General features: G+C 64.4%; 53 protein-coding genes and 1 riboswitch. Of the genes, 19 read left to right on the forward strand and 34 right to left on the reverse strand.

Features of this window, described 5'->3' with window-relative positions; genetic code table 11:
• From ABM562_RS17775 to ABM562_RS17790, 4 genes are all read right to left on the reverse strand, one after another.
• Window positions 1–236: hypothetical protein (locus ABM562_RS17775; RefSeq protein ID WP_460422820.1), on the reverse strand; the 236-nt coding region annotated here is incomplete at its 3' end.
• A complete protein-coding gene (locus ABM562_RS17780) occupies window positions 236–661 on the reverse strand; it encodes a hypothetical protein (RefSeq protein WP_134062856.1) in 426 nt (141 codons plus the stop codon). The genes ABM562_RS17780 and ABM562_RS17775, both read right to left, overlap by 1 nt.
• Complete coding sequence (locus ABM562_RS17785) at window positions 658–1,989, reverse strand: sensor histidine kinase (RefSeq protein ID WP_115087598.1); 1,332 nt, start codon at window positions 1,987–1,989, stop codon at window positions 658–660. The genes ABM562_RS17780 and ABM562_RS17785 overlap by 4 nt, the downstream gene beginning before the upstream one ends.
• Complete coding sequence (locus ABM562_RS17790) at window positions 1,986–2,738, reverse strand: response regulator (protein ID WP_115087599.1); 753 nt, start codon at window positions 2,736–2,738, stop codon at window positions 1,986–1,988. The genes ABM562_RS17785 and ABM562_RS17790 overlap by 4 nt, the downstream gene beginning before the upstream one ends.
• A 122-nt stretch (window positions 2,739–2,860) precedes the next feature.
• On the opposite strand from ABM562_RS17790, the gene ABM562_RS17795 reads away from it, so the two are divergent.
• Window positions 2,861–3,172: a hypothetical protein gene (locus ABM562_RS17795; RefSeq protein WP_134062854.1), complete on the forward strand. Its 312-nt coding sequence runs from the start codon at window positions 2,861–2,863 to the stop codon at window positions 3,170–3,172.
• A gap of 2 nt (window positions 3,173–3,174) precedes the next feature.
• The gene (locus ABM562_RS17800) at window positions 3,175–3,882 is read left to right on the forward strand and encodes a DUF3313 domain-containing protein (RefSeq protein ID WP_115087601.1); all 708 of its coding nucleotides are present in this window, start codon (window positions 3,175–3,177) and stop codon (window positions 3,880–3,882) included.
• Here ABM562_RS17800 and ABM562_RS17805 read toward each other — a convergent pair.
• Window positions 3,854–5,683: an SLC13 family permease gene (locus ABM562_RS17805; RefSeq protein WP_134062852.1), complete on the reverse strand. Its 1,830-nt coding sequence runs from the start codon at window positions 5,681–5,683 to the stop codon at window positions 3,854–3,856. The two genes, ABM562_RS17800 and ABM562_RS17805, sit on opposite strands and share 29 nt — an antisense overlap.
• A gap of 138 nt (window positions 5,684–5,821) precedes the next feature.
• On the opposite strand from ABM562_RS17805, the gene ABM562_RS17810 reads away from it, so the two are divergent.
• Window positions 5,822–6,217, forward strand: coding sequence for a hypothetical protein (locus ABM562_RS17810; RefSeq protein ID WP_115087603.1), 396 nt, complete (start codon window positions 5,822–5,824; stop codon window positions 6,215–6,217).
• A gap of 1 nt (window position 6,218) precedes the next feature.
• Here ABM562_RS17810 and ABM562_RS17815 read toward each other — a convergent pair whose 3' ends face one another.
• Window positions 6,219–6,638, reverse strand: coding sequence for an RDD family protein (locus tag ABM562_RS17815; RefSeq protein ID WP_460422824.1), 420 nt, complete (start codon window positions 6,636–6,638; stop codon window positions 6,219–6,221).
• Between the two features lie 270 nt (window positions 6,639–6,908).
• Here ABM562_RS17815 and ABM562_RS17820 point away from each other — a divergent pair, with 270 nt between their 5' ends.
• The 4 genes from ABM562_RS17820 (at window position 6,909) to ABM562_RS17835 (ending at window position 9,847) form a co-directional block, all read left to right on the forward strand.
• The gene (locus ABM562_RS17820) at window positions 6,909–8,099 is read left to right on the forward strand and encodes an NAD(P)/FAD-dependent oxidoreductase (RefSeq protein ID WP_115087605.1); all 1,191 of its coding nucleotides are present in this window, start codon (window positions 6,909–6,911) and stop codon (window positions 8,097–8,099) included.
• A 26-nt stretch (window positions 8,100–8,125) separates the two neighbouring features.
• Complete coding sequence (locus ABM562_RS17825; protein WP_115087606.1) at window positions 8,126–8,488, forward strand: DUF1641 domain-containing protein; 363 nt, start codon at window positions 8,126–8,128, stop codon at window positions 8,486–8,488.
• A 26-nt stretch (window positions 8,489–8,514) separates the two neighbouring features.
• Complete coding sequence (locus tag ABM562_RS17830) at window positions 8,515–9,339, forward strand: methyltransferase domain-containing protein (RefSeq protein WP_460422826.1); 825 nt, start codon at window positions 8,515–8,517, stop codon at window positions 9,337–9,339.
• 157 nt (window positions 9,340–9,496) lie between these two features.
• A complete protein-coding gene (locus ABM562_RS17835; protein ID WP_134061464.1) occupies window positions 9,497–9,847 on the forward strand; it encodes a hypothetical protein in 351 nt (116 codons plus the stop codon).
• A gap of 6 nt (window positions 9,848–9,853) precedes the next feature.
• Here ABM562_RS17835 and ABM562_RS17840 read toward each other — a convergent pair whose 3' ends face one another.
• The 7 genes from ABM562_RS17840 to ABM562_RS17870 form a co-directional block, all read right to left on the reverse strand.
• The gene (locus ABM562_RS17840) at window positions 9,854–10,543 is read right to left on the reverse strand and encodes a YoaK family protein (RefSeq protein ID WP_115087609.1); all 690 of its coding nucleotides are present in this window, start codon (window positions 10,541–10,543) and stop codon (window positions 9,854–9,856) included.
• A 31-nt stretch (window positions 10,544–10,574) separates the two neighbouring features.
• Window positions 10,575–11,657, reverse strand: coding sequence for a helix-turn-helix domain-containing protein (locus ABM562_RS17845; protein ID WP_115087610.1), 1,083 nt, complete (start codon window positions 11,655–11,657; stop codon window positions 10,575–10,577).
• A gap of 138 nt (window positions 11,658–11,795) precedes the next feature.
• Window positions 11,796–12,767 (reverse strand): PDR/VanB family oxidoreductase, encoded by a 972-nt coding sequence (locus ABM562_RS17850; RefSeq protein WP_460422829.1) that lies wholly within the window; start codon window positions 12,765–12,767, stop codon window positions 11,796–11,798.
• 57 nt (window positions 12,768–12,824) lie between these two features.
• Window positions 12,825–14,273 carry an NAD-dependent succinate-semialdehyde dehydrogenase gene (locus ABM562_RS17855; RefSeq protein ID WP_460422831.1) on the reverse strand — a complete coding sequence of 483 codons (1,449 nt, stop codon included), beginning with the start codon at window positions 14,271–14,273 and terminating at the stop codon, window positions 12,825–12,827.
• 51 nt (window positions 14,274–14,324) lie between these two features.
• Window positions 14,325–15,446, reverse strand: a complete 1,122-nt coding sequence (locus tag ABM562_RS17860; RefSeq protein ID WP_115087613.1) for an aromatic ring-hydroxylating oxygenase subunit alpha — start codon at window positions 15,444–15,446, stop codon at window positions 14,325–14,327.
• A 171-nt stretch (window positions 15,447–15,617) separates the two neighbouring features.
• Entirely contained in the window at window positions 15,618–17,216 is a 1,599-nt protein-coding gene (locus ABM562_RS17865; RefSeq protein WP_276543034.1) for a BCCT family transporter, read from the reverse strand.
• Window positions 17,217–17,412: 196 nt separating this feature from the next.
• Window positions 17,413–18,504: a tartrate dehydrogenase gene (locus ABM562_RS17870; RefSeq protein ID WP_115087615.1), complete on the reverse strand. Its 1,092-nt coding sequence runs from the start codon at window positions 18,502–18,504 to the stop codon at window positions 17,413–17,415.
• Between the two features lie 99 nt (window positions 18,505–18,603).
• Here ABM562_RS17870 and ABM562_RS17875 point away from each other — a divergent pair, with 99 nt between their 5' ends.
• Window positions 18,604–19,521, forward strand: coding sequence for a LysR substrate-binding domain-containing protein (locus tag ABM562_RS17875; RefSeq protein ID WP_134061467.1), 918 nt, complete (start codon window positions 18,604–18,606; stop codon window positions 19,519–19,521).
• Window positions 19,522–19,632: 111 nt separating this feature from the next.
• On the opposite strand, the gene ABM562_RS17880 is transcribed toward ABM562_RS17875, so the two are convergent.
• The 11 genes from ABM562_RS17880 to ABM562_RS17930 all read right to left on the reverse strand — a co-directional run bounded on the left by ABM562_RS17880 (window position 19,633) and on the right by ABM562_RS17930 (window position 30,143).
• Complete coding sequence (locus ABM562_RS17880) at window positions 19,633–21,774, reverse strand: TonB-dependent receptor (protein WP_460422834.1); 2,142 nt, start codon at window positions 21,772–21,774, stop codon at window positions 19,633–19,635.
• Window positions 21,775–21,883: 109 nt separating this feature from the next.
• A riboswitch (cobalamin riboswitch) is annotated at window positions 21,884–22,089 on the reverse strand.
• Window positions 22,090–22,261: 172 nt separating this feature from the next.
• Complete coding sequence (locus ABM562_RS17885) at window positions 22,262–22,819, reverse strand: GNAT family N-acetyltransferase (protein WP_115087618.1); 558 nt, start codon at window positions 22,817–22,819, stop codon at window positions 22,262–22,264.
• A 95-nt stretch (window positions 22,820–22,914) separates the two neighbouring features.
• On the reverse strand, window positions 22,915–23,259 hold the full coding sequence (locus ABM562_RS17890; RefSeq protein WP_115087619.1) for a carboxymuconolactone decarboxylase family protein: 345 nt from the start codon (window positions 23,257–23,259) through the stop codon (window positions 22,915–22,917).
• Window positions 23,260–23,452: 193 nt separating this feature from the next.
• Complete coding sequence (lpxO, locus tag ABM562_RS17895) at window positions 23,453–24,352, reverse strand: lipid A hydroxylase LpxO (RefSeq protein ID WP_460422836.1); 900 nt, start codon at window positions 24,350–24,352, stop codon at window positions 23,453–23,455.
• Window positions 24,353–24,509: 157 nt separating this feature from the next.
• The gene (ribD, locus tag ABM562_RS17900) at window positions 24,510–24,974 is read right to left on the reverse strand and encodes a bifunctional diaminohydroxyphosphoribosylaminopyrimidine deaminase/5-amino-6-(5-phosphoribosylamino)uracil reductase RibD (RefSeq protein WP_115087620.1); all 465 of its coding nucleotides are present in this window, start codon (window positions 24,972–24,974) and stop codon (window positions 24,510–24,512) included.
• 76 nt (window positions 24,975–25,050) lie between these two features.
• Complete coding sequence (locus tag ABM562_RS17905) at window positions 25,051–25,956, reverse strand: MurR/RpiR family transcriptional regulator (RefSeq protein ID WP_115087621.1); 906 nt, start codon at window positions 25,954–25,956, stop codon at window positions 25,051–25,053.
• A gap of 82 nt (window positions 25,957–26,038) precedes the next feature.
• Window positions 26,039–26,803: an ABC transporter ATP-binding protein gene (locus ABM562_RS17910; protein WP_115087622.1), complete on the reverse strand. Its 765-nt coding sequence runs from the start codon at window positions 26,801–26,803 to the stop codon at window positions 26,039–26,041.
• 18 nt (window positions 26,804–26,821) lie between these two features.
• Window positions 26,822–27,934, reverse strand: a complete 1,113-nt coding sequence (locus ABM562_RS17915) for a succinylglutamate desuccinylase/aspartoacylase family protein (protein ID WP_115087623.1) — start codon at window positions 27,932–27,934, stop codon at window positions 26,822–26,824.
• A gap of 9 nt (window positions 27,935–27,943) precedes the next feature.
• On the reverse strand, window positions 27,944–28,639 hold the full coding sequence (locus ABM562_RS17920) for an ABC transporter permease (protein ID WP_415842522.1): 696 nt from the start codon (window positions 28,637–28,639) through the stop codon (window positions 27,944–27,946).
• 13 nt (window positions 28,640–28,652) lie between these two features.
• A complete protein-coding gene (locus ABM562_RS17925; RefSeq protein WP_134061469.1) occupies window positions 28,653–29,342 on the reverse strand; it encodes an ABC transporter permease in 690 nt (229 codons plus the stop codon).
• 24 nt (window positions 29,343–29,366) lie between these two features.
• Window positions 29,367–30,143 (reverse strand): ABC transporter substrate-binding protein, encoded by a 777-nt coding sequence (locus tag ABM562_RS17930; RefSeq protein ID WP_115087626.1) that lies wholly within the window; start codon window positions 30,141–30,143, stop codon window positions 29,367–29,369.
• Window positions 30,144–30,292: 149 nt separating this feature from the next.
• Here ABM562_RS17930 and thpR point away from each other — a divergent pair, with 149 nt between their 5' ends.
• A complete protein-coding gene (gene thpR, locus ABM562_RS17935) occupies window positions 30,293–30,832 on the forward strand; it encodes an RNA 2',3'-cyclic phosphodiesterase (protein ID WP_115087627.1) in 540 nt (179 codons plus the stop codon).
• Window positions 30,833–31,004: 172 nt separating this feature from the next.
• Here the strand turns inward: thpR and ABM562_RS17940 are convergent, their stop codons facing one another.
• The 3 genes from ABM562_RS17940 to ABM562_RS17950 all read right to left on the reverse strand — a co-directional run bounded on the left by ABM562_RS17940 (window position 31,005) and on the right by ABM562_RS17950 (window position 35,028).
• Window positions 31,005–33,455 carry a TonB-dependent siderophore receptor gene (locus tag ABM562_RS17940; RefSeq protein WP_460422840.1) on the reverse strand — a complete coding sequence of 817 codons (2,451 nt, stop codon included), beginning with the start codon at window positions 33,453–33,455 and terminating at the stop codon, window positions 31,005–31,007.
• An 86-nt stretch (window positions 33,456–33,541) separates the two neighbouring features.
• Entirely contained in the window at window positions 33,542–34,525 is a 984-nt protein-coding gene (locus tag ABM562_RS17945) for a FecR domain-containing protein (RefSeq protein ID WP_460422842.1), read from the reverse strand.
• A complete protein-coding gene (locus ABM562_RS17950; RefSeq protein ID WP_115087630.1) occupies window positions 34,522–35,028 on the reverse strand; it encodes a sigma-70 family RNA polymerase sigma factor in 507 nt (168 codons plus the stop codon). Before ABM562_RS17950 ends, ABM562_RS17945 begins: the two co-directional genes overlap by 4 nt.
• A gap of 162 nt (window positions 35,029–35,190) precedes the next feature.
• Between ABM562_RS17950 and ABM562_RS17955 the strand changes: the two genes are divergently transcribed.
• The gene (locus ABM562_RS17955; RefSeq protein WP_460422844.1) at window positions 35,191–36,084 is read left to right on the forward strand and encodes a GNAT family N-acetyltransferase; all 894 of its coding nucleotides are present in this window, start codon (window positions 35,191–35,193) and stop codon (window positions 36,082–36,084) included.
• A gap of 5 nt (window positions 36,085–36,089) precedes the next feature.
• On the opposite strand, the gene ABM562_RS17960 is transcribed toward ABM562_RS17955, so the two are convergent.
• Complete coding sequence (locus ABM562_RS17960; RefSeq protein WP_134061473.1) at window positions 36,090–37,295, reverse strand: NAD(P)/FAD-dependent oxidoreductase; 1,206 nt, start codon at window positions 37,293–37,295, stop codon at window positions 36,090–36,092.
• Window positions 37,296–37,487: 192 nt separating this feature from the next.
• Between ABM562_RS17960 and ABM562_RS17965 the strand changes: the two genes are divergently transcribed.
• Window positions 37,488–37,997: an RrF2 family transcriptional regulator gene (locus tag ABM562_RS17965; protein WP_115087633.1), complete on the forward strand. Its 510-nt coding sequence runs from the start codon at window positions 37,488–37,490 to the stop codon at window positions 37,995–37,997.
• Window positions 37,998–38,006: 9 nt separating this feature from the next.
• On the opposite strand, the gene ABM562_RS17970 is transcribed toward ABM562_RS17965, so the two are convergent.
• Window positions 38,007–38,606 (reverse strand): NAD(P)H-dependent oxidoreductase, encoded by a 600-nt coding sequence (locus ABM562_RS17970; protein ID WP_115087634.1) that lies wholly within the window; start codon window positions 38,604–38,606, stop codon window positions 38,007–38,009.
• A gap of 89 nt (window positions 38,607–38,695) precedes the next feature.
• On the opposite strand from ABM562_RS17970, the gene ABM562_RS17975 reads away from it, so the two are divergent.
• Entirely contained in the window at window positions 38,696–39,286 is a 591-nt protein-coding gene (locus ABM562_RS17975) for a TetR/AcrR family transcriptional regulator (RefSeq protein WP_115087635.1), read from the forward strand.
• A gap of 96 nt (window positions 39,287–39,382) precedes the next feature.
• A complete protein-coding gene (locus ABM562_RS17980) occupies window positions 39,383–40,078 on the forward strand; it encodes a DUF1963 domain-containing protein (protein WP_233673711.1) in 696 nt (231 codons plus the stop codon).
• 1 nt (window position 40,079) lies between these two features.
• Here the strand turns inward: ABM562_RS17980 and ABM562_RS17985 are convergent, their stop codons facing one another.
• Window positions 40,080–40,694 carry a cell wall hydrolase gene (locus tag ABM562_RS17985; protein ID WP_134061475.1) on the reverse strand — a complete coding sequence of 205 codons (615 nt, stop codon included), beginning with the start codon at window positions 40,692–40,694 and terminating at the stop codon, window positions 40,080–40,082.
• Between the two features lie 134 nt (window positions 40,695–40,828).
• Here ABM562_RS17985 and ABM562_RS17990 point away from each other — a divergent pair, with 134 nt between their 5' ends.
• Window positions 40,829–41,680 (forward strand): CAP domain-containing protein, encoded by an 852-nt coding sequence (locus ABM562_RS17990; RefSeq protein ID WP_115087638.1) that lies wholly within the window; start codon window positions 40,829–40,831, stop codon window positions 41,678–41,680.
• Between the two features lie 6 nt (window positions 41,681–41,686).
• Here the strand turns inward: ABM562_RS17990 and ABM562_RS17995 are convergent, their stop codons facing one another.
• Both ABM562_RS17995 and ABM562_RS18000 read right to left on the reverse strand, forming a co-directional pair.
• On the reverse strand, window positions 41,687–43,129 hold the full coding sequence (locus ABM562_RS17995) for a SulP family inorganic anion transporter (protein ID WP_115087639.1): 1,443 nt from the start codon (window positions 43,127–43,129) through the stop codon (window positions 41,687–41,689).
• A gap of 57 nt (window positions 43,130–43,186) precedes the next feature.
• Complete coding sequence (locus ABM562_RS18000; RefSeq protein WP_115087640.1) at window positions 43,187–45,838, reverse strand: excinuclease ABC subunit UvrA; 2,652 nt, start codon at window positions 45,836–45,838, stop codon at window positions 43,187–43,189.
• Between the two features lie 102 nt (window positions 45,839–45,940).
• Between ABM562_RS18000 and ABM562_RS18005 the strand changes: the two genes are divergently transcribed.
• Window positions 45,941–46,276: an SH3 domain-containing protein gene (locus ABM562_RS18005; RefSeq protein ID WP_134061486.1), complete on the forward strand. Its 336-nt coding sequence runs from the start codon at window positions 45,941–45,943 to the stop codon at window positions 46,274–46,276.
• 113 nt (window positions 46,277–46,389) lie between these two features.
• On the opposite strand, the gene argC is transcribed toward ABM562_RS18005, so the two are convergent.
• Window positions 46,390–47,322 (reverse strand): N-acetyl-gamma-glutamyl-phosphate reductase, encoded by a 933-nt coding sequence (gene argC / locus ABM562_RS18010; protein WP_460422847.1) that lies wholly within the window; start codon window positions 47,320–47,322, stop codon window positions 46,390–46,392.
• Between the two features lie 111 nt (window positions 47,323–47,433).
• Between argC and ABM562_RS18015 the strand changes: the two genes are divergently transcribed.
• Window positions 47,434–48,321, forward strand: coding sequence for a LysR family transcriptional regulator (locus ABM562_RS18015; RefSeq protein WP_115087643.1), 888 nt, complete (start codon window positions 47,434–47,436; stop codon window positions 48,319–48,321).
• On the opposite strand, the gene ABM562_RS18020 is transcribed toward ABM562_RS18015, so the two are convergent.
• The gene (locus ABM562_RS18020) at window positions 48,318–49,040 is read right to left on the reverse strand and encodes a GNAT family N-acetyltransferase (RefSeq protein ID WP_115087644.1); all 723 of its coding nucleotides are present in this window, start codon (window positions 49,038–49,040) and stop codon (window positions 48,318–48,320) included. The two genes, ABM562_RS18015 and ABM562_RS18020, sit on opposite strands and share 4 nt — an antisense overlap.
• Window positions 49,041–49,198: 158 nt before the next feature.
• On the opposite strand from ABM562_RS18020, the gene ABM562_RS18025 reads away from it, so the two are divergent.
• Genes ABM562_RS18025 through ABM562_RS18035 form a run of 3 tightly spaced genes read left to right on the forward strand, consistent with a single transcriptional unit; the run spans window position 49,199 to window position 52,596 of the window.
• Window positions 49,199–50,542 carry an iron-containing redox enzyme family protein gene (locus ABM562_RS18025; protein ID WP_428985040.1) on the forward strand — a complete coding sequence of 448 codons (1,344 nt, stop codon included), beginning with the start codon at window positions 49,199–49,201 and terminating at the stop codon, window positions 50,540–50,542.
• A gap of 12 nt (window positions 50,543–50,554) precedes the next feature.
• Window positions 50,555–51,505: a methyltransferase gene (locus ABM562_RS18030; RefSeq protein WP_115087646.1), complete on the forward strand. Its 951-nt coding sequence runs from the start codon at window positions 50,555–50,557 to the stop codon at window positions 51,503–51,505.
• On the forward strand, window positions 51,502–52,596 hold the full coding sequence (locus tag ABM562_RS18035; RefSeq protein WP_460422850.1) for a carboxylate-amine ligase: 1,095 nt from the start codon (window positions 51,502–51,504) through the stop codon (window positions 52,594–52,596). Before ABM562_RS18030 ends, ABM562_RS18035 begins: the two co-directional genes overlap by 4 nt.
• The last annotated feature ends 95 nt before the right edge of the window (window positions 52,597–52,691 follow it).

The raw sequence follows: 52,691 nt of genomic DNA on the forward strand, positions 1-52,691 counted from the left end.
GGTGTCTGGGTTGCGACCGCTTCGCGCTCGATCGCTGGCAAGTCCAGCTCCCACAAGTTCGGTGCATGCAGATCTATTGTGGGAGCTGGCTTTGCCAGCGATGAGGCCGATACAGCCAGCACATCAGGTGGCGTCTGGATTACGATCGCTGGCAAGGCCAGCTCCCACAAGTCCGGCGTACACAGATCACTGTGGGAGCTGGCTTGCCAGCGATGAGGCCCGCCCAGTCGACTCATCAGCTGGCGCCTGCTCGCCTGGCGCCGCAAACACCCAACCATACAAAGGACAGCAACCAGACGTAATACCCATAGGTGTATCCGGTAACGGTGAACTGACCGTCCTCGTCATACAAACTCACCAATTGCCACTGCACCGACAACCCGGCCAGCAAGGCCAGCAGGGCATAGATCAGCCTGCGTCTGGCGCTGCGGGTCCGGTACGCCGCCAGGAACAATGGGTTCGCCAGCCAGGCGAAGTAGCCGAACAGCATGACCGGCAAGCCCAGGATGGAGGCCAGAAAACCGGAGTTGGTGGTTTGGCTGTAGACCTCGTGCAGCCAGTTGTGCTCCTCGCTGTGCACTGCGGGTAGCACCAGGCTGAGCAGGTAGAGGGCCAGCCCCAGGTCTCGTGGCTCAAGCCGTCGCGGGCGCCATTTGATCACCGTGGCAACTCGATACGCGCCACCAGGCCGCCGCCCTGGCGGTTGCTCAGCAGCAGCTCACCCCCCTGTTCGCGAACCGCCGAGCGCGCCGACGACAGCCCCAGGCCAACACCACCGGTATCGCGGTTGCGCGAGGACTCCAGGCGAAAGAACGGCATGAACACCTGGTCCAGCGACGCTTCGGGAATTCCCGGGCCGCGGTCACTGATTTCGATAACGATGTTGTGGGCGCTGCTGCTCAACTGTACCTCGGGCTCGCGTGCATACTTCAGGGCATTCTCCAGCAGGTTGGTCACGGCGCGTTTCAATCCCAGGGGCCGACCGTTGAAGACCAGGTTGGCCGGTCCTTCGAAGGCTACATTGATCTGCTGATCGCGATAGTCGTCGACCAGGGTTTGCAGCAGTTCGGCAAGGTCGAACGGGGTGGTTTCCTCCAGCCGGGTTTCGTCACGGAAGAAGCCCAGTGCGGCGGTGATCATGCTCTGCATTTCATCGACGTCACGGAACAGCTTGCGTTGTTGCTCCGGGTCGTCGATGAACTCGCCGCGCAGGCGCATGCGCGTCAAGGGGGCGCGCAAATCGTGGGAAATGGCCGCGAGCATCTGCGTGCGCTCGGCCACAAAATGCTGGATCTGCGCCTGCATGGTGTTGAAGGCAGTGATCGCCTGGCGCCATTCATGCGGGCCTTCAAGGCCAATGGGCGGCGCACGAAAATCACTGCCAAAGCGCCGCGCCGCACGAGCGAAGCGCTGCAGCGGGCCAGCCAGCTGACGGGTGCCGACCCAGGCCACCAGCAGCGCGGCAACCAGGGCCAGCACGCCGATGATGGTAAAGCGCATGGCCGAACTCAGGCCCCAGCTGCGGTACGGCGGGGTGAAAGCCAGCCAACTGCCGTCGTTGATCTGCATGACCAGTTTGTAATGGGCATCGGGGCTGTCCGCCGGCCAGTCGCTGGGCTGGAAGCCCTCCAGCTGTCGCGGGCTGTCGGCCAGCAGGCGCTGCAGCGGCGGGGCTTCCTCCAGGGTAATCCGTGCCCCTGGCCCGGGCAGTTGCAGGTCGGCGCGCTGGCGGCTCCACTGCACCTCCAGCAACGGGTTGCTGGCTGCCCGTGCCAGCGTCGGGCGCAGCTCGGGCGGCGCGGCTTCGAGGGTACGGGTGGTCACGGCGATCTGTTCGAGCAGGCCGGTCTGGGTCAACGGCGGGCGCGCCCAGACCCCGGCCATCTGCACGAACAGCACATTGAGCGCCACCGAGGTCAGCATCGCCGCGATGATGGTCAGGGCAATGCGCCGGCTGATGCTGTCGCGGCGCAGGTCGAGGCGGATCACGAGCGGCTGACCTTGGCGCTGAACAGGTAACCGCCATTGCGCACCGTGCGGATCAGCTCCGGGCGCTTGCTGTCGGGCTCGATCTTGCGCCGCAGGCGGCTGACCTGCACGTCGATGCTGCGGTCGAAGGCTTCGTGGCCCTGGCCGCGGGCCAGGTCGATCAGCTGCTCGCGGGTGAGGATGCGCTGCGGGTGTTCGAGGAACACCAGCAGCAGGTCGAACTCACCGGCCGACAGCGGCACCATCACCCCTTCGGGGGTGCGCAGTTCGCGCCGGGTGACGTCCAGTTGCCAGTGGTCGAAGTGAATCAGCGGGCGGGTTTCTTCCTGGCTCGGCCGCAGTTGTTCACCAGCCCGGCGCTGTACCGCACGCAGGCGGGCGAGCAGTTCGCGGGCATCGAAGGGCTTGCCCAGGTAGTCGTCGGCGCCCAGCTCCAGGCCGACGATGCGGTCGCTGAGCTCGTCCATGGCGGTGAGCATGATGATCGGGATACCGGTGTTGGCCCGCAGCTTCTGGCACAGGCTCAGGCCGCCTTCGCCGGGCAGCATCAGGTCGAGGATGATGATGTCCGGGCGCTGCTGTTCGATGGCCGCCCACATGGCCTCGCCGTTGCCGGCCAGGTCGACTTCATAGCCGTGGCGGACAAAGAACTTCTTCAGCAGGGCACAAATTTCCATGTCGTCATCGACGATCAGCAGTCTGCTCACGTTGTGGTCCACGGGCCGTGAAAAGTGCGTATCTAAAACCATTCTGCGCTGCTGGTCATTTATTTCAATCTCGCAACATTCCTGCAGCGCCGACACAAAGCGGACATCAGCCAGCAAAAGCCCTGGGGCACGCTGTGGCCAGTTCACTCAAGGGAGTTTTCCAGATGCCGGCCACACACCCGACCAACGGCTTCGACAGCAGCCAGTCGCTGACCCTCGACCTGCGTACCCAGGAGCTGTGGCGCAACGCGCTGCTCAGCTACCAGGACTCGCGCCTGGGTTTGTCCAGCGACGGCAGGCACATGGTCCTCAGCCACTATTTCGAGCGTTACAGCCCCACCAGCAACCAGTGGATGGAGTACAGCTACAAGATTCCCCTGGGTGAACTGGTGCACTGGATCATGAGCCAGGGCGAGCTGCACGTGGACCGTTCCACCAGCACGCCAAGCCCGGCCAACGACGGTTTTGGAGGCTGAGCATGCGCAAGCAATTGATCGTGCCGCTTTTGAGTGCCTCGCTGCTGCTGGCCGGTTGCAGCCAGAACAAGGTCAACCCCAAGGAGTACTCGGGCTTTCTGCGCAATTATGACCAGTTGAGCGAACACAAGACCGCCTCCGGCGACACCGTGCTGCGCTGGGTCAGCCCCAAGCTGCGCATGGAACGCTACAGCCAGGTGTACATCGCCCCCAGCCAGTTCTACCCGATGCCCAAGGCCAGCACGCGAATCCCCGAGACCACCCTCAAAGCGGTGACCACCTATTACGATACGGCCCTCAAGCGTGAACTGGGCAAGGTCCTCAACCTGGTCGAGCAGCCCGGCCCGCACACCTTGATCGTGCGCCCGGCGATCACCTCGGTGGGCGCCCATACCCAGGCGCTGCACTTCTATGAATACCTGCCGGTGACCTTGGTGGCCGCCGGGGTCAGCAGTGCCGTCGGTATCCGCGACCTCGACAGCGTGATCGCCACCGAGGCGGCGTTCCTCGATGGCGGCAGCCGCGCGGTGGTCGCCGAGGTGGTGCGCAAGGGTACCGGCCTGCCGCTGGAGAACGACAATCAGGTGATGAGCGCCGACAACCTCAAGGTGGTGCTCGATGCCTGGGCGCGGGACTGGCGCGTGGCCGCCGAGACGCTCCAGGAGCAAAAACGCAGCGCCGTCACAGGGCAAAAAACCACGGCACCATGACCACGCTGACCACCATTACCAGCAGGGTGAACGGCACCCCGACCTTGACGAAATCGCCGAAGCGATACTGGCCGGGGCCGAGTACCAGGGTGTTGACCGGCGACGACACCGGGGTCATGAACGCCGCCGAAGCCGCCAGGGCGACGATCATCGCAAAGGGGTAGGGCGAGGCACCCAGCTGCTCGGCGGTGGTCACTGCCACCGGCGCCATCAGCACCGCGGTGGCCGTGTTGGAAATGAACAGGCCGATGATCGCGGTGATCGCGAACAGGCTGGCGAGAATCACATAGGGCCCGGCACTGCCAAGCATCTGCACCAGGCCGTGCACGGCCAGGGCGATGCCGCCGGTTTTCTGCAGGGCCAGGGCGAAGGGCAGCATGCCGACAATCAGCACCAGGCTTTGCCAGTGGATGGCCCGGTAGGCGCTGTTCATGTCGATGCAGCGCCCGGCGCCCATCAGCAGGCAGCCGATCAGCGCGGCAATCACGTTGGGTACCACGCCGCTGACCATCAAGCCGACCATCACCGCCAGGCTGATCAGCGCGTAGGGCGCGCGATTGCCCGCTGGGGCGACATTGTCGATTTCTGCCGGCAGGCTCAATACCAGAAAGTCCCGTGGCTGGGTCTGCAACTGGCGAATGGCTTTCCAGGTGCCGATCACCAGCAAGGTGTCGCCGAGCTTGAGTTTTTCTTCCACCAATTGCTCTTCGATGGCGTTCTGGTCGCGGCGCAGGCCGACCACGTTGAGGCCCCAGCGGCTGCGGAAGGTCAGCTCCAGCAGGGTCTTGCCGATCAGCTGCGAGCCAGGCGGCACCGCCACTTCGGCCATGCCCACTTCCTGCGACTGGTCGATGAAGTAGGCGGCCTTGAAGTGCAATGGCTCCAGCTGCATGTTCTGGCACAGGCTGCGCAGGTCGTCCTTGGGCGCGAACAGGTCAAGCAGCAGCACATCGCCTTCGTGCACCGTCGTGCTCGAATCGGGGCTGAGTACGCGGGTGGTGAACTTGTGCTGGCGCTCGATGCCGACCACGCTGGCGCCGTGTTCGGTGCGCAGTTTCAGCTCGCTGAGGCTATGGCCGATCAATGGCGAGCCCGGGCGCACGCGCAGGCGCCGTTCGCGGCCGGCGAGCTTGTAGTCGATGATCAGGTCGAGCAGGGTACGCCGGGTTTGCGCGCTGCCGTCCTTGCGCACCTCGCCGCCGAGCCAGTGGCGGGTCAGCAGCATGTAGCCTACGCCAAGCAACAGCACCACCAGGCCGAACGGGGTAAAGCTGAAGAAGCTGAAACCGCTTTCGCCATGACGCACCAGCTCGCTGTGCACCACCACGTTGGGCGGCGTTGCCACCAGGCTGAGCATGCCGCTGATCAGCCCGGCGAAGGCCAGCGGCATCATCAGGCGGCTGGGCGAGACCTTCATCCGTGCGGCAATGCTCAGCACCACCGGAATGAAGATCGCCACCACCCCGGTGGAACTCATCACCGAACCCAGCCCGGCCACGCAGACCATCAGCAACACGATCAGCCGCGCTTCACTGTTGCCGGCGCGGTCGGCCATCCACTCGCCAATCCGGTAGGCGATGCCGGTGCGCACCAGGCCTTCGCCGATCACGAACAGGGCGGCGATCAGCACCACGTTGGGGTCGCTGAAACCGGCCAGGGCTTCCTGCACACTGATGATGCCCAGCAGCGGCAGGGCGACGATCACCAGCAGGGCGACCACGTCCATGCGTGGCCGGTTGGCGATGAACAGGGCCACGGCGGTGAACAGCAGACCGAGTACCCAGAGCAGTTCGTGATTCATGCAGTCATCCTGATCGGTGAAGGCTGCAAGTCTGGCAGAAATTCGTCGCGCGTTTGTTGATGTGCTGCAGCGGGTGCGGCATCAGTGCTGATCGGTGGTAGAGTTGCCGCCGTTTTTGATCAATCAAGGAAGAATGTTTTGGACCCGAACACCAGCAACTGGAAGGGCACCGCCCTGGCCTTCGGTTTGATCGGCTGCATCACGCTGATCGGCTACATCATCGACTACACCTCGAAGATCAATGTCTTTCTGATCTGGGATTTCAAGGCCTACTCCTACATCGCCATCTGCTTCAGCCTGGTGGCCCTGGCGTTGCTGGGCACGTTCCTGCTCAATCACCACAACATCGACACCAATGTATTCGGCGGCCTGCTGGTGTTGGTGATAGCGGGTATCTCGCAGATGATCTTCGGCGTCGAGCCCTCGGTGATCCTGTGCCTGGCCGGGCTGTACCTGGCCGGCGCGATCGGCCTGGCCATCGGCTTTGGCAACAAGCGCGCGATGGACGCTGCAGAGGCCGACGAGGAGCTGTAGCTCAGGCCTCGTTCAATTGCTGGCGCAGCACCTTGAGGTCGCGGCTGTCGATCACGTAGGTGCGCGCCAGCCAGTCGCCGGGCCGCTGGCAATGGCGCGACTCGGCGCACAGCCAGATGACGATCAGGCCAAAGGCGGCCTCGAACGGCCGGGTGATGCCGCGCACCAGCGCCTGCAGCAGGCTCGGCGGCTGGCCGGCGCGGTTGATCACGGTGAACCGGAACACCACCTTGCCCGGTGTTTGCCCGCGCATCAGGTACTCGAACAGCGGGAAGTACAGCAACTGCATCAGCAGCATGCCGTCTTCGCCGCGGCCATAGCCCACCACGGCCAGCGCGAACCAGGCGCCGAGGGCGAGCAGGGTATCGAGCAGCCAGGCACCGATGCGGCGGATGATCAGGGTGGTGCGGGAGACGTGCATGGTGGTTGCGCTGATCCTTGCGAGGTGGGGCGATGGTCGCATTCTTGCCGCTGTAAAGCACGGCCTGGATTGGCAAGGCCAGCTCCCACGGGATCTATGTATGCCAACCCATTGTGGGAGCCGGCGTTGCCGGCGATGGGCTGCAGAGCAGCCCCTGATGCGCTCACACTTCTTGGGCCAACGGATTAATACTTATAGCCAAGGAGTATTTGCTTATTGTCGCCAGTGCTTGAACCATGGGCATTGGCTCCACAGCAAGGATGCGACTCAATGGCCAGGCATATTGTCATTGTGGGCGGCGGCGTCGGCGGTACGATGCTGGCCAATCAACTGGTGAGCAAACTCTACCCGGAAGTGCTCCGCGAGCAGGTGCGCATTACCCTGCTGTCCAATTCCCCCGATCACTACTACAAACCCGCGTTCATGTACGTGGCCTTCAATCAGTTCTTCCAGGAAGAGCTGAAGCGCCCGCAGCGGTCATTGCTGCGCCCGGAAATCGACTTCCAGGTGCAGGAAGTCACCCGCTTCGACTTTACCGGACAGGCCCTGCACACCCGCTCGGGCCGGTGCTACGGCTATGACTTCCTGGTAATCGCCACCGGCTGCGTGCCTGCCCCCGAGCGCATCGAGGGCCTGCAACAGGCGGGCGATCACTTCTACCAGTACGAAGCGGCGCGGCAACTGGCACGGCGCCTGGCGAGCATCGACAAGGGGCGGATCTTCATCACCGTGTCCTTTCCGCAAACCCCCAACGTGCCGCACCAGTGCGGCATCGCCCCGGTGGAAACCACCCTGATGCTCGATGACTACCTGCGCCAGCGCGGGGTGCGCGACAAGGTCGAGATCATCTACACCTACCCGACCACCGCTCAGCTGTTGCGCAACTGCTTGTTCCTGCAGCGGCCCACCGGCGAGATCCTGCCGAGCATTTTCGAGCAGAAGAACATCCGCTTTCAGCGCGGCTTCACCCTGAGCAAGGTCGACCCCGAGCAACGCATCGCCTACTCCGAAGAAGGCGACGCGCAGCCGTTCGACATTCTCATGGCCACACCGCCGATCCGTGCGGTGGACGCCGTGCTGCAAAGCGGGGCCTCCCGCGCGCCGAACAACGAAGGCTGGCTGCCGACCAACCACGAAACCCTGCAGGTTTACGGCCTGGAAGGCGTCTATGTGATCGGCGACACCGTCGACCTGCCGATCAGCAAGGCCGGCGGTGCCTGCCACAACCAGGCACCGGTGATCGCCAACAATATCGCCGGCGAAATCCGCCTGGGCAGCACCTGCGCGGTGTACGACGGCAAGGTCCAGGCTGCGGCGCAGATGGGCCTGGGGGCGGGCATGCCGCTGTGCTACGACTACCGTCACGACGTCTTGCCGACGCCGCCGACCAAGCTGGGCAGCCTGCTGCGCAATGGTTTCAACCGCGGCCTGTACTGGGCCGTGGCCCGTGGAATGCTTTGACCCGACGACGGGAGGAGCCGATTGTCATGGATGCCACCGATTTACCCGCGGTTTTGAACGCCAACCCGGGGCTGGACGCCCTGTTGCGCAAACTGCAACCGCTGCTCGACAGCGGCCGGATGGACAACGTGGTCGATCTGCTGTCGCTGAGCGCCGACCTCGTTGACCTGCTCGATGCGGCCATGGTCGAGAAACTCTCAGGGCTGTTCGAGGAGGCCACGGCCCTGAGCTGGAACCTGGGCAATGCCATGCGCATGGCCTCGGCGCAAACCCGCAATGAACCCACTCCCAGCCTGTATGGCCTGCTGTTGCTGCTACGAGACCCGCAAACCCGTCGAGGGCTTGCCCTGGTACTCAGAATATTGAATGTCATTGGACGACAGGATTGATCGCACGGAGCTAGAGGACCACCGTCATGCTCGAACAGCGTAAACGCTCCACCGCACCCGGCGCCAATAGCGCCTGGGACCCGAAAAGCTACCTGCAATTTGCCCGCTTGCGCGAGCGCCCGGTGCTGGAACTGCTCGACCGCCTGCACCTCGATTCGCCCCAGTGCATCTACGACCTGGGCTGCGGTACCGGCATCGCGACGCGTCTGCTGGCCGAGCGCTGGCCACGGGCCGAGCTGTTCGGCGTCGACAGTTCGGTAGAGATGCTCCAGGAGGCGTTGGCCCTGCCGATCAGCGTCAACTGGCTGCATGTCGATGTCAGCCAGTGGCAGGCGCAAAAACCGGCCAACCTGCTGTTCGCCGCCGCAGTGCTGCACTTTATCGAGGACCACCAAAGCCTGTTGCCGCGCCTGCTCGGGCAGTTGCAGGAGGGCGGCTGCCTGGCCGTGCACATGCCCAACTGGCGCGATGCGCCCTGGTATCAGCTGATGCTCCGGGCCCTCGGCGAGCCCGGGCCCAGCGGCCGGCCATTGGCGCCCCTGGAATTGCGCAAGTTCATGGCCTCGCGCAATGTGCTGTCGCTGGACGGTTACTACCGCCTGCTGGCGCCGCTGACCCGTGAGCTGGATATCTGGGAAACCGAGCACCTGCAGGTGGTCGAGGGCAACTCGCCGATCTTCGACTGGGTCAAGGTCTCGGCCCTGCGCCCGGTGCTCATTGCCCTGGATGATGCCGAGCGTGAAGCCTTTCTCGGCAAGTACCTGAAGCTGCTGCACGCGCACTACCCGCAGGAGGACGACGGGCGCACGCTGTTTCCGTTCAAGCGTACCTTCATCATTGCCACGCGGTGAATGCGTGCCGATTCAGCGACGGGCAATGTCGTAGGACAGCAGCACGACATCCTGGGTCAGGTCCACCGGCAGTGAAACGATGAAGTCTGCCTCCGGGTTGTCTCTTTGATGCCCGGGCAATGCTACAGTCACGTCTTTTTTCTGACGAGGAAGAGTCATGCGGGTAGTAATGGCGATGGTCGCTGCAGCGTTGTTGGCCGGGTGTGCGTCTTCGGCCATGGAGGCGGCGCGCAGCCAGGCGCCGACCAAGGCGTTTACTTCGAGCAAGTCGGCGGATGTGGTTGCCCAGTGCATCCAGTTCGGCTGGCAGGATGAAGCAGTGTTCGGCGTCGATGCCAGCGGCTACCTTGAGCCTGCCAAACAAGGCGGCTTCACCGTCTACACCCGCGAGGCGGAGTCCTTTGCCGACATCAAGTCCCAGGGCGCCAGCACCGCAGTGAGCTACTACGCGAAGCACAACGACAACGTCGCCCTGCGGCGCATGGCGGCCCTGGCCACCTGCCTGTAAATTTGCCTAGCGCGGCATGTACCTGAGTTGCCAGCGCCGCGGGATCTTCAGCGAGATCAAGCCCAGCGCCGCCGCCAATAGGGCGCTGAACAGCAGCGCGGCGAGGTCGAAGGCCTGCTCCAGCAACACCCCGAGCACGGCGCCGACGAACATCCCGGTCCAGGGGATCAACTGCACCCGCCAGCCTTGCCGGCGCTCGCCCAGCAGCGCCCGGCCGAGGCCGCGGCCAAAACGCGAAAGCGCGCCGGTGACATAGGTCAGGCCAATCGGCAGGCCGTTCACTTCCTCGACCACGGCGTTGATCATGCCCATGGCGGTGACTGCCGACACCAGTGCCGGCAACTGCAGCGCAGTGGGCAGCAACGCCGCCAGGGCCAGCAGCGCGGCGATGATCAGCAGCAACGGGCACGGGCGGCGGCCGCTCAGGCGCGCGATCACCACGCCCAGGGCATTGCCCACGACAAAGGCCAGCAGTACTGCAGCAATGCGCAGGATCGGCCCCGGTTCGCCTTCGCCCAGCGATACCGCCAGGCGCGTGGTATTGCCGCTCATGAACGAAACGAAGTCGCCGGTGGCCATGAAGCCGATGGCATCGGTCATGCCGGCCAGCACCGACAGCGCGGCGACAAAGTACAGGCCGACCTTGCCACGCAGGCGGGCGACCCTGGCAGAGGTGGAAGTGGAACCTGGCAGCATCCTTGGCGCTCCCGATACGCGATGAGTGGGCTTAGCTTTTTTCCGTCAGCCGTGCTTCGAGCCCGGCGATATGCGCCTCCAGGCGCTCGTGCTCGCAACGTTCGGCGCTGATGTCTTCGAACACGCTGATCAGGTGCTCCGGCGCACCGTCCTGGCGGCGTTGCAGCGAGGTGCGGGCACGGACCCAGAGGTACTCGCCGTTCTTGTGGCGCACGCGTTTTTCCACCTCGTAGCGCTCGCTCTGGCCCTCGAGCATGCCCTGCAGCAGTTGCAGGTTGGCGGCGAGGTCATCGGGGTGGGTGATCTGCTGGAAGGTCATGCCGTAGAGTTCTTCGGCGCGGTAGCCGAGCAGTTCGCAGAGGCTGTTGTTGACCCGCTGCCAGGTGCCGTCCGGGTCGATGTAGGCGAGGGCGCCCCAGGCCAGTTCGAAGATCGCCCGGAAGCGCTCCTCACTGTTGCGCAGTTCCTCTTCGGCGACCTTGCGTTCGGTGTTGTCCATGCTGATGCCGACCATCTTCACCGAACGGCCGGCACTGTCGCGCACCACCGTGGCGCGGGAAGAAATCCAGCGCACTTCGCCGTCGGGGCGCGTGATACGAAAATCGCATTCGCAGCCACTGCCATCGGCCACTGCCTGGGCGTACATGGCCTGCATGTGCTCGATGTCTTCAGGCGGCAGGTGGGCCCAGAAATCTTCGTTGCGGTTGACCGGCCAGCCGTAGACCTGCTCGACGTTGGGCGAGTAGGTGACTTCGTCGCTGATCAGGTTCCACTCCCAGGTGACGATGCGCGCGCCTTCCTGGGCCAGCTTCATGCGTGTTTCGCTTTCCATGATCTCGGCGGTGTAGCGCCGGCGCAGGTCGGTCATCGGCAGCTCGACCACCTGTGGCTGCTGGATGTTCTGCAGGGCTTCTTCGCCGTAGCGCAGCCAGATCCAGTTGACCTTGAGAAAGTCGGCCAGCTTGCGCAGGTTGTCGTAATCGATTTCGCCGCCGCGGGTCCATTTGTGCACCGCGGTGCGCGAGATACCCAGGGCCGTGCCGACGGCTTGCAAGGTCAGCTTGTGATGCTCGAGCAGTTCCTTGAGGCGGAAGGCGAAACTGTTTTCCATCATCGGCAGGGTGTCCTGATCGGGGGCCAAGAGCCTGCCAGTATACCTGTGGGGCAGCTTCAAGCTTCAAGCTTCGAGCTGCAAGAGGAGCCTGAGCGTACCTGTCTTGCAGCTTGAGGCTTGAAACTTGGAGCTTGATGCCTACAAATCCAGCACCAACCGCGCCGAGCGGGCCCGCGATACGCAGAGCATCATGCTTTGCTGCGCGGCCTTTTCGTCATCACTCAGGTACTGGTCGAAGTGCTCGGCTTCACCTTCGAGGATCGCCGTCTCGCAGGTGCCGCACACGCCTTCGCGGCACAGGCATTCGACCTTGGCCGCCTTGGACTTTTCGATGGCCTGGAGGATGGTCATGCCTTCCTCGACCTGCAGTTCGGTACCGGAACGGGCCAGCACCACGGTGAAGGCGGCGCCGGTGACCGGTGCTGCAGCGAACTGTTCCCAGTGCACGCGCTGCTCGGCGATGCCGGCCTTGGCGGCAGTGGCGATCACTGCATCGATCAGCGGCTTGGGCCCGCATACATATAGGTGAGCATCCCCGGCCAGGCCGGCGCACAGCGCGGTGAGGTCGAGCTTGCGCTCGAGGCTGTCGATGTAGAAACGGGTGTTGGCGGCATGCGGGCCGCTTTCCAGCTGCTGCTGGAACGCACCGTGCTCCGGGGCGCGGAAGGCGTAATGCAGTTCGTAATCGCTGGCGCCGCCTTCAAGCTCGTGCAACTGGGCCAGGAACGGGGTGATGCCGATGCCGCCGGCAATCAGCACATGACGCCCGGCACTGGGGTCCAGGGCGAACAGGTTGTTCGGCGAGGAAAGGGTCAGGCGGCTGCCGACTTGCACCTGCTGGTGCATGAACGCCGAACCGCCCTTGGACTGCTCTTCAAGGCGCACGCCAATCTGGTAGCTGCGGGTGTCGCGCGGGTCGCTCATCAGCGAGTAGGCATTGCTGAACTGGCTGCCATCGGCGCCTTGCATCTGTACGATGACATGGCTGCCGCCGGTGAAGGCGGGCATCGGCGCGCCGTCTTCGCGGGCCAGGGTGAAGCGCTTGATCAGCGGCGTTGCCTGTTCGACTTCAGTTACCAGCACGCTGAACATTTCATACTTGTTGGCCATGTTTCACCTCGACTGCAACAGCACGCGGCAGGCCCTGCCGCGTGGCGGAACCTGTGCTCAGACCGCCAGGCACAGGTATTTGATTTCCAGATAATCCTCGATGCCGTACTTGGAGCCTTCACGGCCCAGGCCCGATTGCTTGATGCCACCGAATGGCGCGACCTCGTTGGAGATCAGCCCGGTGTTGACCCCGACCATGCCGTATTCCAGCTGCTCGGCGACCTTGAATACCCGGGCGATATCGCGGCTGTAGAAGTAGGCGGCCAGGCCGTATTGAGTGGCGTTGGCCAGGGCAATGACCTCGTCGTCGCTGCTGAAGCGCACCAGCGCCGCTACCGGGCCGAAGATCTCTTCTTCGAGCAGCTCCATGCCCGGGCCAATGCCGGCCAGCACGGTCGGCTCGAAGAAGTTGCCGCCCAGGGCATGGGCCTGGCCGCCGAGCACCAGCTCGGCGCCTTTGCCGAGGGCGTCGTCGATCAGGCTGCGCACCTTGGCCACCGCCTTGTCGCTGATCAACGGGCCGATCTGGCTGGTGGCGGCGCTGCCATGGCCAACCTCCAGGGCACGCACGCGCTCGACGAAGCGCTGGGCAAATTGCTCATACACGCTGTCGTGCACGTAGAAGCGGTTGACGCACACGCAGGTCTGCCCGGCGTTGCGGTACTTGGCGACGATGGCGCCTTCGACCGCAGCGTCGATATCGGCGTCGGCGAAGACAATGAACGGCGCGTTGCCACCCAGCTCCAGGCTGACCTTCTTGATGGTTTCGGCGCACTGGCCCATCAGCAGGCGGCCGATCGGCGTCGAGCCGGTGAAGCTCAGCTTGCGCACCGAAGGGTGGCCAGTGAACTGCGCGCCAATCGCCGGTGCATCGCCGGTGACCACGCTGAACACACCGGCAGGCACGCCGGCGCGTTCGGCGAGCGCGGCCAGGGCCAGGGCGCAGAACGGGGTTTCATTGGCCGGCTTGACCACCATGGTGCAGCCTGCGGCCAGGGCCGGGGCGACCTTGCGGGTGATCATCGCCGCCGGGAAGTTCCACGGCGTGATGGCGGTGCATACGCCGATGCCTTGCTTGATCACCAGCAGGCGTTTGTCGTTGGACGGGCTGGGGATCACGTCGCCGTAGACGCGTTTGCCTTCTTCGGCAAACCATTCGACGAAGGAGGCGGCGTAGCGGATTTCGCCCAGGGCTTCGTGCAGCGGCTTGCCCTGCTCGAAGGTCATCAGCCGGGCCAGGTCCTGCTCGTGTTCCAGCAGCAGTTCGAACCAGCGGCGCAGCACCTGCGCACGCTCCTTGGCGGTACGCCCACGCCAGTCGGCCAGGGCCGCTTCGGCGGCTTCGATGGCGCGCACGGCTTCGGCACCGGCCATCAGCGGCACGCTGCCGAGCAGCTCGCCGCTGGCCGGGTCGGTCACGTTGAGGCTGCGCCCGTCATCGGCGTCGCACCAGCGCCCGGCAATGTAGGCCTGCTGGCGGAACAGCTTGTTGTCATTGAGTTTCACGCAAGGCACTCCGAAGCGCGCCGCAGGCGGTGAAGCCTGCGGCGAGCGGTATCAGTCGTTGAGGTGGGCGACGGCGATCAGGTTGTGGAAGTGAGCAATGCCGTGCTCGCTCATGCCGCTGCGCTCGCGGTCGGCCATGATCCGGCCCTGGCCACGGTAGCCGCGGGACTTGAGGCCCTTCTGCACGCTTTCGACCAGGCGCAGGTCTTCCGGACGGAACACTTCGCGGTACCAGTCGATCAGCTTCTGCTGCTCTTCGCTGATGTCCTTGTTGAGGAAGTAGATGTCGTAGTGCTGCAGGGTGGTTTCGGCATCGACCGGGAACTCGTAGATCACGGTCATGAAGTTGGCGCCTGGCGGCACGTTGAACATGGTGCACGGCCAGGCCCAGAAACCGGCGAAGGACGGGTCCTTGACGCTTTCGTCGAACTTGAACGACTGCTCCGAAGGTTTCGCCAGGCCGTACTGCAGGGTCCAGTTGCCGTGCATGCTGTGGCTGTACTGGCCGACGTCGACCGAGTCGGCGAAGCCGGGGTGGGCCGGGGCGCAGTGGTAGCACTCGAGGTAGTTGTCGACGATCGACTTCCAGTTGGCCGGGGTGTCACTGACAAAGCGCGCGGCCAGGTGCAGGTCGTCGATCACCGCGCAGGCTGCACGCATGCGCGCTTGCAGGCCGGGCAGTTGGTCTTCGACGGAGCCGGCCTCCATGTCCATGTTGATGAAGATGAAGCCTGCGTATTCTTCGACACGCAGCTGCACCAGGGTCGAGTTTTCTTTGTCGAAGTTGACCACGTTGTCGCAGTTGCGCGCGTGGGCCAGGTCGCCGTCGAGCTTGAAGGTCCAGGCGTGGTACGGGCAGGTGATGACGTTCTTGGCCTTGCCGCTGCCGCTGAGCAACTGGTGGCCACGGTGCGGGCAGACGTTGTAGAAGGCGCGCAGGACGCTGTCGCGGCCGCGCACGACGATGATGCTTTCGCCGATCACTTCACGGGTGATGTAGGCGTTGTTCTCGGCCACTTCGCTGCGGTGGCCGACGCAGATCCAGCTGCGGGCGAAGATGTTTTCTTTCTCGTGCTCGAACACTGCGGCCTGGGTATAGAAGCTGGCGGGAATGGTGAACGCCTCTTCGGCGTTGGCGCAGAAATCGGCGGGCAGGCGTTTGAAGTCATTCATGGTTGGGGTCTCACAAGCACGGTTTTTAGTTGTTGGTTAACGCGTATCTATCAGTTAACAAGCCAGGCAAAAAAATTTACTGCTGTTGCAGGAGCGGGCTTGCCCCGCGATCTGGCCCGTACAAGGCTCAGATCGCTATCGCGGGACAAGCCCGCTCCCACAGGTGTGTGATCAGTGCACGGCAGCGGCGCTGCGCGGCGCTTGTTGCGCAGGCTCTTCACCGGCCATGCGCGCCGCTTCTTCCTCGATGCGGTAGGCCGGCACCTGGCCGTAGTCTTCGATCATCCATTTGAAGAAGCCGTAGATCTTCACCAGCAGGATCACCATGAACGGAATGGCGGTGAGCACCACGGCGGTTTTCATGGTCGACAGCGAAGCCTTGGCGAACAGCATGGCCAGCGGTACCAGGGTCAGCACCACGCACCAGAACAGGCGGTGGGTCGGCGTCGGGTCGTCGCCTTCACGCAGGTTGCGGGTGCTGGTGGCGGCCACGGCATAAGCGGCAGCGTCCATGTGCGAAGCGCAGAAGATCGCCATGATGAACAGGTACACGCCGAGGAACACCTGGCCCCACGGCAAGGCCAGCAGCAGGTGGGTCACCGCCGATTCGCCGCCTTGTTCACTGAGCATCTTCGGCACGTCCACGGCGCCGGTGATGAACTGGTGCATGCTGTAGCTTTCCAGGGCGCCGAAGAAGAACCAGCAACCGAAGCTGCCACCGAGCAGCAGGGCCATGACCACTTCCTTGATCTGCCGGCCACGCGACACGCGGGTCACGAACATGGCCACGCCTGGCGCGTAGGACACCCACCAGAGCCAGTAGAACACTGTCCAGTTGCGGGTGAAGGCACCGTCGCCCGCCGGGTCGGTGAACAGACTCATGTGCACGTAGTTCTGGATCATCAGGCCAATCGAGTTGGCGGTGTTGTTGATGGTGAACTGGGTCGGGCCGACCAGCAGCACCACCAGGGCAAACACCAGGGCGCCGATGCAGACTATCTTGCTCAGGCGCTGCAGGCCGCCATCGATACCGATGTAGGAGCTGAGCGAGAACATCACCGCCACCGCACCGATCACCAGCAGTTGCACGGTGAAGGTGTCCGGGGTGCCGGCCAGGTCATGCAGGCCGCGGGTCAGGGTCGAGGCGGTGAGCGCCAGCGACACGGTCAGCGCGCCCATCATGGTCAGCAGGAAGATCAAGTCGACGCTGCGCCCGACCGGGCCGGTGGCCTTGAAGCCGGTCACCGCTTCGACGATCGAGGCCAGGTTCAGGCCGCTCTTCTTGCGCACGTGGAAGTGATAGGCCATGGCCAGCGAGGCCAGGGCATAGATCGACCAGGCACTGACGCCCCAGTGGAAGAACGAGTAGCTGATGCTGTACTCGAGTGCCTTGGGGGTGGCGGCGGCGATGTTCAGGCCCGGGGTCTGGTAGTAGTAGGCCCATTCCATCACGCCCCAGTACAGGGTCGAAGAGCCCATGCCGGCGCAGATGAACATGAACACCCAGGTGGCGGTGGCGTACTCGGGTTTGCCACTGCCCAGGCGGATGTTGCCGTACTTGCTGAAGGCCAGGTACAGCACCGCCAGCGAGCTGCCGAACACCAGCACCTGAACACTGGTGCCGAAGGTCCGGGTCGACAGTTCGAACAACTGGTTGGCCGCGCTTTCGGCTTCGCCCGGGAAGGCTGCAAGGCCGATGACGGTGAGCAGCACGGCAATCAAACTCACGGTAATCAGGAACACATCAATCTTTTTATTTTTGTGCGACATCATCGTCTCCTGGACGTTGGCGTTCTTAGCTATACCCGGCAGGCACTCCGGGGTGTTGCGGCAGCACTCCCTGCTTCGTTGTTAACTTAAAGTTAACGTGAATCTTTTGGTTAACAGATTCTGCAGATAATCCGCTTCACCCGCAAGAGCCAAGGGGCCGTTTTGTCAGACAATTCTGACAATCGGCCCCTGGTCATCAACCTTCGATCAGCGCGCTGATAGCTTCACCGACTTGCTGGGTCGACTTTTGCCCGCCCATATCGCGGGTGGTATCGCCGGCGGCGATGACCTGCTCGATGGCTTTGAGAATGTCGTCGTGGGCGGCGCGGTAACGCGGGTCGGCGCCGTCGTTGCCAAGGAACTCGAGCATCAGCGCGCCCGACCAGATCATCGCGATCGGGTTGGCGATGTTCTTGCCGAAGATGTCCGGGGCCGAACCGTGCACGGGTTCGAACAGCGACGGGAATTTGCGCTCGGGGTTGAGGTTGGCCGATGGCGCGATGCCGATGGTGCCGGCGCAGGCCGGGCCGAGGTCGGAGAGGATGTCGCCGAACAGGTTCGAGGCCACCACCACGTCGAAGCGATCCGGCTGCAGCACGAAGCGGGCGCAGAGGATATCAATGTGCTGCTTGTCCCAGCTGATTTCCGGATAATTGGCAGCCATGGCCGCGGTGCGCTCGTCCCAGTAGGGCATGCTCACGGCCATGCCGTTGGACTTGGTCGCCGAGGTCACGTGCTTGCGCTCGCGGGTTTGCGCCACCTCGAAGGCGTACTTGAGGATGCGGTCGACACCCCGGCGGGTGAACACCGACTCCTGCAGCACGAACTCGTTGTCGGTGCCTTCGAACATGCGCCCGCCCAGGGACGAATATTCGCCTTCGGTGTTCTCGCGGATTACCACAAAGTCGATGTCGCCAGGCTCACGGCCGGCCAGCGGGCAGGGTACGCCGGGGAACAGGCGCACCGGGCGGATGTTCACGTACTGGTCGAAGTCGCGGCGAAACTTCAGCAGCGAGCCCCACAGCGAGATGTGGTCCGGGACCTTGTCTGGCCAGCCCACGGCGCCGAAGTACAGGGCGTCGAAATCCTTGAGCTGCTCGAACCAGTCGTCCGGCATCATCTTGCCGTGGGCCAGGTAGTAATCGCAGCTGGCCCATTCGAAGAATTCGAAGCTGATGTCCAGGCCATGCTTGCGCGCGGCGGCCTCGACCACGCGGATGCCTTCGGGGAGTACTTCGTTGCCGATGCCGTCACCGGGAATTGCGGCGATTCTGAAAGTCTTGCTCATGAGGGGCGCACTCGTTGTCTAGGGAACAGGTGCGGCTCATGCTATAAGGGCAGGATTCAGAGATAATCTCGTGATTCATGGATTCTTAGTGCACGCATCGTGAATAATCTTCCCAGCCTCGACGACCTCAATATCTTCCTCCAGGTGGCCAAGCGCGCCAGCTTCGCGGCGGTGGCCGAAGAGCTCGGCATGTCGGCCGCGTTCATCAGCAAACGCATCCGCGTGCTTGAGCAAACCCTTGAAGTGCGCCTGCTGCACCGCACCACCCGGCGGGTGACGGTGAGCGAGGAGGGCGAGCGGGTGTACCAGTGGGCGCAGCAGATTTTCGATGCGGTGCAGCGCATGGGCGACGACATCAGCGCCCAGCACCGCGAACCGGTGGGCCAGCTGCGGATTGCCAGCAGCCTTGGCCTGGGCCGGCGATTTGTGGCCCCGGCGTTGTCGGAACTGGCCGAGCGCTACCCGCGCCTGGATGTGCGCCTGGACGTGCATGACCGCCTGGTGGACCTGATTGAAGAGGGCGTCGACCTGGATATTCGCGTCGGTAACGCCATCGCCCCCAACCTGATTGCCAAGCCGCTGGCCAGGAACCGCCGGGTGCTGTGCGCTTCCCCGGCCTACCTGGCCCGGCGCGGCACGCCCAAGGTGCTGGCCGAGCTTGCCAGCCATGATTGCCTGGTGATCAAGGAGCGTGACCACCCGTTTGGCGTGTGGCAGCTGGAAGGGCCGGGGGGCGAGGAGAGCGTGCGGGTGACCGGCAGCCTGTCGAGCAACCATGGTGAAGTGGCGCACCAGTGGTGCCTGGATGGGCGAGGAATTTTGCTGCGCTCGTGGTGGGATGTGCACGACAGCCTGGCCGATGGGCGCCTGGTGCAGGTGCTGGCGGAGTATCACCAGCCGGCGGACATCTGGGCGGTGTATACCTCGCCGCTGGCCAGTTCGGCCAAGGTGCGGGTGGCGGTGGAGTTTTTTCGCCAGTATTTTGCCGAGCGCTATAGCTTGCCTGAGCTAGGTTGACAGGGCCGGCCTCATCGCTGGCAAGGCCAGCTCCCACAGGCCCGGTGTACACAGGCCCATTGTGGGAGCCGGCGTTGCCGGCGATGGGCTGCAACGCAGCCCCGGTTCACCTCAGAACGTGTAATCCACCGTCGCAAAATACGACCGCGGCTCACCCATCAGCCACTGCTCGCCACTGTGCGCAGTGGCCGCATAACGCCGGTCGAGCAGGTTGTTCAGCTGCAGGCCCAGACGCACATCCGGCAGCACCTGCCAGCCCAGGTTGGCATCGACCACGGTAAAGCCCGGCACGCTCTGGGAGTTGGCGGTGTTGGCATAGCGCTCATCGACATAACGCAGGCCCATGCCGGCGTCTACGTTGTGGCTGAAGCCTTTGCTGACCCACAGGTTGGCGGTCCGCCGCGGTACGTTGCTTGGGCGATTGCCAGCACGGGAAACGGTTTGCCCGCCCACCGTCTGGTCGAAATCGTCGTACTTGGCGCGCACCACCGAGGCGTTGGCCGAGACATGCCACTGGTTGGCCAGGGCCAGCTCCAGGGTCGCTTCCAGGCCATCGGAGGTCTGCTGCCCGGCCTGTTCCTTCTGGTGGGTGTCGGGGTTGTCGACCAACAGCTTCTTCTTGACGATGTGATAGGCCGCCAGGGTCCACTCGCCACGGCCATCCCAGAACAGCTGCTTGAGGCCGAACTCGGTCTGCTTGGCTTCGGTCAGGTCGAACTTCTGTTGGCTCGGGCTCAAGGTCACCAGGTCGCTGACGCCATCTTCACTGGTGGAGTACTGGCCGTACAGACTCAGCTCGTCGTTGACTGCGAACACCAGCCCGGCGCGCCAGTTGCCGCCGTTGAGGCTGCGGTCAGTGCGGGTGTCGTTGACCAGGTTGTTGCGGTCGATGTGGTTCTGGTCGCGACGAATGCCGGTGACCAGCGACCAGCGCTCCGACAGCTGGGTGCGGTTCTCGGCGAACAGGGCGAAGGTGCGGGTGGTGCTGTCGGTTTGCGGGCGGGTCGGGCTGGCGCTGTGGAAGTAGCCCGGCGCCGGCTGCCACGGGTCGATGAAATCGCCGCCGATGTCGTTGTACGGCGAGTTGCTGTCGATGCCGAAACGGATGCGGTTGTACTCGGCGCCGACCACGGTTTTGCTGGCCAGGCCAAACAGCGAATGGTCGAAGGTGAAGCTCTGGCGGTCGCCGACCTGTTCCTGGTCGTGCTTGATCTCCAGGTAGCTGCCGCGCTCAAGCTGGCCGACGCCGCTGTTCCAGGTGTAGTCCTCGGCGTTGCGCCAGTGCCGGCGGCTCTTGATGTAGTACAGCTGGTTGCTGGCGCTGATCGAATCGCTGATGGCCCAGTCGGTGTTAAAGCGGGTCCACTCGTCGTGGTAGTGCTGGGCCGAATCCTTGAGGTTGTAGTTTTTCTTGCGCAGGCTGTCGCGATAATGGCCGTCGATCAGCGGCGTGCCGAAGTAGTTCATCGGGTCGGCATCGCCGCGCTCGTGGGCGAGGGTGAAGCTCAGGTCGTCGCTGGCATCGAAGCGCAGGGCGGCGCTCATGGCCAGGTTCTTCGAGTCGCCGCGGTCGACCCAACCGTTGCTTTCCTGGCGGTTGAGGGTCACCCGGTAGCTCAGCCGCTCGCTCAGCGAGCCGCCGCTGTCCAGGCCCAGTTGCTGGCGGTCGTAGGAACCATAGCCCAGGCGCAGGTGGTTACGGATCTCGCCGGTAAAAGGTTTTTTCGGAATCACGTTGATCACCGCACCCGTGGCGCCTTCGCCGTACAGCACCGAGGCCGGGCCACGGATCACGTCGATGCGCTCGACCATCCACGGGTCGACCGGGAAGCTCTGGGTACCGGCGCCGGTGTACATGCGCGAGCCGTCGAACAGGGTCATCACCGAGCCGTGGCCGCTGAAGCCGCGGGCCGACAGCGCCGTATTGCCGTTGCCCGGGGTGGCGACCGAGGTGATGCCCGGCGAGCGGGTCACGGCGTCCTGCACGGTGAGGTTGTTGCGCCCGTCGATGACCTCGCTGGCGAGGCTGCTGGTGCTGGCCGGGGTGTCCATGGCACTGAGGTCCAGGCGCGAGCCGGTCGGCAGCGGGGTGGCCAGGCTGATGGTTTGGTTGTCGCTGCTGCTGGTGATGGCCGTCGAGGGCAGGGCCAGGGCAGAGGGGCTGGTGTCTTCGGCGAAAGCCGGCACGGAGAATGCCAGGCAGGGGGCCAGGGCATTGGCCGCCAGGGTATGAAGCTTGGAATTTCGGGACATGTCGTTCCACAGTCAACAGGAAGAATGAATCCCGGAGGGAACAACGCATGGAGGCATGGCGCACGCGCAGGCGGACGCCAACCGGCCTGCGCCCGCCCACCGCGGGGTTGCCAAACAGAAGCTTCAGGCCGGTCTCCGGGCTTGCGAGGGTCGTGAAGGCCTTCACCTTCCCATGCCGAGGCACAGTGGTGTTTCGAAGGCTTCGCTCGCTTACCGTTGCGGGGGCAGCGCCGGACTGGTCATTTGCATGACGCACCGGCTTCCCGTTTCACCCTGCGCACGGCGGCGCAGGACACCTGAAACTGGCGCGCATCTGAACACCGAAAACCTTTGCAGTCAACGGCTTGCGTATCTGAGCAGATCAGTTTTTGGGTGGCGCTTCTAGGTCAACAGCATCGCCGGCAAGCCGGCTCCCACAGGGTTCGGTGTGCACCGTAGCTGTGGGAGCTGGCTTGCCAGCGATGAGTCCAGCTCAGACAGCGACGTCTCAACGCCCGCGCTTGCGCGACACCACCGCCTCGATATTCTTGCGCCCGATCAGCATTGGCTGCTTCGGCTCTTCCAGCCACTTGTACATCACCAGGCTGTCCACCAGCCCCAGGCGCGCATGCCGGTAGGCATTGGGCAAACGCCCGACGATGGCAAAGCCAAGCTTCTGCCACAAGGCCACCGCGACCTCGTTGCTCGACACCACCGAGTTGAACTGCATGGCCAGAAAACCCAGCTCCCGGGCCAGCTGCTGCGAGTGCTCGCACATCAACCTGGCGACACCGCGCCCACGGGCGGCGTCGCAGACCATGTAGCCGCAATTGCTGACATGGTTGCCGGGGCCGGCGGCATTGGCCTTGAGGAAGTAGGAGCCGAGCAGCACGCCATCCTCTTCGGCCACCAGGGTTCGCAGCGGCGCTTCCAGCCACAGCTGGCGGGCTTGCTCCTGGCTCATGGCCGGGTCGAAGGCATAGGTTTCGCGGGCGCTGACAATGCCCTGGAAGGTCGGCCAGAAAAGCTCGAAGTCGGCGGCGGTCATGGGGCGGATGTGGATCATGGCGGTTCCTGAAAACGGTTCGCCCGCTAGCTTATGCGAAAACGCCAGGAAGTGGGTGAGGCGCGGCGCGACCGCGCGCTCACGTGAGGGAGAGGTTACAGCCCAGCCTTGCCCACGGCATCCAGTGCCCGCGCCGAATACACCAGCGCCGCCCCGGCGTTCATGGCCACGGCCACGCCCAGGGCTTCGGCGATTTCTTCGCGGGTCGCGCCTTGCTTGACCGCCTGGGCCGAGTGCACGGCGATGCAGCCGTCACAGCGGGTGCTGACTGCCACGGCCAGGGAAATCAGCTCACGGGTCTTGGCGTCCAGGTGGTTGGTCCTGGCTCCGGCGCCACTGGCGGTCATGTAACCGTTAACCGTGTCGGGAGAGAGTTGCTTGAGATCGCCGATGCCGCCCATCAACTGATTACGGTAGGCATCCCAGTCCATCATGCTCATTGTCTTCACCTTGGTGTGGTTGGCAACTAGAACAGTGACGTTAGTTTTTTTTGCGGCAGGGCGCCGTTGGTCGATGGTCGGGGAAAGGCAAGACTTTGGGAGGGAGAGGGTCTCATCGCTGGCAAGCCAGCTCCCACAGAGAAAGCATGCACTGAACCTGTGGGAGCTGGCTTGCCAGCGATAGCGGTCTGAGTCAGATATAGATGAACACCAGCACCAGCGCCGCCACCACCGCCCATTTCTCCAGGTAGTAACGGGTGCGGTTGCGCTTCTTCAGCGCCTTGCCGCGCTCGCGGATCTTGTAGATGCGGGTGAACAGGCGGTTGATGCCGCCGGTCTTGTCACCGGCATCGTTGGGCGCGGCGGCCGCGGCCATCACGCTGCGGCTGAACCAGCGGTTGAACGCCGTGGCCCAGCGGTACTTGAGCGGACGCTCGACGTCGCAGAACAGAATGATGCGGTTGTGCTCGGTCTGGTTCGAGGCGTAGTGGATGTAGGTTTCATCGAACACCACCGCCTCGCCGTCGCGCCAGGCGTAGTTCTCGCCGTCGACGCAGATGTAGCAAGCGTCATCGTTTGGCGTGTCCAGGCCCAGGTGGTAGCGGTACGAGCCTGCGTAAGGGTCGCGGTGGCGCACCAGCTTGGAGCCCGGCGGCAGGGTGGCGAACATCGCCGCCTTGACCGTGCCGATGCCCTGCAGCAGCTCGGTGGTGCGTGGGCACAGCTTCATTGCCGAAGGGTGGCTCTCGCCGTACCACTTCAGGTAGAAGCGCTTCCAGCCGCTCTTGAAGAACGAGTTGAAGCCGACGTCGTCGTAGTTCTGCGAGCTCTTGATCTCGCCGACGTGCAGCAGTTGCTGGGCCTCGGCGCGGATTTCCTGCCAGTTGTCCTGCAACGGCTTGAGCTCGGGGAAGGACTCGACTGGCAGGTACGGCTTGGCCGGCAGCTTGGAGAACAGGTACAGGAACACGTTGACCGGGGCCAGGAAGCTCGAGTGATCACCCAGCTGACGGGTGACCTTGTGCCGTACCCGGCCGCGGAAATGGACGTAGGCAATCGAGAAAACAAACAGTAGAACTAAGAAAATTTTCATGGGCGAATACTTGTCGATGTGGCGATGCGCCATGGCATAAGCCCGCCAGCATAAACAATCATGTCCACGGTTTGAACTAAATGTTACCGGTTATGTGCCCGACCATAGTGCTAGGCGCAACCGTTTGCCTTAACGATTCAGCCCGCGCGGTTGTCCCTCAGCAAACGTCGAGCGCTGCCCCGGCCCTGTTCAGGTAGGGCGTCAGGTCACCCGCCGCCTGTGCCTGGAGCAAGCCGATGATCACCTCTATGCCGGCCTGTTCGAGCAACGCGATACCCGCCCCGGCATTGCGCGGGTCGGGGTCGAGCATGGCAACGAACACGCGCTTGATGCCGCGCTTGATCAAGGCTGTGGCACAGGACGGCGTGCGGCCATGGAAGGAGCAGGGCTCGAGGGTCACGTAGGCCGTCACCCCGTCGGCATCGCCGTCGAACTGCGCCATGGCCATGGCTTCAGCGTGGTGTTGCCCTGGTGCTTGGGTAAAGCCGCGGGCAATGATCCGGCCGTCGCGCACCAGCACGCAGCCCACCGGGGGATTGGGCAGGCAGGTGGGCAAGGCGCGGCGGCCTTCGCTCAGGGCCTGGTGCATGAACAGCTTATCGCTGGGTGAAAAACAATCCATTGTCGTTCAGCTCCTGGGGTAGTGATGGCGCGAGTGCGCGTACACAGCGTAATCCAGCTTGCGCGCTTTTGCCGCCTCACTTGCGGGTGATTTTGCCGCCAGGGACATGCAGGTACGACATCACGCTTTCGGTCAGCTCGGTGGCCAGCTTCACCGCTTCCTTGTTGCGCGCCATGACCCCGGCCACCAGGCCTTCGATCAGCGCCAGCACGGCAATGCTGGAACTGGTCAACACCGGGTGATCGGCAGCGGCGAACAGCACGTGACGGGCAATCGGCGTCAGCGGCGAGGCTGGCGAATCGGTAATGGCCAGCACCGTGGCGCCACGCTCATGGGCAAAGCGCGAGAGTTGCAGGGTGTCCTGGGAGTAGCGCGGCAGCGAAATAGCCAGCAGCACGTCCTGGTCAGTGATCGCTGCCAGGCGGTAGGCGGCGTTTTCGTTGCCGCCTTCCATGCTGATGGCGCAGGCATCGGCGCAGAACGGCACCAGGGTCGAGGCCGCCAGGCCCGCGAGGTAGACGCTGTTGCCAAAGCCCAGCACGTACACCTTGCGCGCCTGGGTCAGGCTGGCGATGAAGGCCTCGAAGGTCTCCGCCTGGTTGATGTCGCGGGTGGTCGCCAGGTTGCTGCTGGCGCTATGGATCTGCTCGTGCAGGCCGAACTCGCCTCCGGGGCGCTGGGCCAGTTCATTACGCAGCTTGTCCACGGGCGAGACCATCTGTTGCAGGGTGCTCACCAGCTCGGCCTTCATGCCGCTGTAGCCGCCCAGGTCCAGGGCCTTGGCCAGGCGGTTGACCGCAGCGGGCGAGGTGGCGGTGGCCTGGGCCATCTCTTCGATGGTCAGGGTCGCCGCCTTGAGCGGGTGACGCAGGATGTAATCGGCCACCTTGCGCAACGAGGGTTGCAGTTCGGCGAGGCTTTCCGACAGCTTGCGCATGACCGGTGAGGCGTAGACGGTGGTGTTCTTCGAAGTGCTCGACATCCGGCGCAAGGCTCCCTGAAAGATGGGTCGCAGTGTATCCCAAGCCACTCCCCGGCGTGCAGCCGGGGCGTGGCCTGGAGGCTTACTTGAGGCTGCCGGCAAGAAACTGGCGCAGACGTTCGGACTGCGGCCTGGCCAGCACTTCACGGGGGTGGCCGCGTTCTTCGGCAATGCCCTGGTGCAGGAACAGCAACTGGTTGGACACCTCGCGGGCAAAACCCATTTCATGGGTGACCACCACCATGGTCCGGCCTTCGCTGGCCAGGTCCTGCATGACCCTGAGCACTTCGCCGACCAGTTCCGGGTCAAGCGCCGAAGTCGGTTCGTCGAACAGCATCACTTCCGGCTCCATGGCCAGGGCGCGGGCGATCGCCACGCGTTGCTGTTCGCCGCCGGACATGTGCGCAGGGTAGGCATTGCGGCGATGGCTGACGCCGACCTTGTGCAGGTAGTGTTCGGCCTTCTCGCGGGCTTCCTTGCGGTTGATGCCCAGCACTTGCACCGGCGCTTCCATGACGTTGTCCAGGGCGCTCATGTGCGACCACAGGTTGAAGTGCTGAAAGACCATGCTCAGGCGTGCGCGCAGGCGTTGCAGCTGACGCGGGTCGGCGGCCCTGAGCCCGCCGCGGGAGCAGTTGCGCAGCTTGAGCTGCTCGCCGTTGACCAGGATCTCGCCGGCGTTGGGTTGCTCGAGCAGGTTGATGCAGCGCAGGAAGGTGCTCTTGCCCGAGCCGCTGGAGCCGATGATGCTGATCACGTCACCGGCGCTGGCCTGCAGCGAGACACCCTTGAGCACCTGATGGTTGCCGTAGCTTTTATGCAGGTCGTTGATTTGCAGTTTGTTCATCAGTAGGTACTCGGTGGGTCAGTCGGTGAGCAGGCGGCCCTGGCGAATCGGTGTGGTGCCGGCGACCTTGGCCAGCCACAGACCGGGCTGGGCAAAGCGCAGGCGTTCGCGGGCATAGAGGACGCCGTCGGTGCTGGCGCGGACCACGCTGTGGCGATCGGTCAGCGGGTCGATCACTTCGAACAGCGGGTCGCCGACCGTGACCCGCGCCCCCAAAGGTTGCAGGTAGCTGACCACGCCGGGATGTTCGGCATAGGCATACTGGGCGCCGGCAAAGGGTGTGGCGGCGCAGCACTGGCTGGGCGCCGCGGGCCAGTCGCCGTTGATCAGGCCCTGGTCGGCGAGGTAGCCGAGAATCTGTTCGGCGCTGGCCTGGCATGCTTCGCGCCCGGTGTCGGCCATGCCGCGCAGTTCGACGGTGGTGGCCACGCAGGCCAGGGGAATCTCGGCCTCCGGGAAGTACTCGCGCAAGCGCAACCAGGGCACCGCACAGGCTTCATCGAATGCGTCGCCGCCGGCGTCTTCGGCCAGCAGCACCGCTTCGGCACCCAGGCGTGCTGCCAGCGAGCGCAGGGTTGGCCAGTTCTGCGGCAGGGCGTAGAGCAGCATCACCGATTCGAAATCGCAGTGCAGGTCGAGCACCAGGTCGGCATCGCAGGCGCTTTGCAGCAACAGGCGGCGCAGGCCGTCGAGCTCGCTGCGCGCTGCGGGCAGCTCGGCAAGGGTCGCGGCCATGGCCTGGCGAATCGTTGCCACGTTGGCTTCGCCATCGCTGCCCAGTTGCCCCTCCAGGCGCGCTACCAGCGCTTCGGTCAAGGGTGGGAAATCGCGGTTGAAGTTCTTGCCGCTGTTGAACTCGAATCGGCCCTGGTGCGTGGCCTGGAACATCTGGCCGATGCCGATCGGGTTGGCCAGTGGCACCAGCTCGATCACACCGCTGAGCCGGCCCTGGGCCTCGAGTTCGGCCAGGCGCCGCTTGAGCTCGACCGCCACCCGCATGCCGGGCAGTTCATCAGCGTGCAGCGAAGCCTGGATATAGGCCTTGCGTGCGCCGCTGCCGAAGCGAAACAGGCGCAGGGTGCGCTGGGTGCCGCAGGCACTCCAGGGCAGAACATGGTCAATTTGCTGCATGAAAGCTCCTTAGTGCTTGCGCGGGGCGAGGTAGGCCAGCCAGCGGCGCTCGGCCAGCTTGAACAGGCGCACCAGCATGAAGGTCAGGACCAGGTAGATCAGCCCGGCGGTAATGAAGGCCTCGAAGGGCAGGTAGTAACGGGCATTGAAGGTTTTTGCCGCGCCGGTGATATCCACCAGGGTCACGATCGAGGCCAGGCTGGTGGTCTGCAGCATCATCAGCACTTCATTGCTGTATTGCGGCAGGGCCCGGCGCAGGGCCGAGGGCAGCAGGATGCGCCGGTACATCGTCAGGCGCGACATGCCCATGGCCCGGGCCGCCTCGACCTCGCCACGGGCCGTGGACCGCAGGCTGCCGGCCAGCAACTCGGCGCTGTAGGCGCTGGTGTTGATGGCAAAGGCCAGGCAGGTACAGAAGGTCGCGCTGGACAGGTACGGCCACAGCACACTGTTGCGCACCGCCTCGAACTGGGCCAGGCCGTAGTAGATCAGAAACAGCTGCACCAGCATCGGCGTGCCGCGGATCACATAGGTGTAGAGCCAGGCCGGGTAACGCAGCAGGCAGTTGCGCGAGACCCGCATCAGGGCCAGCGGAATTGCCAGCGCCAGGCCACAGGCCAGGGAGATCATCAGCACCTTCAAGGTCAGCAGAATGCCGTTGAGGTACAGCGGCAGGTTTTGCCAGATCAGGTGATAGTCGAGCATCAGGCAACTCCCCTCAGAGTTCGGCGGCTTTGCAGCCGACCGAGTAGCGTTTCTCGACGCCGCGCAACAGTAGCAGCGACAGGCTGGTCAGCAGCAGGTACAGGCCGGCCACGGCCAGGTAGAAGGTGAACGGCTGGTGGGTGGCATCGGCCGCGTTCTTGGCCTTGAACATCATGTCCTGCAAGCCGATCACCGAAATCAGCGCGGTGGACTTGGTCAGCACCAGCCAGTTGTTGGTAAAGCCCGGCAGCGCCAGGCGCACCATCTGCGGCACGCTGATCCGCCAGAACACCTGCAGGGGGCTCATGCCATAGGCCGCGCCGGCTTCGGCCTGGCCCTTGGGAATGGCCAGGAAGGCGCCGCGGAAAGTCTCCGAGAGGTAGGCGCCGAAGATGAAGCCCATGGTGCAGACCCCGGCAATGAACGGGTTGATGTCGATGTACTGCTCGTAACCCAGGGCCAGTGCCAGGCGGTTGACCAGGTCCTGGCCGCCATAAAACACCAGCAGGATGAGCACCAGGTCGGGGATGCCGCGCACCACCGTGGTGTACAGCTCGCCCAGGCCTGCCAGCCATTTGACTGGCGACAAGCGACAGGCCGCGCCGATCAGGCCGAGGCTGATGGCCATGGCCATGGCCAGCAAAGCCAGGTTGATGGTCAGCCAGGCGCCATCGAGAATGCTCGATCCGTAGCCATGAAGCATGATGAAAGTCCTCGCCAGCCGGGGTTAGTGGCCGTAGATATCAAACGGGAAGTACTTGCTTTGCACCTGCTGGTAGGTGCCGTTGGCGCGGATTGCAGCGATGGCGGCGTTGAGCCTGGCCAGGTTGGCGCTGTCGCCCTTGCGCACGGCAATTCCGGCACCACGGCCGAAGTATTGCGGGTCGCTGATATCCGGGCCGACCAGGGCAAAGCCTTGCCCGGCGGGGGTCTTGATGAAGCTTTCTTCGGTGTTGACGATGTCGGCGAGGGTTGCGTCCAGGCGCCCGGCGGTAAGGTCGAGAAAGGCTTCGTTCTGCGAGGCGTAGCGCACCACTTCGACCCCGGCGCTTTCCAGCTGTTCGGTGGCGAAGCGGTCATAGGTCGAGGCGCGCTGCACGCCGACCCGCTTGCCCTTGAGGTCGGTGGCCGGGTCGCTGATCTGGTTGCCGGCCTTCATCGCGAACTTGCCGGGCGTGTGGTAGTACTTGTCGGTGAAGTCGACCGATTTCAGTCTGTCTTCGGTGATCGACATCGACGACAGCACAGCGTCGATCTTGCGGACCTTCAACGACGGAATCATGCCGTCGAACTCCTGGATCACCCACTGGCACTTGACCTGCATCTGTGCGCACAGGGCGTTGCCGATGTCGTAGTCAAACCCTGTCAGTTCGCCTTGCGGCGTACGGTAGGAAAAAGGCGGGTAGGCAGCTTCGATGCCGATGCGCAGGCTGCCTTGATCGGCCTGGGTCATTGCGCTGCAGGCACAGAGGGCCAGTGCGCCGAGAAGTCCGGTCTTGTTCATATTCTTGACTCCGGTGGGTGGGGTGCGCATAGAAATGACATGAATTATTTCAGAAATCAATTTAATGAAAATAAAAATATCAATCGGCCGACTGACGGCACCTCCGTCCAGGCGGTAGACTCAAGCACTCGACCCCAGGAGTGCATGGCATGGACCCAGGCATTGGCGAAACCGGTGAACCCTTCAAGCGCCTGTTCTTTGCCCTCGACTGCGTGGCAGAGCAACGCCGGGCCATTGCCCGGTGGCGCAGTGAGCTGGATATGGAAACGGGGCGGCCAGTGCCCTCGGCGAATTTTCACCTGACCCTGATGTTCATCGGTGCGGCGGGCACTGCGCAGTTACCTGCGATCCTCGCTGCCGCTGCGGGCGTGAAGGTGCCGGGTGAGGCGCTGACGCTGGTGCTCGACCGGCTGGAGGTGTGGCGCTCGGCCAAGGCGTTGGTGCTGGTGCCCAGCCAGATGCCGGCGGCCTTGCGCCAGTTGGCCTATGCCCTGCAGCAGGCCATGCTGCCGTTGGGCTTTGCCCAGGACCCACGGGACTACCGCCCGCACCTGACATTGGCCCGTGACTACCGTGGCAGTGAGCCGGAGGCGCTGGTGCCGGCGGAATTTGTGCTGCGTGCGCGGCACTTCACCTTGTTCGAGTCGCGCAAGGGCCAGTACTGGCCGTTGGCGCAGTGGCCGTTATAGTCTACGACGCGCTTCGCGCTTGGCCCGTGATGAGGCCGGTACAGCCAGCACATCAGGTGGTGCCTGGATTACGACCGCTTCGCGCTCGATCGCTGGCAAGGCCAGCTCCCACAGGATTGGCGCTATATCTGTAGGAGCGGGCTTGACCCGCGATGAGGCCGGCACTAGCAACCTAGAACTGCGGCGTGTACTTCACGGTAAAGGTGAAGTTGCGCGGGTCACCAAAGTTGTTGTTGCCGTTGAGCTGGTTGTAGGCCGCAATGTAGTAGTGCTTGTCGAACAGGTTGTTGGCATTCAGCGCCAGGCCCACTTCCGGGCTCAGCTGGTACGCCAGGCGCGCGTTCCACACCGCGTAGCCGGGCACGTCGTAGGTGTGCTCGTAGCCCAGGGTATGCGACTGCGCGGTGAAGCCCAGGCCGGCGCTGACCTTGCTCCAGTCACCCGGCAGTTGGTAGTTACCCCACATGCGCAGCATGTGCTTGGGCGTCCAGGTGCTGAACACCTTGCCCTTGTTGTCCGGGTCGTCGAGGTAGGTGGTGGTGTTGTAGGTGTAGCCGGCAAACAGCTGCAGGCCGCTGAGCACTTCGCCGCTGACTTCAGCCTCGATGCCCTGGCTGCGCACCTTGCCGGCGGCTGTGGAGCAGTACCAGTCATCGCAGGCAAAGCCCGAGGCCTTGTCGATGATCGCGCGGTTTTCCTGGTCGTAGCGGAACACCGCCAGGGAGGTATTGACGCGGCCATCGAGCAATTCGCCCTTGATGCCCATTTCGTAGTTGCTGCCAATGATCGGCTTGAGCGCCGCGCCGCCGACGCTGCGTTCGGTCTGCGGCACGAAGACGTCGGCGTAGCTTGCGTACAGCGACCATTCGCGGCTCAGGTCGTAGACCATACCGAGGTACGGGGTAACTTCACCGCTTTCGGTCATGGTGCTGGTCGGGCTGACCGAAGGGGCGCGGGTGACACCGGCATGCATGGTCGTGTCATAGCTGTAGTCGAACCAGCTGACCCGCGAACCCAGCACCAGGGTCAACGGCTCGGCCAGCTTGACCCGCCAGGCGCCATACAGGCCTTTCTGGCGCACGTCATAGGCACTGCTGAAACCACGGCCGTTGGGCTTGTCGAGCAAGCTGTCGTAGCTGATATCCGGGCGGTGATGGTCGATATCGAAGATGTTGTCAGTGCTGTCGTTGAACGTGCGCGCGAACAGATCATCGGTGGTCAGCTTCGAGTAGTTGCCGCCCAGGGTGATTTCCTGCTCGAGGTTGAAGGCGTTGAATTTGCCCACCAGGTTCATGTCGACACCCACCTTGGTGGAGTCGAAATCGGTCACCCAGTCGGCATAGCTGACACCGCTGCCATCGAAGTTGATGGCATCGTCAACGGTCTGTACGCGCTGGTGGGTCGACTCGTTGGTTTCACTCATGCGAATCGCACCAACGTGGAATTTCCAGTCGTCGTTGAAGCGGTGCTCAAGGTCGGCGTACAGGGTGGTGACGTCGATTTCCGAATGGTTCCAGCGCGAGCCGGTAAAGGTCGAACGCGGCACATCCAGGCCGCTGCCGTCGGCATAGCGCGGCAACCCGCGCAGCATTGGCCGCGACTCGGCGTTGGACTGGCTGACCGCGAAGCCCAGGGTGGTGGCCTCGTTCAGGTCGAAGTCCAGCGCGCCGTACAGCGAATGGGTCTTGCTCCATTCGTAGTCGACGAACGAATCGCTCTGGTCCTCGTCGGCGACGAAGCGCCCGCGCACGGTGCCGGCATCGTTCAACGGGCCGCCGGCGTCCAGTTGCAGGCCGTAGTGGTCCCAGCTGCCGGCCTTGCCGGTGACCGTCACGGTCGGCGTAGCCTGGCCGCGCTTGCGTACCAGGTTAACGGCGCCGCCCGGGCTGCCGGTGCCTTGCAACAGGCCGGAAGCGCCGCGCAGCACTTCCATGCGGTCGAAGAAGATCAGGTCCTGGGTCGCCCAGTTGCCCAGCGAATAGGTGTTACGCGGGATCGCCACGCCGTCGTACTGCCAGTCGTCGATCTGAAAGCCGCGCGAATAAATGATCAGGCCCGGGCCCACGCCCTGCAGGCCGACCAGGCCAGTGGTCTGGTTGACCGCGTCCTTGAGGTCGACGATGTTCTGGTCGTCCATCTGCTGGCGGGTCATCACCGTGACCGACTGGGGAATTTCCCTGAGGGTATGACTGCCCTTGCCAATGGTGATCGCCCGCGCCGCATAGGAGCCGGTGCCCTCGGTGGTGGCCGCATTGAGATCGCCGCCGATGCCGCTGATGCTGGTGGCGCCCAGCTCCAGGGCGTTGCCGGCGTCGATGCTCGGCAGCACGCTGAAGTTGCCCTGTTCGGTGACCAGCAACTGCAGGCCGCTGCCGGCCAGGGCCTTCTGCATGGCCAGCATCGCACTCATCCTGCCGATGATCGCCGGCGCCTGCTTGCCCTGTACCAGCGCTGGGTCCAGCGAAACGATGCGGCCGCTCTGGCTGGCGATGGCATTGAGGGTGCTGGCCAGGGAGGCGGCGGGCAGGTTGAAGCTCAGGGCCTGTTCCTGGGCCTGGACGGTGCTGGCCAGCGTGGCCAGGGCCACGGCGACAGGAAGGGCGTGGGACCAAGGGTTGAGCACGGAATTCTCCTGATTATGTTGGCGTGTCAGGAGATAGGTGCGATGAGAAATGAAAACCGGACACAAATACGAGTGATTTGCATAAATTATTTTTGCAGCGGGGTTTTCGCCCGAATCAGCGTCAGCCACGGGCTGTACTGATCGACCTTGACCGGCAGGGTTTCGGCCAGTGCGGCGAAGGCCCGCTGCGGTTCGTCCAGCGGGAAGACCCCCTGCACCCGCAGCCCGCGCACCTCGGGTTCGACCCGGACAAACCCGCGGTAGTAAGGGCGCAGCGCCTCGACCACTGACTCGAGGGAATCATCCAGCACATTCAGGCGTCCGCTGAGCCAGTCGGCGCGCTGACGCTCGTCATTGCCCAGGGCTTCGATGCGTTCGCCGTGCAGCAGCGCGGCCTGGCCTTCCTGTACATCCAGTTCGCTGCCGTTGAACAGCCGCGCGCGTACCGAATGCTCAAGCACCACCAGGCGCGTGGCCTCGGCCTCCTGGCTGACCAGAAAGCGCGTGCCCAGGGCGCGCATTTCACCCTGGGCGCTACGCACCCGCAACGGCCGCTGCGGGTCGGCGGCGACCTGGATGATCAGCTCGCCCTGGCGCAGGATCAGCAACCGCTGATGGCCATCGAACTGCAGGTCGACGGCGCTGCCGGCGTTAAGGCTCAGGCGGCTGCCATCGGCCAGGGTGAAGTCGCGACGCTCGCCCTTGGCCGTGCGCAAATCGGCCAGCAGTGCTTCACCCACCTCACTGCGCGCGCCCAGCCACAGGCCACCGCCGAGCACGCCGATGCCGACGAAGGCGCGCAGCAGTTCGCGCCGCGAGCCGTTGGGCTGCAGCAACAGTTGGCGAACCTCACCGGTGTGCCCCGGGGCGCGGCGCTCGAAATTGCGCACGGTCTGGCAGGCGCCGCCCAGGCGTTCCTGCAAGCGTGCCCAGGCCTGGGCGTGGGCCGGGTCGCTGCCCAGCCACTGGCTGAAGTCGCTGTGCAGCTGGGCGTCGGTGTTGCCCGAACTCAAGCGCACCATCCAGTCGATGGCGGCTTCTGCGCTGGGGTCGAGACGGCGCTGGCTCATGGCGCCAGCTCACTGAGGTAGCACTGGCTCAGGGCCTGCTTCATGTAGCGGCTGACAGTGCGCTCGGAGAGGTCGAGCTTGCGCGCGATATCGACATAACTCATGCCGTCGAGCTGGCTGTAGAGGAAGGTGGCCTTGACGATCATCGGCAGGCCGTCGAGCACCTGGTCGATGCTCACCAGTGCTTCGATCAGCAGCAGTTGCTCTTCCGGGGAGGGCGCCAGCGGCTCAGGCAGGGCCGCCAAACGTTCCAGGTAAGCCTGCTCCAGCTGGCGACGGCGATGGCGATCGAAGATCAACCGGCGGGCGATGGTCGACAGATAGGCGCGCGGCTGCTGGATGCTCGCCGGATCGACCTGGGCGGCGAGCATCTGGCAGAAGGTCTCGGCGGCGGTGTCTTCGGCGTCGGCGCGGTTGCGCAGGCGCTTGTGGATGTGCTGCAGGAGCCAACGGTGGTGGTCGCTGAAAAAGAAGCCCAGCTTGCGGGTGGAGGAGGTTGGCACCGGTTGGCGTTCCCGAAGGTGTTAGTGTGAATCGTTCTCAATCTTACCTGTGCGGCGAGGCAAGGTGCAATCACCGCCGCCAACCGTGCTTTACAATTTTCCTACAGACTGCCCTTGGGCGCAGTAATAGGGTGGCGGCCAGACGAATCAAGGGAAAAGAGAATGGACCTGTCGCTCGCGGGCCAGCGGTTCACCCTGCTGGAGAACTTCAAGGACGATACACGGCTGCGCGCCAGCTTCAACGCCTTGACCCACCAGACGTTCGAATTCGATTTCGAACAGTGGTACCAGGACGGCTTTTGGGGCGAAGGCTACCAGCCCTGTGCGTTGGCCCATGACGGGCGCATCGTCGCCAACCTTTCGGTCAACCTCATGCACTTCGAGGTGCTCGGCGAGCCTAAGCGTTGCATCCAGCTAGGTACGGTCATGGTCGCGCCGGAGTATCGTGGCAAAGGCCTGAGCCGCGTGCTGCTGGAGCGGGTGCTGGACAGATGGCAGGGCCAGTGCGAGCTGATCTACCTGTTTGCCAACGATACAGTGCTGGATTACTACCCCAGGTTCGGTTTTCGCCGGGTGCTCGAACATCAGTACAGCGCGGCGTTAAGCCCATCAGCGCAGCCTTGCAGCTTCTACAGGGTCGACATGAGCGACGTGCTCGAGCGCCTGCGCTTCATCAGCGCGGTCGCCAGCGCGGTACCCGCTGCACGGTTGGCGATGCGCAGTAATCCTGATCAGACGATGTTCTATTGCACGTCGTTTTTCAAAGACTGCGTTCACTACTCGGCAGCGCTGCAGGCCTATGTGGTGATGGAAATCGTCGACGGCGTGATGACGCTCTATGAGGTGTTCGCCAGGCAAGCGCTCGACCTGCAGGCACTGATTGCAGAACTGAGGACACCCCAGACCACCCGGGTGGTACTGGGGTTTACGCCGCTGGATGTCAGCGGCTTCGAGGCGCAGCCGCTTGAGTCGGATGACAGCCTGTTCGTGCTCGGCCAGGCCGGTCAGTTCATCGAGCATGCCAGGCTGATGTTTCCGTTGCTGTCACACGCCTGAGTCGCTCAGGCCACCACCGGAATCAGCGGATCGGCAGCGGCGAGGGCAATCGCACGATCGGCCACGGGCGGGTAGATCCACACCGAGTTGATCTGCTGCTTGAGGGTCTTGGCTTCGTCCTTGATCAGCTTGACCTCACGCTGCCAGCCCTCGGTGTACACCGCGCCCCAGGCCCCCAGGTCCAGGCAGGTGACGTACTTGGGCTGGCGGTACGGTAGCGGTTCGACACCCAGCAGGTCGGCGGCGACGTTGTTGCCCGAATGCCGGCCCAGGGCGATGGCGTGCTGGCAGGTCATCAAGGCGTGGTTTCCGAGGTCGTCGGTGGCGGCGTAGGCCACGTCACCGGTGGCGAATACATGCTCCTGACCAATGACCTTGAGGTTGCCGTCGACATGCAGGCGGCCATGGCCATCGCGTTGCCCCGGCACTTGTTCGGTGAGCGCGCTGGCGCGGACGCCGACGGTCCAGACCACGGTGCTGGCCTCGATGCGCTGGCCGTCGGCGAGGGTCACGCCGTCGGCATCCACGGCGGCCACCGAGGCATTGAGCCGCCACTCGACCCCCAGTGCCGCGCTGGCTTCGACGATCGCCGGGCTGATGCCTTCGCCCAGGGCCGCGCCGATCTTGTTGCCGCGATCGACAATGATCACCTTCACCTCAGCGTCCTGGCCCAGCACTGCGCGCAGGCGGGCGGGCATTTCGCTCGCGGTCTCGATGCCGGTGAAGCCGCCGCCGGCCACCACCACGGTGTTGCGCGCCGTTGATCCAGGCCGTTGCGCCAGGGCCTTGATGTGCTGCTCCAGGCGGCTGGCCGATTCGATCTGGTCGACGTCGAAGGCGTGCTCATCAAGCCCGGCCAGGTTTGGCCGGACCACGCCACTGCCGCTGGCCATGACCAGGCGATCGTAGCCAAGTACCTGCTGCAGGCCCTGGCCGTCGCGGTAGCCGACACGCTTGCCGGCCACGTCGATCTCGTCCACCGCGCCCTGGATGAAGTTCACGCCCACGGCGGTAAACAGTTCAGCCAACGGCGCTTTCATCTGCTGCACATCGGTTTCGTAGAAGCGCGGACGGATGCGCAGTTCGGCCTGGGGGGCGAGCACGCTGACGCTGACGTCGTTGCGCCCGTGCTGGTCCAGCAGGCGAGTGGCGCTGAGGGCGCTCCACATACCGCCGAAGCCGGCGCCGATGATCAGGATGTGCTGTTTCATGTTCTGCTCCGAGAAAGAAGGGCTGTTGTTTGCCGGTCGCAGGTACGTCGTGACCCGCAGCGGATAACTACGACTCTATTGGTCGTAGTTATCAAGTGCAAGTTTTTTTTCAAACCGGTTTGTGCCTGCCCCGGTTTGCTGGTGGTCGTAGTGAACTGGTAGTATTGGCGACAAATCCAGTCGGAGATTGACATGTCCCTGTATAGCGCCGGCGTCGAGTACGGCTTGCACTGCCTGCTGTTTCTGGTCGACGACCTGGGCGAAAGCCGCGAAGCCAGCGTGCGCGACCTGGCCGAGCTGCAGGGTGTGCCCCATGAATACCTGGCCAAGGTCTTTACCAAACTGGCCAAGGCCAGACTGGTGGTTGCCACCGAAGGCGTGCGTGGCGGCTTCAAGCTGGCCAGGCCTGCGGACGAAATCACCGTGCTGGATATCGTCACGGCCATCGACGGGCACAAGGCGATCTTCGATTGCCGCGATGTGCGCGACCGCTGCACGCTGTTCGACGGTGCGCCGCCGGCCTGGGCCATTGACGGCACCTGTGCCATTCACGCGGTGATGCTGACCGCGCAAAAGCGCATGGAAGAAGCCCTGGCCCAGCAGACCATCCTCGATCTGTCGCGGCGCTTGGGGCGCAAGGCGCCAGCGGAGTTTTCCACCCAGGTGGTCAGGTGGATCAACGACCGCCGCGACAGCAAGTAAAGCGCGGTTTCAGGCGGGCTCGGCGACTTCGGCGAACAGCGTGCGGCCGTGCTCGAACATGCTTTCAAGGTGGGCGCTGGGGTCGGCGCTTTCCGAGTCCAGCAGCAAGGTCGAGCTCAGTACCCGGGCGCCGCAGTAATCGAAGATGCCGTGGTCGATCTGGGTTTTCATCGCCCGCTCATAGCCATGTTTGCTGAAGGTCGCGGCATCGGCGCCACCGACACCGATCAGGTGTACGTTCAAGCGGCCAAGCATTTTTACCATCGGCGCCTGCGTGCTGAAGTCGAACGCCCAGCCATTGCTGAACACCCGGTCAATCCAGCCTTTGAGCAGCGCCGGCATGGACCACCAATACACCGGAAAGACCAGCACCAGAGCGTCGCTGCGGTCGATGCGTGCCTGCTCGGCAAGCACATCATCGGCAGGCGCTGCGGTGCGATGATGAACAGCGTGGTCGGCCGGGCCGAACAGCGGGTTGAAGCCTTCGGCGAACAGGTCGGCGACCTCGGCGCTATGGCCGTTGTGCACCAGGCCTTCGGCGAGCTTGGCGGCCAGGCTGTGGGTCAGCGAGCGTGGATCATGATGAGCGACAACCACAAGTGCGTGCATGGCAAGGACTCCTGCGAATTGCGGGGAAGGGGCGTAAGTTGTATGCTGGGCATAAGTTACCTTTGGTAAGTTACTTTTGGTAGGTAAGCATGTCAAGCGATCCGCAACCGCGTCGTCGTCTGTCGCGTCAAGACCGTCAGCAACAACTCCTGGACGTGGCCTGGCACCTGATCCGTGAAGAGGGCACCGAAGCCCTGACCCTGGGGCGCCTGGCTGAGTTGGCCGGGGTTACCAAACCGGTGGTGTATGACCATTTTGGTACCCGTTCGGGGTTGCTGGCGGCGCTGTATCAGTCCTTTGATGTGCGCCAGACAGCAGTGATGGATGCCGCCCTGGCCGCCTGTGAGCCGACGCTTGAAAGTACCGCTGCGGTGATTGCCAGCTCCTACGTCGACTGCGTCTTGACCCAGGGCCGGGAGATTCCCGGGGTGATCGCCGCGCTGGCCAGCTCGCCGGAGCTTGAGCAGCTCAAGCGCGAGTACGAGGCGGTGTTCATGGGCAAATGCCGGGCGCTGCTGGAGCCGTTCAGTGGCCGTGGCGAGATTGGCGTCGCGGGATTGCGGGCGATGATCGGCGCGGCCGAGGCGTTGTCTCATTCTGCGGCGAACGGTGAGATTACGGCGGAGCAGGCGCAGCAGGAGTTGTTCGAGACCATCAAGGCGATGGTGGTGCGCAGTTAAAATACATCGCGGGGCAAGCCCGCTCCCACAGGCTGCTCACCCCCCTGTAGGAGCGGGCTTGACCCGCGATAGGGCCTTATTAAGCGGACGAGAAATATGGACATTCAAGAAATCAAGCAACGCCTGGCCAAACCCGCCACGCGCTTTTTCGCCGGTGGCTTTCGCCCCACTAACAGCGATGAAGAAAGCTGGCTCGGCCGGGTGTTCCTCTACCGCCCCGACGAAGGCGTACCGACCAACGCTGCCGGCGAACAACTGTTGCCGGTGGCCCAGTTCCACCTGCCCAGCCTGCCGTTCAGCAGCCCGGCGCTCAAGGACATCCGCGTCCTCACCCTGTTCGTCGGCTACCCGTTTCCGGATGAGTTCGAGGCCATGGGCGACAACTGGCTGATCCGTGAATACCGCGCCGACGATGAGCTGGTACGCAAGGACCTGCCGGTCGCCAACTCCTTCCTCAAAGCCTTTCCCTTGCGCGCTGAAGAACTCGCCGAAGACTATCCACTGTGGGATGGCGGCGGTGTGCCGGATGAGCTGGTCACGGAAATCGTCAAGCTCGAACGAGCAGGGGACATCGAGTGTTACTACGAGGTCATCACCCACGCCTACGAGCACAAGATCGGCGGCTATCCGTCGTTCTGCCAGTCGGGCGTATACCCGGGCGACGGCTTCGAGTTCGTCTTCCAGGTTTCATCCGATGCCAAGATCAACCTCAACGTGGTCGACAGCGGCAGCCTGATGTTCTTCAAGCACCGCGACACCGGCGAGTGGACGATCTACTACGACTTCTATTGAGCTAGTGCGACGCACCGTTACGCGGCTTGTAGAACAGAAACTCGGAGGTCTGCGCAGTCCTGGCAAAGGTCTTCGACCAGTCCGGGCGCACGCGCCGGTCGTGGAAGTACAGGGCGCCACCGGTACGGTCAGGCAACTGCTTGTTCAGCGCCTTGCGGGCGATCTCCTTGGCCAGGGTGTAGCGCACTTCTTCCTGGACATCGTCCGAGCGGCCATCGCACCACCAGGAGAACTGGCAGGCGCCTTTCTCCGAGCCTTGCTTGACCACGCCGCAGACCGAATCGGGAAAGCCCTCGTGCCCGACCCGGTTCATCACCACGTTGGCCACCGCCTCCATGTCCGCTGATTTACCGCCCTTCGATTCCCAGTAGATACTGCGCGCCAGGCAGGTGATGGCATCGTCCAGCGCGGCTGCGCCGGCCGGGTCGACGGCCTGGACTTCGGTCTTGGTGATGGCTTGGGACTTTGGTGCGGGCGGGGCATCGGGGCTGCTCGCGGCTTTTTGTTCCAGCACCTGGGCCTTTTCTTCGGCCACCTGGGCCTTGGAGTCAGCCGCCATTGCCACGGCGCCGGAGAGCGCCAGTACCAGGCACGTTGCAATCGTTAGCAGGCGCATGCTCGAACCTTTGGGTGGCGTAGAAGTACAACTTCCCGTTACAAGGTCGACCGCGCCGGGCGCAAAACATTCCCGCTGTCAGACCACGGGCAACTTCGTGCATCATCTACGCAGTCCGATCAAGGGAGATTTCCATGCGCGTCACGTCATCTGTTGCACCTCTGGCCTTGTTGGCGTTGGGCCTGGCGTCTACCGTGACGGCCCAGGCCAGCGACGAGTCGCAGCTGGTCGAGTCGATCAACGCCTACCGCAGCCAGGCCCAGCGCTGTGCCGGCCAGGTTTCGATGGAGCTGCCGCCGCTGGCCAGCGATCCGCGCCTGGTGTTGCCGGCCAACAGCATGGGCGATCTGCGCGAGGCCCTGGCGCAAAAGAGCTACCCGATGGTCAACGTCCAGGCCATCAGCCTGTCCGGGCCGCGGGATGTGCAGTCGGCCATGAAGGCGGTGCAGGAGAGTTTCTGTCAGGTGGTGCTCAACCCGCAGTTCGTCGATGTCGGGGTCAGCCGCGAGGGCCGCGACTGGCGCATCGTCCTGGCGCGGCCGTTGCTGGCAGGGCGCCTGGGCGACTGGCAGGCCGAAGGGCAGAAGGTCCTGGAGATGATCAACGCGGCGCGCAGCCAGACGCGCCAATGCGGTGGCCAGGCATTCAACGCCACCACGCCGCTGGCCTGGAACGCCACCCTGGCCGGCGCCGCCGAGAGCCACACGCGGGCCATGGCCAACAACAACTTCTTTGACCACAAAGACCGCGACGGCCGTACCCCGGGGGATCGCGCCGAGCTCTCCGGGTATGCCGGCCAGCAGGTCGGCGAGAACATCGCTGCCGGGCAGGACACCCCGCGCAAGGTGGTCGATGGCTGGCTGGCCAGCGCCGGTCACTGCGCCAACCTGATGAACCCGCAGTTCAGCGAGCTGGGCGCGGCCTACGCGGTCGATCCCAAGAGTGACGCCGGGATCTACTGGACAGCGATGTTCGGCGCGCCCTGATGGGCCTTAGTGCTCAAGCCCGGCACGCTTGAGCAGTTGCTTGCAGCGCTCGGACAGGTGCACCACGCGCAGGTGCTTGCCGTTGTTGCTGTAGCGCTCGCGCAGGGTCTTGAGCGCGGCAATCGCCGAGTAGTCGACGAAGTTCAGGTGACGACAGTCGAGGGTCACCCGGGCCGGGTCATTGGCCGGGTCGAACTGGTTGAGGAACGGCGTGGTCGAGGCGAAGAACAGCGTGCCATGGACCTTGTACAACCGGCTGCCGTCGCTTTCGTCATGGCTGTCGGCATACAGCTCGCGGGCCTGTTGCCAGGCGAAGTTGAGCGCGGCGATGACGATGCCGCACAGCACCGCAGTCGCAAGATCGGTGAACACCGTCACCAGGGTCACGGCGATGATCGCCAGCACATCGTTGACCGGCACCTTGTGCAGCACCCGCAACGACGCCCACGAGAAGGTCTGCTGGGCAACCACGAACATCACCCCGACCAGCGCCGCCAATGGAATACGCTCGATCAGCGGCGAGAGGAACAGCACGAACATCAGGATCATCACCCCGGCGACCACCCCGGACAGCCGCCCGCGGCCGCCGGAACTGAGGTTGATCGCGGTCTGGCCGATCATCGCGCAACCGCCCATGCCGCCGAACAGCCCGGAGGTCATGTTGGCCACGCCCAGGGCCACGCACTCGCGGTTGGGGTGGCCGCGGGTTTCGGTGATCTCGTCGGTGAGGTTGAGGGTCAGCAGGGTTTCCAGCAGGCCGACCAGGGCCATGAGCAGCGCGTAGGGGGCGATGACCTGCAGGGTTTCGAGGTTCCACGGTACTTGCGGCCAGCTCAAAGCCGGCAGGCCCCCGGCGATGTGCGCGAGGTCTCCCAGGGTGCGGGCCGGCAGGTCGAGCAGGTAGACCCCGACGCCCACGCCAAGGATCGCGACCAATGCCGGTGGCACGCTGCGGGTCAGGCGTGGCAGCAAGTAGACGATGGCCATGGTCAGCGCCACCAGCCCCAGCATCAGGTACAGCGGCGAGCCGCTGAGCCAGGCGCCATCGGCCTTGAAGTGCTCAAGCTGGGCCAGGGCAATGATGATCGCCAGGCCATTGACGAAGCCGAGCATCACCGAATACGGCACCATGCGCACCAGCTTGCCCAGGCGCAGCAGGCCGAAAGCGATCATGATCAGCCCGCCGAGCAGTACCGTGGCCAGCAGGTACTGCACGCCGTGGGTCACCACCAGGGCGACGATGACCACGGCCATGGAGCCGGCCGCGCCGGAAATCATCCCCGGGCGGCCACCGAGCAGGGCGGTCAGGGTGCAGATGATGAAGGCGCCATACAGGCCCATCAGCGGGTTGAGGTGCGCCACCAGGGCGAAGGCGATGCACTCGGGCACCAGGGCGAAGGCTGTGGTGAGTCCTGCCAGGACATCGGCGCGTAGCGGGGTTGTTCTCATGACCTACCTGAAAAACGGCCCGGCAGCGGGGTGCTGCCGGGAAAAAAGCGTAGGATGCTACGTAATTTCCCGATCGCAAGCCAGCGCCCTGGCCAGGAATCCCGCCGTGCGGCTGTCGGCACAGGCCGCGACCTGCGCAGGTGGCCCGCTGACCACCACCTTGCCGCCCGCGCTGCCGGCCCCGGGGCCGATATCGATGACCCAGTCGCTCTGGGCCACCACGCGCATGTCGTGCTCGACCACAATCACCGTATGCCCGGCCTCGACCAGGCGCTGCAACTGCACCAGCAAACGGTCGATGTCCTGCGGGTGCAGGCCGGTGGTGGGTTCGTCCAGCACGTACAGGGTGGCGCCACGGGCCAGGCGCTGCAGCTCGGTGGCCAGCTTGATGCGCTGGGCTTCACCGCCCGACAGCTCGGTGGCCGGCTGGCCCAGGCGCAGATAACCCAGGCCGATCTCCTGCAGTACCCGCAAGGCGCGGCTGATGGCGGGCTGTTCGGCGAAACGCTGGCTGGCCTGGTCGACGGTCAGTTGCAGCACCTGGGCGATGTTCAGGTCTTGCCAGGTGATGGCCAACGTCTCGGGGTTGTAGCGATCGCCATGGCAGGTCGGGCAGGGCGCATAGACGCTGGGCATGAACAGCAGTTCGACGCTGACAAAGCCTTCGCCTTCGCAGGTTTCGCAGCGGCCCTTGGCGACGTTGAACGAGAACTGCCCGGCATCGAAGCCTTGCGCCTGCGCCGCGGATGTTGCCGCGAACAGCTTGCGCACGTGGTCGAACAGGCCGGTGTAGGTCGCCAGGTTCGAGCGCGGGGTGCGGCCGATGGGCTTCTGGTCCACCGGCACCAGGCGGCGGATATGCTCAAGCCCGGCGCTGATCCAGCCGTCGCTGGTTTGATTCGGTTCATCTTCCAGGCTCTGCTCTGGTGGCTCTTCCTGGCTGCGGGCCTGGCCCAGGTGCTCGCCGAGCAGGTCGAGCAGCGCCTGGCTGACCAGGCTCGATTTGCCCGAGCCGGAAATCCCCGTGACCGCACTGAAGCAGCCCAGCGGGAAGGCCACCTCGAGCTGGTCAAGGTTGTTGCGGCTGATGCCTTCCAGCTGCAGCCATGCTTGAGCCTGGCGCGGTTGGCGAGGCGCAGGCAGGTTGTCGTTGAACAGGTAATGGCGGGTGCGCGAGGCATCGATCTTCGCCAGGCCGGCCGGCGGGCCGCTGTACAGCACCTGGCCGCCGTGTTCACCGGCATCCGGGCCGACGTCCACCAGCCAGTCGGCGCGGCGCATGGTGTCCAGGTCGTGCTCGACCACGTACACCGAGTTGCCCGCCTGCTTGAGCCGCTGCAAGGCCTCGAACAGCGCCTCGCTGTCGGCTGGATGCAGCCCGGCCGAAGGCTCATCGAGCACGTAGATCACCCCGAACAGCTGCGAGTTGAGCTGGGTCGCCAGGCGCAGGCGTTGCAGTTCGCCCGAGGACAGCGTCGGCGTGCTGCGTTCCAGGTCGAGGTAACCGAGGCCCAGGTCGATCAGGGTGGTGATGCGCTCCAGCAGCTCCTCGGCGATGCGTTGCGCGGCCAGGCGTTTTTCCACCGACAGGTTGGGCGTGTGGCGCACGTCCGCGCCGCCTGCGTGGGGGTTGTCGCCCCGAGCCGCGCGTTGCTGGCGCGCCTGGCGGGTTTGCGCATGGCTGAGCACCGCGCCGGCTTCGTCAGGCTGATTCAGGTAGTCGGCAGTGGCCACGGTCTTGAGCAGCTCGGCCAGGGCCAGCAGCGGCAGGCGCGACAGCTCGGCGATGTCCTTGCCGGCAAAGGTCACTGTCAGCGCCTCGGCTTTCAGGCGCTTGCCGGCGCAGGCCGGGCAGGGGCTGGCGCGCATGAAGGCCGAGACGCGTTTGCGCATCAGCGCGCTTTGCGAATGGGTGAAGGTGTGCAGCACGTAGCGTCGGGCGCCGCTGAAGGTGCCCTGGTAACTGGGTTCGAGCTTGCGCTTGAGCGCCTGGCGGGTCTGCGCAGGCGTCATTCCCGCGTACACCGGCACGGTCGGGGTTTCTTCAGTGAACAGAATCCAGTCGCGCTGTTCCTGGGGCAGCTCGCGCCAGGGGATGTCGACGTCATAGCCCAGGGTCACGAGGATGTCGCGCAGGTTCTGCCCCTGCCAGGCCATGGGCCAGGAGGCCACCGCCCGTTCGCGGATGGTCAGCGACGGGTCGGGCACCATCGACGCCTCGCTGACATCGAACACCCGGCCCAGGCCATGACACTGCGGGCAGGCGCCTTGCGGGGTATTGGCCGAAAAATCTTCGGCGAACAGCATCGGCTGCTCGGCCGGGTAACTGCCGGCACGCGAATAGAGCATGCGGATCAGGCTCGACAGGGTGGTGACACTGCCGACCGATGAGCGCGCGCTGGGCGTGCCGCGTTGCTGCTGCAGGGCCACTGCTGGCGGCAGGCCCTCGATCGAATCCACCGCTGGCACCCCGACCTGGTCGATCAAGCGCCGGGCATAGGGCGCCACCGATTCAAAATAGCGGCGCTGGGCTTCGGCATACAAGGTGGAGAATGCCAACGACGATTTGCCCGAGCCGGACACCCCGGTGAACACCACCAGCGCATCGCGGGGAATGTCGACGTCGACACTCTTCAGGTTGTGTTCACGGGCGCCGCGCACCCGGACACATCCGCTGGCGTTGGCGGGACCTACTGGTTTTGCGCACATGACGATATTCTTCCCTGCTGACCGATCCGCATAAGAGGCAGACCGCTGAGCATGGCGCCAGTGCCGTCGATTTTCAAATGGAGGTGAAACCCAGTGAAGTTCATGGTGATCGAAGCGCATCGAAGTGAATACCCCGCGCCCATTACCTTTGCCAAAGGCGCGCCACTGAACATCGGCGAGCGCTATGACGGTGAGGAGGGTTGGGATAACTGGTACTTGTGCAGCACTACCGGGCAACAGGATGGCTGGGTGCCGGGGCAGGTGATCGAGCGGCTTGGCGATGATCAGGGTATCGCCCTGGAAGACTACTGTGCCCGGGAGCTGGATGTGGAGGTGGGCGATTGCCTGGTGGGTGGCCGGCAGTTGAACGGCTGGGTGTGGTGTCGCAAGGGGAGTGCGTCGGGGTGGGTGCCGTTGCGAGTGTTACGGGACAAATGAGGGGCCGCTTCGCGCCCCATCGCCGGCAAGGCCGGCTCCCACAATAGTCTTGCGTACACCAGACCTGTGGGAGCTGGCCTTGCCAGCGATGGGCTGCGCAGCAGCCCCGATACTCAGCCCATGGCCGCCAGCATCAGCTCCAGGTTCTGCACCGCTGCCCCCGACGCACCTTTGCCGAGGTTGTCGAACACCGCCGTCAGCAATACCTGGCCGTGCTGCTCATGGGCAAACACGGCCAGGCGCAGGTCGTTGCTGTCGTTGATCGCTTGCGGGTCCAGTTGCACCGCTGATGCACCCAGTTGCAGCGGCGCCACCTGGACATAGCGCGCGCCGTTGTAATGTTCAGCCAGGCACGCCTGCAAACGCGCGGCAGTGACGCCCGCCGGCAGCAGCCGGGTCTGCAGGGCGATGGTCAGCACGATGCCCTGACGGTAGCTGCCATAGCTGGGCACGAACACCGGCCGTTGCGACAAACCGGCATGCTGCTGAATCTCCGGCACATGCTTGTGGTCCAGGTGCAAGCCATACACCAGCACGCCCTGGGCCGCCTGCGCGTCGGGCCCTTCATGGCGCTCGACCGCGGCACGGCCACCACCGGAATAACCCGACACCGCGTTCACGGTCAGCGGATAGTCCGCCGGCAGCAGGCCTGCGGCAATCAACGGCCGCAGCAAGGCGATGGCGCCCGTCGGGTAGCAGCCAGGATTGCTGACCCGCTTGGCCCGGGCGATGCGCTCGGCCTGTTGTTCGTCCAGTTCCGGCAAGCCATACACCCAACCCGGTGTCGTGCGGTGCGCAGAACTGGCGTCGATCACCCGCACGTCCGGGTTGACGATGGCCGCCACTGCGTCACGCGCGGCATCGTCCGGCAGGCACAGGATCGCCACGTCGGCGCTGTTGATGGCCTCGGCGCGCAGCTGCAGGTTCTTGCGCTCGGCCGCTGGCAGGGTCAGCAGGCGCAGGTCGTTGCGGCCGTTCAGGCGGGCGTGGATCTGCAGGCCGGTGGTGCCTTGATCGCCGTCGATAAAAACCAGGGGCTGGTGCATGGGTGCTCTCGTGCAAAGGCTACAAATGAGCGGCCATCTTCACCTGTGGCTGGACGAAAGAAAATTTGAGTATCATGATGCTTACCTTCATCTTTTCTGAACGACAAGCTCATGCGCGAGATCAGCCTCGACCGGCTACGTACCCTGGTGGTGATCGCCGACCTCGGCTCCTTTGCCCAGGCGGCGCGGGCGCTGAACCTGGCGCCGCCCACGGTCAGCCTGCACATTGCCGACCTTGAAGCGCGCATTGGCGCACCGTTGCTGTCGCGCAAACGCGGGCAGGTCCGCCCCACGGCCATCGGTGAAACCCTGCTCGAACGCGCCCGGCGTCTGCTGACCGATGTCGAACAGGCGCTGGATGATGTCCAGCGTCAGGTCCAGGGCCTGGCCGGGCGAGTACGGCTGGGCGCTTCGACCGGCGCCATTGCCCACTTGCTGCCGCAGGCACTGGACATCCTCGGCGTGCAGCATCCGGGCATCGATGTGCAGGTGCAGGTACTGACTTCAAGCGAATCCCTGGCGCGCCTGCAGGATGGCAGCCTCGACATTGGCCTGGTGGCGCTGCCGCAAGCGGCGATCAAGGGCCTGGAGATCCGTCCGTGGCGGCGCGACCCGATCATGGCTTTCATTCCGTCGAGCTGGTCGCCACCGGCGCGCATCAGCCCGGGCTGGCTGGCCAGCCGCGCGCTGATCCTCAACGACAACAGCACCCAGCTGTCACGGGTCACCAGCGACTGGTTTGCCAGCGCCGGCCTGCAGCCGCCGGCGCGCATCCAGCTCAATTACAACGATGCGGTGAAAAGCCTGGTAGCCGCGGGCTATGGCGCCACCTTGCTGCCCCATGAATCGGCAGCGCCGGAGCATGATCCGCGTATCTGCATGCGCCCGTTGCGCCCAGGCCTGTGGCGGCACCTGGGCATCGCCTGCCGCCAGGGCGAGGTGGAGCAGGGGACCCGCTTCGTGCTGCAGGTGCTGATGAGCCAGGTAGCGAAAAGCTAGACCAGCCGCGGCCCGCGGCCGCCGTCCAGCCACGGCCCTTCACCCAGGCGTTCGAGGGCCAGGGTGCGCGCTTTGCGGCTGAGCTGGTCGAGGTGGCGGTCGCGCTGTTTCTCGGCATCGACCATCGCCCGCTTGCCGTGTTGCTTGAGCAGGTAGCTGTGGATCTGCTGCACTTCCAGGGTGCGGTAGATCGGCGCCACGTCCAGTACCGCCGCCATGCCGGTGCTGGGCTGGGCGCGGGTGTTGAGCAACACCTGCGGGCCGCGTGCGCCGGTCACCTGGAAGCCCAGGGACTCGAAGACCGGCACTTTGCTTGCCACGCAGCCGAGCTCGGCATGGGGGTAGCGTGCGGTCATCTGCGCCAGCATGGCGCGGGCGATACCCTGGCGACGGTGGCTGGCCTGGACGGCGAGGTAGGCCACGGAACACGCCTCGGGATCATCCTTGAGCGGCAAGTACAGCAAGAAACCCACCACCTGCTCGGGATCGTCGAGGTCCATGGCCACGATCAGTTCGACCGGAATGCCGCGCGAACCGTTCATGGCCTCCAGGTACAGGTGCACTTCGAAGCCGATGCCGTACTGGTACAGGCTGTACAGCGGGTTGCTCGGCGGCAGGGCGACGCTGCTGATGTCGGTCAGGTAGTCGACCACCATCTGCAGGATCTGGCTTTTGATCGGCTCCGCTGGCGGGGCGACGAAGTGGTGGAGGGCGGGCATCGGTAGGGGGGACTCCAGGGAAAAACGGCAATGGCGCGATTCTACCGCGCTGGCCTGCCATCCGTCCCTTCAACGCGCGGTTGATCTGAACTTCATCTTCAGCGCAGCGCTCCCTTGCTTAGAGGGCACTTTTCGCCCGACTGCCGAAGGCTGCCGCCATGACCGTGATGACCGCCGCACCCGCGCTCGACCCGTTGGCCTTGAACCCCCGTGCCGGCCATGAGGCACGCTACCATGCCTTGCTGCGGGGCGACCTGAGCGGCAGCGCCACCTGGCTGGCCGAGCAGCTGCAGCAGGCCGAAGCGTTGCCTGATGAACTGCCGAACAACCCTGCCGAGCTCGGGCAATGGACCGCCGACCGCGCGGCGGCCGTGGCCGGGCACTACGCCGGGTACCTGGCCGAACGCAAGGCGGGCGGTGCCCGGCGTTATTTCAGCAACCGCGCCCATGCCCTGTATTTTCTCCAGCATGTCGCTCCGACCAAGGCGGTGGATGGCGCCTGGCTGTTCGGCATGCTCAGGCACTGGGCCGACCCGCGCTACCACGGCCTGATCCGCATCTACCTGGAAGAACTCGGCGATGGCGACCCGGCCTGCAACCATGTGCTGATCTACCGGCGCCTGCTCAGCGAGCTGGGCTGCCACGAGGTGTTGCCGCTGGCTGACGACCGTTACCGGCAGGGCGCACTGCAACTGGCGCTGGGCTTCAACACCGAGGCTTTCTTGCCCGAGGTGATCGGCTATAACCTGGGCTATGAACAGCTGCCCCTGCATTTGCTGATAAGCGCTTATGAGCTGGACGAACTGGGTATCGATCCGCAGTACTTTCGCCTGCACGTGACCATCGACAACGCCAGCAGCGGCCATGCCTGCAAGGCGGTGCAGGCGCTGGCGCAGCTGTGGCCGGAGCAGGGGGCCAGCGAGTTCTATCGGCGGGTTGCCCGGGGTTATCGGCTCAACGAGCTGGGCCCTTGTTCTCCCACGATCATTGCCGGCTTTGACCTGGAAACCGAGCTGCTGGCGGCCTTCGAGCGCAAGCGCAGTTTTGGCCAGCACATGCACTCCGATTACTGTCGCATCGAAGGGCGTACGGTCAACCAGTGGCTGGCCGAGCCTGGCAGCATTCCAGGCTTTCTCGCCGCCTTGCAGGACAAGGGCTGGATCAAGCGCGGAGAGGACCCGGCGCACAGCCGCTTCTGGCAACTGATCGAAGGCCCGGCAGCGGCGATGTTCGGCGTCTTCAGCCCCTATGAAAAGCAGCTGCTGCATGACTGGATCGCTGTCAGCTGGCAGCCGCGCCGGCCGCGCCATGGGCCGGTTAAAGCTGAAGTGCCCATGCACGATGATGCCGTGCTGAATGCGCTTGAGCGCGAGCTCCACGACCTGCCCCCTGAAGCGCGGATCGCCTACCTGATCAGTGAAATGGCCGGCGCCCGCCACGCTTTGCCCCAGGGCCTGGCGGCGACCCGCAAATACGCACAGATGACCGGGCTTGAATCTTGAGGGAGGGTGACCATGCAATTGACCGAGGCTCAACGCCAGGCCGACCAGGCCTTGCTGCAACTGGGGCGGCGGCTGTTGGCCGATGGCTATCGCTTTACCAGCGTCACGCCGTTGACCCAGTTGCGCAATAACCAGCGTGAGGGCGCGCAACAGGCCGGCACTCTGCGCGATATCTTCGGCTGGAACCGGCCCTTTTCCTCCTCGTTGCTGTCGCCGGACGAGGTGGCGCAGATGCAACTGGCGCAGATCATCGACGAACAGGGAGAGCTGCTGCGCAGCCGGGTGCGTTGGTCGAGCCTGCATGATCTGTTGTTCGTTCATTCCGCCTTTCCCACCGACAGCAGCGACGCGGTGTTCTTCGGCCCGGACAGCTACCGCTTCGCCCAGTTGATCGAAGCGCACTTGCAGCAAAGTTTCGCCTGCATCAATCACGCCGTGGATATCGGCTGTGGCGCCGGGGTCGGCGCGGTGCTGATCGCCCGTGCCCGCCGGCATGCGCAGGTCAGCGCCGTGGATATCAACCCGCAGGCCCTGCGCCTGACCGCCATCAACGTGGCCCTGGCGGAGCTGGCCAACGTTTCGGTCGAGCACAGTGATGTCCTTCAGGGCATCACCGGTACGTTCGACCTGATTGTCGCCAACCCACCCTACATGCTCGACGCCAGCGAGCGTGCCTACCGTCATGGTGGCGGTGCCCTGGGGGCCGGGCTGTCGTTGCGGATAGTCGAAGAAGCGCTGCCACGCCTGGCGCCGGGCGGCACCTTGCTGCTGTACACCGGGGTGGCCATGCTCGAAGGGCGCGACCCGTTCCTGGCAGCCTTGCAAGCGCCGCTGGCGTCACCCGACTGGGCCTGGCATTACCACGAACTGGACCCGGATGTGTTCGGCGAGCAACTGCTCGAACCCGGTTACCAGCAGGTCGAACGCATTGCCGCGGTGGCCTTGAGCGTTACCCGTCGATGAACAGCCCCTGCGGCTTTGGCATCGAGGAAGAATACCTGCTGGTCGATCTGGCCAGCGGGCGCATGCTCGCCGCGCCCTCGGCGGCGCAGATCGACCTGTGCCGCCAGGTGCTCGGCGCGCACTTTGCCCAGGAGATGTTCAAGGGCCAGATCGAGGTGGCGTCGCCAGTGTTCTGCAGCCTGGCCCAGGCCCGGGAATTTCTGGCCGGATGTCGAACGCAACTGGTGCAGGTACTGGCCGAGGAAGGCATCGGCCTGCTGACCGCCGGCAGTCACCCCATGGGCGGCTGGCGCAACCAGCAGCCTGCCGACGATGAGCACTTTCGCCAGCTGTTCGCTGACTACCAGCAGGTGGCCCGGCGCAGCCTGTTGTGTGGCCTGCATGTGCACGTTGGTGTGCCGCCCGGGCACGACCGCATTCAACTGATCAATCAGTTGCTGCCCTGGTTGCCGTTGCTGTTGCTGCTCAGTAGCTCCTCGCCGTTCTGGGAAGGCCAGGCCACGGGCTACATGAGCTATCGCCAGGTGGCGTGCGGGGAATGGCCGCACATGGGCCTGCCGGAGCGCTTGAGTGACTGGCAGGCTTACGAGCGTTACCTGGCCCTGCTGCGGCGCACCGGCTCGTTGCGCGAGGGGTTTGACTGCTGGTGGGCGATCCGGCCGTCGCGGCGTTTCCCCACCGTGGAGCTGCGAGTCGCCGATGCCTGCCCGAACCTTGAAGAGGCATTGTGCATTGCCGGCATGTTCCGCTGCATGGTCGAACATTATCTGGCGCAACCACGCGCTGCCGTGCACTTGAGCCGCGAGGCGCACTGGATTGCCCAGGAGAACTACTGGCGGGCCATGCGCCATGGCCGGCATGGCCAGTTCATCTGCCTGGAGGACGAAGGGCAGGGCAGCGCCGGGCAATGGCTGGCCCGGGCGCGGGCGGTGTTTGCGGACGCTGCGCAGGGTTTTGACGGTGATCGCAGTTTTGCCCGGGCTGCGGTGATTATCGCTCAGGGGAGCAGTGCGGACCGGCAGTTGGCGATGGTGCAGCAGGGGGTGTTGGCAGTGGTGCGGGAGTTGCTGCAAGAGGTCAGATCGTGTTGACGCTATCGCGGGGGAAAACCCCCCCCCCCAAGGGGCTCCGTGGGGGCAGGGGTTTCCCCCAAAAGAGACCTCCCCCTTTTTTTCCCCCCTTCGTC

This window comes from Pseudomonas sp. ZL2 (genome assembly GCF_054788455.1).

Bases quoted from the DNA above. Each gene is read 5' to 3' on its own strand.
- ABM562_RS17860 (WP_115087613.1), bottom strand. From the start codon at position 15,446: ATGAATGACTTCAAACGCCTGCCCGCCGATTTCTGCGCCAACGCCGAA.
- ABM562_RS18005 (WP_134061486.1), top strand. From the start codon at position 45,941: ATGGTGATCGAAGCGCATCGAAGTGAATACCCCGCGCCCATTACCTTT.
- ABM562_RS17845 (WP_115087610.1), bottom strand. From the start codon at position 11,657: ATGATGGAAAACAGTTTCGCCTTCCGCCTCAAGGAACTGCTCGAGCAT.
- ABM562_RS17870 (WP_115087615.1), bottom strand. From the start codon at position 18,504: ATGAGCAAGACTTTCAGAATCGCCGCAATTCCCGGTGACGGCATCGGC.
- ABM562_RS17905 (WP_115087621.1), bottom strand. From the start codon at position 25,956: ATGTCGAGCACTTCGAAGAACACCACCGTCTACGCCTCACCGGTCATG.
- ABM562_RS17910 (WP_115087622.1), bottom strand. From the start codon at position 26,803: ATGAACAAACTGCAAATCAACGACCTGCATAAAAGCTACGGCAACCAT.
- ABM562_RS17885 (WP_115087618.1), bottom strand. From the start codon at position 22,819: ATGATCCACATCCGCCCCATGACCGCCGCCGACTTCGAGCTTTTCTGG.
- ABM562_RS17965 (WP_115087633.1), top strand. From the start codon at position 37,488: ATGTCCCTGTATAGCGCCGGCGTCGAGTACGGCTTGCACTGCCTGCTG.
- ABM562_RS17800 (WP_115087601.1), top strand. From the start codon at position 3,175: ATGCGCAAGCAATTGATCGTGCCGCTTTTGAGTGCCTCGCTGCTGCTG.
- ABM562_RS17975 (WP_115087635.1), top strand. From the start codon at position 38,696: ATGTCAAGCGATCCGCAACCGCGTCGTCGTCTGTCGCGTCAAGACCGT.
- lpxO (WP_460422836.1), bottom strand. From the start codon at position 24,352: ATGAAAATTTTCTTAGTTCTACTGTTTGTTTTCTCGATTGCCTACGTC.
- ABM562_RS17990 (WP_115087638.1), top strand. From the start codon at position 40,829: ATGCGCGTCACGTCATCTGTTGCACCTCTGGCCTTGTTGGCGTTGGGC.
- ABM562_RS17920 (WP_415842522.1), bottom strand. From the start codon at position 28,639: ATGCTCGACTATCACCTGATCTGGCAAAACCTGCCGCTGTACCTCAAC.
- ABM562_RS17915 (WP_115087623.1), bottom strand. From the start codon at position 27,934: ATGCAGCAAATTGACCATGTTCTGCCCTGGAGTGCCTGCGGCACCCAG.
- ABM562_RS17930 (WP_115087626.1), bottom strand. From the start codon at position 30,143: ATGAACAAGACCGGACTTCTCGGCGCACTGGCCCTCTGTGCCTGCAGC.
- ABM562_RS18025 (WP_428985040.1), top strand. From the start codon at position 49,199: ATGACCGTGATGACCGCCGCACCCGCGCTCGACCCGTTGGCCTTGAAC.
- ABM562_RS17880 (WP_460422834.1), bottom strand. From the start codon at position 21,774: ATGTCCCGAAATTCCAAGCTTCATACCCTGGCGGCCAATGCCCTGGCC.
- ABM562_RS17850 (WP_460422829.1), bottom strand. From the start codon at position 12,767: ATGGCCAACAAGTATGAAATGTTCAGCGTGCTGGTAACTGAAGTCGAA.
- ABM562_RS17790 (WP_115087599.1), bottom strand. From the start codon at position 2,738: ATGGTTTTAGATACGCACTTTTCACGGCCCGTGGACCACAACGTGAGC.
- thpR (WP_115087627.1), top strand. From the start codon at position 30,293: ATGGACCCAGGCATTGGCGAAACCGGTGAACCCTTCAAGCGCCTGTTC.
- ABM562_RS17985 (WP_134061475.1), bottom strand. From the start codon at position 40,694: ATGCGCCTGCTAACGATTGCAACGTGCCTGGTACTGGCGCTCTCCGGC.
- ABM562_RS18015 (WP_115087643.1), top strand. From the start codon at position 47,434: ATGCGCGAGATCAGCCTCGACCGGCTACGTACCCTGGTGGTGATCGCC.
- argC (WP_460422847.1), bottom strand. From the start codon at position 47,322: ATGCACCAGCCCCTGGTTTTTATCGACGGCGATCAAGGCACCACCGGC.
- ABM562_RS18035 (WP_460422850.1), top strand. From the start codon at position 51,502: ATGAACAGCCCCTGCGGCTTTGGCATCGAGGAAGAATACCTGCTGGTC.
- ABM562_RS17925 (WP_134061469.1), bottom strand. From the start codon at position 29,342: ATGCTTCATGGCTACGGATCGAGCATTCTCGATGGCGCCTGGCTGACC.
- ABM562_RS17890 (WP_115087619.1), bottom strand. From the start codon at position 23,259: ATGAGCATGATGGACTGGGATGCCTACCGTAATCAGTTGATGGGCGGC.
- ABM562_RS17830 (WP_460422826.1), top strand. From the start codon at position 8,515: ATGCTCGAACAGCGTAAACGCTCCACCGCACCCGGCGCCAATAGCGCC.
- ABM562_RS18020 (WP_115087644.1), bottom strand. From the start codon at position 49,040: ATGCCCGCCCTCCACCACTTCGTCGCCCCGCCAGCGGAGCCGATCAAA.
- ABM562_RS17970 (WP_115087634.1), bottom strand. From the start codon at position 38,606: ATGCACGCACTTGTGGTTGTCGCTCATCATGATCCACGCTCGCTGACC.
- ABM562_RS17960 (WP_134061473.1), bottom strand. From the start codon at position 37,295: ATGAAACAGCACATCCTGATCATCGGCGCCGGCTTCGGCGGTATGTGG.
- ABM562_RS17980 (WP_233673711.1), top strand. From the start codon at position 39,383: ATGGACATTCAAGAAATCAAGCAACGCCTGGCCAAACCCGCCACGCGC.
- ABM562_RS17795 (WP_134062854.1), top strand. From the start codon at position 2,861: ATGCCGGCCACACACCCGACCAACGGCTTCGACAGCAGCCAGTCGCTG.
- ABM562_RS18000 (WP_115087640.1), bottom strand. From the start codon at position 45,838: ATGTGCGCAAAACCAGTAGGTCCCGCCAACGCCAGCGGATGTGTCCGG.
- ABM562_RS17840 (WP_115087609.1), bottom strand. From the start codon at position 10,543: ATGCTGCCAGGTTCCACTTCCACCTCTGCCAGGGTCGCCCGCCTGCGT.
- ABM562_RS17815 (WP_460422824.1), bottom strand. From the start codon at position 6,638: ATGCACGTCTCCCGCACCACCCTGATCATCCGCCGCATCGGTGCCTGG.
- ABM562_RS17995 (WP_115087639.1), bottom strand. From the start codon at position 43,129: ATGAGAACAACCCCGCTACGCGCCGATGTCCTGGCAGGACTCACCACA.
- ABM562_RS17865 (WP_276543034.1), bottom strand. From the start codon at position 17,216: ATGTCGCACAAAAATAAAAAGATTGATGTGTTCCTGATTACCGTGAGT.
- ABM562_RS17835 (WP_134061464.1), top strand. From the start codon at position 9,497: ATGCGGGTAGTAATGGCGATGGTCGCTGCAGCGTTGTTGGCCGGGTGT.
- ABM562_RS18030 (WP_115087646.1), top strand. From the start codon at position 50,555: ATGCAATTGACCGAGGCTCAACGCCAGGCCGACCAGGCCTTGCTGCAA.
- ABM562_RS17945 (WP_460422842.1), bottom strand. From the start codon at position 34,525: ATGAGCCAGCGCCGTCTCGACCCCAGCGCAGAAGCCGCCATCGACTGG.
- ABM562_RS17825 (WP_115087606.1), top strand. From the start codon at position 8,126: ATGGATGCCACCGATTTACCCGCGGTTTTGAACGCCAACCCGGGGCTG.
- ABM562_RS17805 (WP_134062852.1), bottom strand. From the start codon at position 5,683: ATGAATCACGAACTGCTCTGGGTACTCGGTCTGCTGTTCACCGCCGTG.
- ribD (WP_115087620.1), bottom strand. From the start codon at position 24,974: ATGGATTGTTTTTCACCCAGCGATAAGCTGTTCATGCACCAGGCCCTG.
- ABM562_RS17820 (WP_115087605.1), top strand. From the start codon at position 6,909: ATGGCCAGGCATATTGTCATTGTGGGCGGCGGCGTCGGCGGTACGATG.
- ABM562_RS17955 (WP_460422844.1), top strand. From the start codon at position 35,191: ATGGACCTGTCGCTCGCGGGCCAGCGGTTCACCCTGCTGGAGAACTTC.